The sequence below is a fragment of the Pseudoalteromonas sp. APC 3893 genome, assembly GCF_030408095.1.
GTDB lineage: Bacteria > Pseudomonadota > Gammaproteobacteria > Enterobacterales > Alteromonadaceae > Pseudoalteromonas.
Map to the genome: position 1 here is coordinate 230,687 of NZ_JASDCD010000002.1, position 57,671 is coordinate 288,357.

Consider the following 57,671-nt stretch of genomic DNA (forward strand, 5'->3'; position numbering starts at 1 on the left):
GTTAATGCACAAGCCGATGCTGATTATAGATTAGACCCTGAACAGATTTTAAACCTTAAAGTACGTAATAACTTAGGAAAAATGGTACCGCTTGGCTCTGTATTAACGGCTACACCAACAACAGGGCCAGACAGAGTAATGCATTACAATGGTTACCCAAGCGCCGAACTTAACGGCAGTCCTGCTCCAGGCTATAGCTCTGATCAAGCACAATACGCTATTGAAGCTATTTTAGCCGACACCTTACCGACAGGAATAGAATATGAATGGACTGAGGTGACATTCCAGCAGATTTTAGCGGGTAATACTATGGTGTATGTTTTTCCTCTCGTCGTATTATTAGTATTTATGGTTCTTGCTGCAACTTATGAGAGTTTACGTTTACCGTTAGCAATTATTTTAATAGTGCCAATGACGATTTTTTCAGCATTAATGGGAGTGTGGTTAGTGGGTGATGATAATAATATTTTCACTCAAATAGCATTGATTGTATTGGTCGCTCTTGCATCGAAAAACGCTATCTTAATGGTTGAGTTTGCCAGAGACAAAACGAAGCAAAATATGAGTCATTTTGATGCCATATTAGAGGCATGCCGTATGCGGTTGCGCCCAATATTAATGACATCAATAGCATTTACCGCTGGGGTTATCCCATTAGTTTTAGCCACAGGGGCGGGAGCTGAAATGCGCCATGCTATGGGTAACGCTGTTTTCTCAGGAATGATAGGGGTGACGGTATTTGGTTTATTATTTACACCTGTATTTTATATTTTGGTGACTAAAACCCGTAAAGATCGACCACAGGAGCAAATTAATGAGTAAATTAACGTTAACCGCTGTTGTAATCGCGGGTCTGTTAAGCGGTTGCGCCAGTAAAATTGATGAGCAACAATACCAAGCAGACTTGCAGTCATTTGTAGAGCAAACGCAAATTGCAACGCAATTACAAGGCACTGATGAGCTTACGTGGTGGCAGCAATTAGAGTCAGCGCAATTAAATGAACTAGTCGTTAAAGCGCGTGCTAGAAATCATAATTTAAAAACTAGCAAACTACAGTTACAAAGTGCGTTAGCCCGTTTGGGGGCGCAACGGGCTGCGTATTTACCCCAAGGTGATGTGAGTATTGATGCATCACGTACGAGCCTAGGCAACGTGCAATCACGCCAATCACAAGCTGGCGTTAACCTTGACTGGCAGCTTGATTTATTTGGTAAAGTGACGGCATTGGTTGATGGCGCGAATGCAGGCGCTATGAGCCAAGCTGAACAAGTGAGAGCATTACAAATTGAGGTTGTATCATCGGTTGTTAAAGGCTTTGTTAGTTACCAAGGTAATTTACAAAAACAGCAAATCATTAATCTGCAAATAGAAGCACTAACGCAAAGTATTGATGTACTAAAAGCGAGAGTCGAAGAGGGAGTTGCTAGTGAACTTGATTTAAATCGTACTTTAGCACAGCTTAAGCAGCAACAATCTCTAATACCTGAGATTGAATATGCTCGCTTTCGTGATTTAGCTACATTGGCTTTGTTAACAGGTCAATTACCTGATGATTTATCATTAGGCGATGAACGCAGCTTATTTTCGCGCGATTTTACAGTGAGTTTAGCAAGCCCAAGTGATGCAATTGCGTTACGCCCAGATATTAGCCGTGCTCTGTTTGAGTTCAGTCAAGCGAATTCATTTAGTGTTGCGGCCAGTAAAGCGTTATTGCCAGATATAAGCCTTACAGCTTTTGCTGGCGTTATTAGTTTAGGCAATAATCATCTCTCTGATACACAGCAACAATGGCAGGTTTCACCCCAAATACAGTGGTCATTATTGAGCTATCCTGCATTATTAGCCCAGCGTGATGCCCAGCAATATTTAACGCAAGCTGCTTATAGCCAATATCAACAAGTAGTATTAAATGCGATGAGTGAAAGTGAACTATCACTGCAGCTTTTAGTCAAACAAAATGAGCAGAACCGCTATGCCAAAGAGCGCTTTAGCTATGCTAATAATGCATTCTTACAAGCGCAAGCTATGTATCAAGAAGGGCAAATACCTTACTTAGAGTTGTTAGATGCGCGGCAGGATGTTTTAATAGCACAAGAAAATGCAGTTGACTCAACGATTTCATCATTACTTGCTAAGGTTGATACTTATCAAGTCTTTAATGGACGTTGGAGCTATGCGTTAGTTAATTAAGTAAAGTTGAGTTTTTAATGCCACATACTGATATTTTATCTACAATCCCAGCCTCAATGAGGGCAATTGTACTACAAGAACCTAATGAGCAGATAACGCTATCTGAGCTCGAGTTACCTGTGCCTGAAGTCACGGGAAATGAGCTGCTTATAAAAGTAGAGTATGTGGGGTTAAATCCAGTTGATGCACAGTTTGCAAAACAAGGTTTTTGTAAGTGGCAATACCCACATACTTTAGGTTTAGATGCCGTGGGTGTAGTCGTAAAAGCTGATAAAGGTGTATTCCCCTGTGTGGGGGCGCGGGTTATGTTTCATGGCAACGTGGGAGAGCAGGGAGTTTTGTCACAGTATGTGAAAGTCCCTAACTTTGCAGTGTCGGTTATTCCTGATGAGGTTAAATTAAGCCATGCAGCCACACTCCCTTGTGCTGGTATGTCAGCGTTAGTTGCACTTGATAAACTACAGATTAGTGAAGGTGATTCAATTCTAATTGAAGCGGGCGGCGGTGCTGTTGGGCAATTTGCGATCCAATTTGCAAAACAGCGAGGGGCTACAGTGTTTACGACAGCAAGCAAACGTAATCACAAACTGGTTAAGCAGCTTGGTGCAGATATGGTGTTTGATTACAACGATAAAAAGCTGGTTGATAAAATACGTCGAGAGCTAGGGCCGCAAGGCTTTGATGCGGTGCTTGATTCAATTGGTGGTGACACCACGATTCGCAACGTCGAATTAATGCGCTTTTGCGGTCGCATAGCCTGTTTAAATCCATTGCCTAAGTTTGAACAAGAGTTAATGTATCGTCGCGCACCTAATATAGGCATTGTCTCGCTTGGCGGTGCGTGGTTGGCTAACAGTTTATGCGCACAACAAAGAATGAGCTTTATGGGTAATTTATTACTTGAGAATATTGCCAATAACTCTTTGACCATTCCTGATATCATTGCTGTTGATTTTGATGCGAAGAGTGTCTCTGCGGCGCTTAATAAACAGCTTCAAGGTGGCTTTACAGGTAAGCAAATAGTACAAATTAGCTAACCCTCCAAGTGCTTAAATAAACCTCGCAATGTCGAGGTTTTTTTGTTCTAAAGAAGTGATATCATGATTATTACGAAATCTCAACGTTTAATAATTCGTTCTGGGCGGCTAACCGATGCTGAATTTATTTTAACGCTACTTAATCAGCCTAGTTTTTATGAAAACATTAGTGATAAAGGTATTCACACCATAGAGCAGGCGAGCCACTATATTCAAACCGCATTTATTGATGCTCAACAAAAACAAGGGTTTGGGCCTTACGTGGTAATGCTTGAAAATGGCACTGCAATTGGTATGATTGGTTTATTTAAACGTGACTATTTGAATGTGCCTGATATAGGTTATGCATTTTTAGCACAATTTACAGGTAATGGTTATGCAACTGAAGCTTGTAATGCATTGATTAATTTAATGAAGAAAAAATTTCCAACACTTGCTGCGATAACAGCTACAGAAAACCTAGCGTCTCAAAGTGTACTTAAAAAACTATTATTCACAAAACTAAGCGATGTTATTACAACGAAAGATAAACAACCCGTTAGTCTGTTTATCAAGACGTTGTAATTCTCAACTCTTTTAAACTTCAAGACTACTTAATTACTCTTGTTGTTAATCGCTTTTAATTGTTCGGCAACCCCTAAATTGACTGTTTCCCATGTTTTTTCTAACGTGGCGACAAGCCCTTCATAATCATCATCAATTAACGGTGTGATTTCACTAAAATAATGTATTTCTTTTAACGCCCTGCCTGTCTCAAACTCAGTGTGGTACAAACGCCATAGCCCTGAGATATCAGCATTACCATATTCATCGCCATTAAAATGGTGAATTTCATATTCGATTTCATAAAAGCTTTGTTGATCTGTATCGGTGATCACGGGCAAGCCTTTTACTACCATCCAGTTTGTCAGCTCAGTAAATAAGGTTTGATGTGCACTGGCCGTTAACATGATATCTGGTGCTTCACTCCACAAATGATAATTAGCCGCAGAGATTTGGTTATTGTCTAGCTTCATTGCGATACCACGATTATTAAGTGCGCCACGCAAAGTGACTGTATTTATACGTAGCTGTGCTTGAGTATGTGTGCTGGTACGCGCCATTGGTTGAATAGTTTGTTCAAATTGATAGTACTCAACGGGCGCATTTAACGATTGGCTACAACCTGCTACTAATGCAAACCCTACAATACTCAGTGCTTTTGCTAAAAATGAAATTTGCATTATTGTTTCCTCGGTGTTGGATCAGCAGGTAACGACTTATCAAATATAAACATATTAGGTTGCTCGTTAAGGCCACGGGTAAGAGGTTGTAACTCTTCGCTTAAGCGTTTAAATTCAGATAACGTTTGTTGTAACTGATGATGAAATTGAGAACCTTGTTGATAGCTTGCCATGGTTTTTTCAAACTGTTTCATAGTGACATCAAACTGTTGCATACTTTTAGTCATTTCAGCAAAATTACGATTTATATCGCCTGGTAAATCTTGTGTATCTTTTTTATTCAGCAATTCACGCATTTCATTCGCTAGCGCTTGATAATCATTGAAAGTTGACTCGATTTGAGCAAGGCTATCCTCAATTTTCAAATTGTTAACCTTATTAAGTACATCTGAAACCTGATCCGCAAGGACCGTAATACCACTGGAAATACTTGGGAATACTTGATATTGCGACACCATTGTTAGTTGCGCTTCAGGCGCATCCTGATAGATATCAAAATCTACGTACACCGCACCTGTTAGTAAGTTGCCAGGCTTGAGTGATGCACGTAGACCGTTTTTAATCCAACCATCAACGCTTTTTTTCCAAAATTCACGTGCTTGATCGCTGTTGTGGTAAATCCTGCCATATTCTATTTTAACAAGTACAGGAACAGCCGTATTATCTGTTTTAAAGTGAGCAGGAACGCCATCAATCATTACATTTGATGGAGCCTCTACAACTGTTCCGACTCGCATGCCTCTGTACTCTACTGGCGCGCCTGGGCGTAAACCGCGAATTGATTGTTCAAATTCTATTAAATAATAATCAAAATCATAAAATCGTTCTTCTAATGCATGTTTATAGCTTTTGCTCAAAGAGAAGCCATGACCATCTTTGGCAACATCACCAGGGGCTTGTTGTTCTGGCAAACCAACCGAAATCCCTCCTTTTAGCAATTTACTCAAAGATCCTGTATTAACATTAATACCATCGGCAGATAGGTCTATTTCAACACCTGCATTGACCCAAAAAATAGAGTTGACTGTGATAAGGTTCTGATATGGTTCATTGATGAAAATCCCGTATTTCATAGCTTGATTTTTCCAATCAAACGTAGCAGTCTCAACTTGACCTATCTTATAGTTTTTAAAGTAGATACTGGTACTTACATCAAGTACCTCAGCGTTATAACTAAGTAAAGTAAAGCGTCCACCTTTGACGTCTTTAGCTATCAGTGCGGGCTCATCTTGGAGCGTAAATCTTTCTTTGGTTTTTTTACTTTCACCTGGGGAAAATTCTAAATAGACTCCGGATAAAAGTGTACTCATGCCACTAATACCTGTTTCGTCAATCCGCGGCTTAACAACCCAAATATTAGCATCTTCAGTAAGTAAATTATCGTAGTGCTTATCAATTTGTGCACGTGCAATAACACTATTTTTATCATCAGAAAGACGAACATGATCAACCTGACCAATCTTCACACTGCGTACTTTAATTTCGGTCTTACCAGCAATAATGCCTTCGGCATGAGGCATTGAAATAAAAATGGTTGCCCCTTTATTCGCTTGATATTGATAAAGCATCCAAGCACCAACAAGTAACGCGATCACAGGTATTATCCAGATAGCGGATATTGTAGGTTCTTTTTCTACTGTTGCAGTTTCACTCATGGGTAATCTCTAATTACTATTTTGTTCGTTGTTAGGTGAGTCCCACAAAAGTCGTGGGTCAAACGCATGGGCAGCCATCATTTGGCTAAGCACCATAGCGGTAAAAAATATGGTGCCTACACCAGGGGTCACTGACATCAGATTACCAAGTTGTACTAAGGCTACTAAAATAGCAACAACAAATACATCAATCATAGACCATTTACCAATAAATTCAGTTAATTGGTAAACCTTAGTATACCTTTTAGTTTGACTATTTACTGGGTGCCTGACGATATAACACAGAAAGCTCAATACTAATGCTTTCGCTAATGGCACGACGACACTTGCTAGAAATATAATCATAGCAATAGGGTATGAACCAGCTTTCCATAGCACAATGACGCCGCCAATGAGGGTAGATGGAGATTGGTCGCCTAAACTCGTTGTATACATAATTGGAAATAAATTGGCGGGTATATAACAAACGACTGAAGTGATAAGCCATGCCGTGGCCTTTTGAATGCTATGGGGGTTACGTACATGGGTTTTAGTATGGCAACGTGAGCAATACTTATCGTTACATAGCTGGTGGCAAACATGACAGGCGCTGATGTTATTATCGATAGCTCTATGGCTATGCTCTGCTTCATCGATAGCTGCAACTGGCTTTACTTGATCCCATAAACGAGCACGATTTAAATGGGCTAGCGCAGCAATATAAAAAATTACGAAGGCAATATAAGCCCAAAAGCTAACACCAAAATTTATATCTGCCATAGACATTATTTTGACCATACTCACGAGTACACCAATTAAAAATATCTCTGACATGATCCAAGGCTCAAGCGCTAACGTAAACTTAAGTAATCGTTTCGCTATACCATAAGGTAAGACTTTTAAAATACCTAGATGCAGTGGTATTAAAAGAGTGAGCAATGTCATCGGTAACCCGATGATACTGATATCAATAAATAGGCCAAGTAAATCACTATCGTAATTAAATAAAATTCTGGCAGCATCAGGTAAAGTAATTGTTTGAGTTATGCCGCTGCTACTAAATGAAATAAAGGGATAGAACATACTACTTAATAGCATTAAAAGAGCGCTTAAGCACAAAGCAACAATTCTAGCATCGTAGTTTATATTTGCGGCACCGAGCTTACTATGGCAATGTGGACACACAGCCATTTGCTTTGCACCAACTTCAGGGATGTCGATAATTAGATCACAGTTAGGGCAAGCTGTTTGCAAATCAATAACCTAATAAAGTAAGAGAGTTATCAAAGTTTGCATCAAATAATGGCGAAATACAATTATATGATTTTTTATTGTTTTTCTAAGTTAAGGTATAAAATAATTTTGCAGCCGCAATGTAGATCACATCATATAATCCAAGGGTTCATTTTGAAGTACTTAATTTTTATCTTTATAACAGTAATAAGTCTAAACGCTTTTGGTTTGTCTGCACCGCAACCTAACAACCGTATAACAGTGGCTGTTAGCCCATCTTTACCACCTTATGTTTTTAGCCATGATGATACAGGTCTACAGTTAGAAATAATCAAATCTGCGTTTAAAAGCCAAGGTGTCACTGACTTAGATATTATATATATGACTAATAAACGTATAGAATATTCACTAGAGCAGCTTGAAGTGGATGTGGCAGTGAATTATGCTGGTACGCGAGTAAATGGCATTTACCCGAGCCAAAACCTGCTATTTTATCAAAATGTTGCGGTTAGTTTAGCGGTTAATGATTTCAAAATTAATTCGGTTTATGATCTATTAGGAAAAAGTGTACTCGCTTTTCAAAATGCTACGGCATTCATATCACCACCTTATGAGACTATAACTGCGAAACTAAATCATTATGAGGAAGTAGCGAATCAAGAAGCACAAGTTGACCACTTGATGAAAGAGTGGGTTGACGTTGTTGTATTAGAAAAACGGATCTTCTTATATTATTTGCAGCAATATCAGAAATCTCATGAAGTTAAAAAAGTGACAATTCACCCCGTTTTCGCCAAATCCCCTCGGCCAGCTTATTTTAACAACAAAGTATTACAGGAAAAATTTGATATGGGCCTGACCCATATCATTCAAAGTGGTGAATACCATGCAATTATGGAATTTGATGGCAGTGATTACGCTAAAATTACAAAGCCAAACTTAATCAAATAACGCAACAGTTTGTCGTGTTAGCGCAATAAGCTCACCCGATTGTGACCAAATGCAACCATCTTCCAAACCATACCCGTCTTTACAGTGATGGGTAATTGCTTCAAAACCAAGCCATTGCCCAGGTTCAATTGTTGGCTGTTGCACAAACTCTAAATACCAAGACATGCTGCTAGCGGGGGCTGGTTGCTTGAACATTTGTAAAAGCGTAGGCGGCCATGCATCAGTTAATGCAATTATATGCGCTTCATTTAATGCACTTGGCATTTGTTTTAACCTCATCCAACCACCCAAATGAGAAGTATCGGCACCAACAAATGGCATATCTCCTTGTTGTGGGCATAAATCTACATGCTGGAAAAACTCCGGCATCGCACCAGTTTGAAAAGGCAGTGTGTAACGAGGGTCAACTGGTTTTAGAGTCATTTTTTTACTGACAGGGACATGAATGCCTGAATCACGAGACTTAGCAAAGCAGGCTTGTACAATGACACTTACTTGCCCATTTTGTACAGCTTTTGCCAGCACTTGAGTACTGTTTTTACCTTCACGGAGTATTTCAATGTGTAAAGAAAAATCGGTATCAGCTAATAAGGGGCCAACAAAATTAGTGCTTAATGACAGTAAGCGACGTGAAGGCTCAATCTGTTGGCGCATCGCTTGATACAGTAAAGAGGCTGATAAGCCACCAAATGCAGTGCGACCTTGGCACCAATTTGCAGGAAACTGCATGGTTGCGTTTTTTTGCTGCTCGGTCGACATTTTTCCAATTGCAGCAGCGCTATTTAGAAGTTCATCAAAATGCATGGTCATTCCTTATGTAAATAAATATGTGTTTGGTAGATTTATAGCACACTAAAACTCATCAGACCACTTGTGGAAAGTAACGCTTTTGCTGTAAAAAACACCAATCCATACTTTCAATAGGGTTATTTGCAAAAAAAATGACAAAAAAGTCATTTTTTTTTATTTTTACAGTTGAATTCAGTATCTGGCATCCCTATTAACTAGTCATCGAACGTAATAACGAATTTTGAAGTTGGAGAAGATTCATGGGTAGAATTATTGGAATTGACTTAGGTACTACTAACTCTTGTGTAGCAGTACTAGATGGCGATAAAGCGCGCGTAATTGAAAATGCGGAAGGCGATCGCACAACACCATCGATCATTGCATACACGCAAGATGGTGAAACACTTGTTGGTCAACCTGCAAAACGTCAAGCAGTGACAAACCCAACTAACACATTATTTGCAATTAAGCGTTTAATTGGTCGTCGTTTTGAAGACGAAGAAGTACAACGCGATATTGGCATCATGCCTTTTCAAATCATCAAAGCAGATAATGGTGATGCATGGGTTGAAGCGGGTGGCGAAAAACGCGCTGCACCACAAATTTCAGCTGAAGTACTGAAAAAAATGAAAAAAACAGCAGAAGACTTCTTAGGTGAAGAAGTTACAGAAGCCGTTATCACAGTACCAGCGTATTTTAATGATTCACAACGTCAAGCAACTAAAGATGCTGGTCGTATTGCGGGTCTTGAAGTTAAACGTATCATCAATGAGCCTACTGCTGCTGCCCTTGCTTATGGCATGGACAAAAACAAAGGCGAAAACATTGTTGCAGTATATGACTTAGGTGGTGGTACTTTCGATTTATCAATCATTGAAATTGATGAAGTTGAAGGCGAGCACACATTTGAAGTACTTGCTACAAACGGCGACACTCACTTAGGTGGTGAAGATTTCGATAACCGTGTAATCAACTACTTAGTAGCTGAGTTCAAGAAAGATCAAGGTTTAGACTTAAAAACTGATCCTCTTGCAATGCAACGTGTTAAAGAAGCTGCTGAAAAAGCAAAAATTGAATTATCATCTGCACAATCTACTGAAGTAAACCTTCCGTATGTAACTGCTGATGCAACAGGTCCTAAGCACATGAACGTGAAATTGACACGTGCTAAGCTTGAATCACTTGTTGAAGACTTAGTAATTAAGTCGATTGAACCACTAAAACGTGCACTAGCTGATGCAGACTTATCGGTTAGTGACATCAGCGACATTATTCTTGTTGGTGGTCAAACACGTATGCCATTAGTACAAAAAACGGTAAGTGAGTTCTTTGGTAAAGAGCCACGTAAAGATGTTAACCCTGATGAAGCTGTTGCAGTAGGTGCGGCGATTCAAGGTGGTGTACTAGCAGGTGACGTTAAAGACGTACTATTGCTCGATGTTTCTCCATTATCTCTAGGTATTGAGACAATGGGTTCTGTAATGACGGCGTTAATTGAGAAAAACACAACGATTCCTACTAAGAAATCGCAAACATTCTCAACAGCAGAAGATAACCAATCTGCAGTTACAATTCACGTACTACAAGGTGAGCGTAAACGTGCGAGCGATAACAAATCTCTAGGTCAATTTAACCTAGAAGGCATTCGTCCTGCACAACGTGGTACACCACAAATCGAAGTTACTTTCGATGTGGATGCGGATGGTATCTTACATGTATCGGCAAAAGATAAAGATACAGGTAAAGAACAAAAAATTACGATTCAAGCGTCTTCAGGTCTAAGTGACGAAGAAGTTGAAAAAATGGTTCGTGATGCAGAAGCTAACGCTGAAGAAGATAAAAAATTCGAAGAGCTTGTAGCGACTCGTAACCAAGCAGATGCAATGGTACACGGTACGCGTAAGCAAATCGAAGAAGCTGGCGATGCACTACCTAGTGAAGACAAAGAAGCAATTGAAGCGGCTGTTGTTGACCTAGAAGCAGCAATCAAGAGTGATAACAAAGAAGAGATTGAAGCGAAGACTCAAGCTCTTGCAGAAAAGTCACAGAAATTGATGGAAATCGCACAAGCTAAAGCACAACAAACTAGCGGTGACGCTGGTGAGCAACCACAACAGTCAGCTAAGCAAGACGATGACGTTGTAGATGCAGAGTTCGAAGAAGTTAAAGACGACAAGTAATTGTTGCTGACGCTTCTCACTGACTTAAACACCATGACTAAACTGGGTGTTTAAGTTAGGATGAACGAATGAGGCGCGTAGGCTAAAGCTTAACGCGCCTTTTGCATGTTAAAACGTGCATAAAAAATTAAAACAATTCAATGGTAAATCGATATGATTTATCGGTTTATCCGCAGCAAAGCTGCAGTAGCAAAAGAGTAGTGTGATAGATATGTCAAAACGCGATTATTATGAAGTTCTTGGTGTGGCTAAAGATGCCAGCGAAAGAGACATTAAAAAAGCGTATAAACGCTTAGCGATGAAATATCATCCAGATCGTACCGCAGGTGATAAAGAGCTCGAAAATAAGTTCAAAGAAGTAAAAGAAGCTTATGAAATTTTAACCGATGATCAAAAGCGCCAAATGTATGACCAATATGGTCATGCGGCATTTGAACAAGGTGGCGGTGGTGGACATGGCGGCTTTGGTGGCGGTGGTCAGGGTGATTTTGGTGATATTTTTGGTGACGTGTTCGGTGACATCTTTGGCGGCGGTGGCGGTGGACGTCGTCAATCTCGTCAGCAACGAGGTGCAGATTTACGTTACAACATGGACCTAAGTTTAGAAGAAGCCGTTCGTGGTAAAGAAGTTGAAATTAAAGTGCCAACATGGGTGAGCTGTTCACCGTGTGATGGCAGTGGTGCTAAACCCGGTTCTAAACCAAAAACATGTACAACATGTCATGGCGCAGGCCAAGTTCAAATGCGTCAAGGTTTCTTTGCCGTACAACAAACTTGTCCGACCTGTCACGGTACAGGACAAATTATTTCTGATCCATGTAATAGCTGTCATGGTCAAGGCCGCGTAGAGAAAACAAAAACATTATCAGTAAAAATACCTGCGGGTGTCGATACGGGCGACCGTATTCGTTTATCTGGCGAAGGTGAAGCGGGGGCTCATGGAGCACCTGCTGGTGATTTATATGTGCAAGTATCTGTACGTGAACATCCAATCTTTGTTCGAGAAGCCAATAACTTATACTGTGAAGTACCAATTGGCTTTACAACGGCTGCTTTAGGTGGCGAGATTGAAGTACCGACACTTGATGGCCGTGCAAAGTTAAAAATACCACCAGAGAGTCAAACGGGCAAAATGTTCCGCATGCGTGGTAAAGGCGTAAAATCTGTGCGCAGTGGTGCGGTTGGTGATTTAATTTGTAAAGTTGTGATCGAAACACCTGTTAACTTAAATGAACGTCAACGTGAGTTGCTTGAAGAGTTAGAGCAAAGCATGGGTAAAGATGGTTCTAAAAACCGCCCAAAAGAAAAAGGTTTCTTTGATGGCGTGAAAAAATTCTTTGATGATTTAACTAAGTAGTTATCAACGGATTAAATAAAAATGGCGCCAACTGGCGCCATTTTTTACTAAGTAAGCTTTAATGATCTGAATACATTCAGTGCCCTGTTTTATAAAGGTGTGAATGGTTAACTATCTAACACAACAAGATAATCCAAGCACTGACATAGAGTCGATTCACTTAAATAAACACCCTCTTGAGTGCGCTTACTTTGAAAACCAAGAGTTTGACATTTTTGCTGGCAGGATAAACTCTTTACCCAATGAGTGTATTCTTGGCACATAAAATTAATGGCAATAAAACCAAACAGGGCAATACTTGCGTATTTAAATAAAGTTGTGACAGAGATATTCTTCATTATTCACTCCTTAATCAGTGTATTGATATGTAATTTTAGTAGAAGTCTGAATTAAATAGGTAACCAAAAGGAACAGGGTATGACACCAGCTATTTTACTGCTCGAAAAATTGAATATTTCCTTTACTGTTTTAAGTTATGAGCACGATCCAAAAAATACTCAGTTTGGTTATGAAGCGGTTGAAAAGCTTAATTTAAATTCGGCCCAGGTATTTAAAACATTAGTGCTAGAAACTGCAGAAAACGCACTGATAGTGGCAATTACACCTGTGGTACAACAAGTTAATTTAAAGCAATTAGCTCAGGTCTGCGGTACTAAAAAAGTCCACATGGCTGATCCGCAAAAAGTACAAAAAAGCACAGGTTATATTTTGGGAGGCGTAAGTCCGCTGTCACAAAAAAAACGCTTGCCCACCTTTGTACATAAAAGCGCAATACTATTTGATGTTATCTATGTCAGTGCCGGCAAGCGGGGGTTGGAAATAGCGCTCAGCCCACAGGATTTAATTTCACAGTGTAATGCTCAGCTTGCTGATTTTTAATCTTTAAATCACTCATTCATCTTTTTGCCTATCAGTGAGGCCGCAAAAAGCCGGAATATCCGAAATTCAGCGTACATGTGTAAGCTGTTTTTATTCAATGGCTTAGCTACTTTATTAAAAAATAATTGAAAATAATGTTAAAAAAACTGGTTGGGCCAATTGATCTCTTGCTCATTTTATGACGTAATGTAGATATTACTATCTGGTCGGATGAGTCCATTATGAGCTTACGTACAAAATTAAAAAAAGTTTTACCAAGTATTTCAATCACAGAACAAGAAGCACTTGATGCCGGTGATGTGTGGTTAGAAGGGTCTATCTATCAAGGTAAACCTGACTTCAGTGCATTACGTGCAGTGTCTGCAGCAACATTAAGCGCTGACGAACAAGCATTTATCGACGGCCCATTACAAGAACTATTAGGAATGATCGACGATACTGAAATACAAAGCGGTGTTCATTTACCTGATTACATCCTAGAGTTTTTGAAAAAAGAACGCTTTTTCTCGTTGATTATACCAAAGTCATTTGGTGGCTTAGAGTTCAGCCCTTATGCAAACTCAACAATTGTTGCAACGATTGCGACTAAGAGCTCTGCAGTTGCAGTAACTGTTATGGTGCCTAACTCATTAGGGCCGGGTGAATTATTACTGCACTTTGGTACACAAGAGCAACAAGCACACTATTTACCGCGTTTAGCCAATGGTCGTGATATTCCATGTTTTGCATTGACTAGCCCTGAAGCAGGCTCAGATGCTGGCGGTATTCCTGATATCGGCGTAGTGACTAAAGGTATGCACAATGGCGAAGAAGTACTTGGTCTTGAGATCACGTGGGACAAGCGCTATATCACCCTTGCACCGATTGCAACAGTACTCGGTTTAGCATTTAAGGTTGTCGATCCAGAGGGTTTACTTGGTGGCAAAGAAAACTTAGGTATTACCTGTGCGCTTATTCCAAAAGAGCACCCAGGAGTTGAGCTTGGTAATCGTCACGATCCTATGGGTATTCGTTTTTACAACGGTACTACACGTGGTAATAAAGTGTTTGTACCAATGGATTTCATCATCGGTGGACAAAAGAACATCGGTCGTGGTTGGCAAATGTTGGTTAGCTGTTTAGGTGCTGGCCGTGGTATTTCATTACCTGCACTGGGTGTGAGTTCGTCACAGGTAGCATTTAAAGGGGCATCAGAGTACGCCGCTGTGCGTGAGCAATTTGGTCTATCCATTGGTCAATTCGAAGGTATTCAAGAAAAACTCGCTGATATTGCGGGTAAAACATACCTTCAAGAAGCAATGCGAGTATTAACTACCGAAGGTTTGGGCATGGGCTTAAAACCATCTGTTGTTACCGCAATTGCAAAATACCACATGACTGAAATTGGCCGCGATGTGCTTGATTCAGCAATGGATATTCAAGCAGGTAAAGCGATTCAAAATGGCCCGCAAAATACACTAGCCAGTGGTTATGTCGCACAGCCTATTGCCATTACGGTAGAAGGTGCGAACATTCTTACTCGTAACCTGATGATCTTTGGTCAAGGTGTGATGCGCTGTCACCCATATTTACAGTCTATGGTTGAGTCTATCCACAGCGAAGACAAAAATGCAGATAAAGAATTTAACAGCATTTTACGTAAAACAGTGGGTTACAGTGTAGCTAACAGCTTACGTGCATTTCGATTAGGTGTATTACCATTCACCGCTGGTGCAGAGTCTAAGCTACCAGAAGTACGTGAATACGAAAAAGCAGCGCAGAAATTATCAGCTAAACTTGCTGTATACGCAGATTTCTCATTATTAGTGCTTGGCGGTAAGCTTAAGCAAGCAGAAATGCTTTCTGCACGCTTAGGCGACGTAATGAGCTTCTTATATGCTGCAATGGCCTCAATTAAGTATTACGAGCAAAAAGTAGCAAACAGCGAGCGTGAGCAAGCAGCGCCTTACTTCCACTACGCGACTCGTTTTGCTCTACAAAGCGCAGAAGAAGCACTACATAAGTTTTTAGATAACTTCCCTGCAAGTGGTACTCGTAAGTTCATGCGTTTCATTACCATGAACTACTCGACTAAAATGCCAAAAATCAGTGATGATTTAATTCGTGAATTAGCTAAACAAGCACAATTAGATACGGCGTTTAAAAAGCAAATTACGCATTTGGTTAAACCAATTGAAGGTGATGGTCATTATATTAATGAGCAAGCGTATAAAGCAAAAATGGGTTGCCTAGATTTACTTGCGAAAGTGAAAAAAGCACTACGCAGTAAAACTATAAAACCGGGTGTTCGTTTTGCGCTTACGCTAGATAACGCGCTTGTTGCAAATGTAATTACAGAAGAAGAGTACGCTAAACTAATTGATTACAATATCAAGCGTGAACGTGCAATTCGTGTAGATGAGTTTGATTTTGATATGAACTTACTCGATGAAAATGCGCAACCAGTGAATCCACTGAAAAGTGTTGTTAATCAGTAATATTTAACTTAATTCAACAATGTAAGCGTCTAGCAGTAAGGGCGCTTTTATACTTAAAGCCCATGCAACTTTGTGTGGGCTTTTTTTGTAATAGCTCTAACAAACTGACTAAAGCATTTAATCTACAGTTAGTTATGCCATACTAAGGATTGGTTTTGTTAACGTGGGTGTGTATGTCTTTTTATCTACCTTTAATTCGTCTTCATTATAAGAAGATTAAAATTACAGAGACTATTACTTCATTATGGAGTGGCTGTGGCGAAATAGTACGTTGTCGTTTGGATGATAAAGTGTGTGTGATCAAAGCCATTAGTGTGCCCGATCACATTAATCACCCACGAATTTCACAAACACAGTTTGCGATTAACCGTAAACGTCACTCTTATGATGTTGAATACCATTGGTATTTACATTATGCGCCGCAATTACCTCAGCAATCTCGGGCGCTTAGTTGTTTTAACGCCATAGAGCATGACTCGCAAAAGGTATTAGTGTTTGCTGATTTTGCAGCAGATGGCTTTACTAATGCACAAGTACATCAACGACACATAGCAGCTATTCTCAAATGGTTAGCATATTTTCATGCATTTAACTTTGAAGTTAACCTCGATGGTCTTTGGCAACAAGGCAGTTACTGGCACTTAGCAACTCGCCCAGATGAATATGAAAAAATGCCTGATAGTGCACTTAAACTACAGGCAAAAAATATAGATAAAATATTGCGTGAGTGCCAATATAGGACGCTTATTCATGGTGATGCAAAGCTTGCAAACTTTGCTGTTAATTGTTCTACGATGGACGTTTTAGGTTATGATTTTCAATATACCGGTGGCGGCGTTGGTGTTGTTGATGTCATGTACTTTTTGGGTAGTTGTTTGAACGAACAGCAGCTAAACGATACAGCCGATGATTATTTAGCTAACTATTTTAAGTACTTTAGCGATGCGATGCAGACGTTTGGTCATGCTAAATCTACGCCCGTCGTTATTGATGCTTGGCGGGAACTTTGGCCCGTTGCGTGGGCTGATTTTTATCGCTTTTTAGCAGGTTGGAGCCCAGAACATACAAAGATCAATACCTATATGCGTAAACAATTTCAAATTACAAAAATAAACTTTGGAGCAAGGTAGAATGACAAAACAGATTCGTTGGGGCATGATTGGTTGTGGTGCGGTGACTGAGGTGAAAAGTGGGCCTGCTTATCAGCACACAGAGGGCTTTGCTATTCACGGGGTGACCCGCAGAGATACCGCTCTTGCTGAAGATTATGCTAAACGTCATAACGTGCCTTTGGTGTTTAAAACTGCGGATGAGTTGATTGCCAGTAATGAAATAGATGCAGTGTATATTGCCACGCCCCCAGATAGTCATTTGAAATTGGCTTTAATGGTAGCAAAAGCAGGTAAACCTTGTTGTATTGAAAAGCCCCTCGCACCAACGTTAGTGCAAAGTGAGGCAATTCTTGCTGCCTTTTCTGCTAAAAAAATTCCTTTATTTGTTGCTTATTATCGTCGCTCTTTGCCACGCTTTAATAAAGTTAAAAGCCTCATTGATGCTGGTGAAATTGGCTCTGTGCGTCATGTAAATTGGCATTTGAGTAAAGCCCCTAGCGAAGTTGATAAGTCCAGGGATTATAATTGGCGCACAGATAAAGACATTGCACCAGGTGGCTATTTTGATGATTTAGCCAGTCATGGCCTTGATCTGTTTGGTTATTTATTTGGTGAGTATCAATCAGTGAAAGGACTCGCTACCAATCAGCAAAATCTCTATGGCGCGTTTGATGCCATTAGTGCCTGCTGGCAACATAAAAGTGGAATTACCGGCTCAGGCAGTTGGAATTTTGGCGGCTTTTCACGCTTTGATATTGTTACTGTGTATGGTGAAAAAGGCGAGATAACTTTTAGTGTGTTCGATGAGCAAGCAATTAAAGTTGTCAATGCTCAAGGACAACAAGCATTCACTATAGAGAATCCAACACATGTTCAGCAGTATCATGTTGAAAATATGGCATCGGCATTACTTGATAATACAATTCACCCATCTACAGGCTATTCAGCAACCCATACAAGCTGGGTGATGGAGCAAATATTATCAAGTAAATAAGGTTAATTAAGTGGTAAATTGAACTTTGCTTTTAACGCAGAAATTAATAAGCTTCTTTCGGGATCAGTAAAAAGTTGCTGATGAAGCTTTATGATCTGATTTTGCATTGTCGTTTCTTTTAACACTTTATCAAATGTAGCAATGTTTAGCTTTCCTTGCTCTGAGCGAGAGCAGGCAAGATAACCAAATACTGCGTGGCTTTCTTCATCTATTGATAAAAAACGAGTTTTTTCGATTCGAGGGTCGTTTTTAAAGCGTTCTTTAAGCACCGTAGTGTACTCTAATATGGCGTCTAGCTTATTCTGGAATAACATTTCATGTAAACGTCGTGAGCTTTTGTCACCATTGATGTCTACAAAGTTATCCGGGTGAGAGGCAATAAATTGATCGATGTGCTTGCCATAAGAGCGACCAGCAGAAATACCGATTAAAAATTTATGTTTTTGAATAACTTCCTCTAACGTTATATCTTGAGATAATTCTGGATGATTGTAAATTACTAATCGATTACTCGGAAAGGCCATGATTGGGTATTGGTTGAAAAAGGCACTTTGTTCGCGTTCACTATTTTTCACTTTATTGTACAAACACACATCAGGCATTGTTTGTAGCTGTTTCCATTCGCGTAATCGGCTTGCGGGTATAAATTCTAATACCGTAGCGGGGGATATTCGTTCCCCAATCGTTAGCATAATTTTATTTGCGATATTTTTATCAGCCTTATTATTTTCAGGAATGAAATCACTTACTATTTGTATCTTAGTTAGCTGCTTTTGCTCAGCACTAATCGAAGAAGCAAATAATACAAAGAAACTCAAAGCAAAAAATAAAGGGCTTTTCAAGCCATGCGCCATACTTAAAAAAAACATAATAAACTATACCTGTTTAAGTTCTATTTGATAATAGATTGTTGCGTTAAATGACATAAATTGCGTATTTAATTCCACTATCGCAATCATTCTTAATTAAATTGATATGAGTTAGCATTTTTTAAAAGTCACTTTAGTATTTTTACGCTAAAATAAGGCAAGTTTAATTTCTATCAGGCACTAAAATGACAATTCATGTAATAAATCACCCTCTTGTTCAACATAAATTAGGCCTAATGCGCAAGTATGGCATTAGCACTAAAAGTTTTCGTGAACTTTCATCTGAAGTGGGTACGTTATTAACCTATGAAGCCACAAAAAACTTGCCACTTGAAAAAGTCGAAATTCAAAGTTGGGATGGTAATAAGCTTGAAGTAGAGCACATAAAAGGGAAAAAAATTACCGTGGTGCCAATTTTACGAGCAGGCCTTGGTATGATGGATGGCGTTATGCAGTTATTACCTGCAGCTAAAGTCAGCGTCGTTGGCCTGCAACGTAATGAAGAAACATTAGAGCCTATCCCTTATTTTGAAAAACTCGTTGGTAAAATTGACGAACGTTTAAGTTTAGTTATTGACCCGATGCTAGCAACGGGCGGATCGATGATCGCTACTATCGATATGCTAAAAAAAGCCGGCTGTAAAGAAATCAAAGTGATTGTGTTAGTTGCCGCTCCTGAAGGCGTAGAAAAAACATTAGCAGCGCATCCAGATATAGAAATTTTTACTGCATCACTTGACTCACATTTAAATGAAAAAGGCTATATCATTCCAGGATTGGGTGATGCAGGTGATAAAATTTTTGGCACAGTTTAGGTTATTACCGTGACTAAAAATAGTGTGAATCAAGAGTCAACCTTTTCTGTAGAAACTATCTTAACTGGGGCGCAAATGTTATTTGTCGCCTTTGGTGCGCTTGTATTAGTGCCACTGTTAACGGGTCTTGACCCGAATGTGGCGTTATTTACAGCAGGGATAGGCACTTTACTGTTTCATGTAGTGACAAAAGGGCAAGTTCCTATCTTCTTAGCGTCTTCATTTGCTTTTATTGCACCAATTATTGCGTGTGTACAAATGTGGGGCGTGCCTGCCACAATGGGCGGTTTAATGGCCGCAGGTTTTGCATATATGCTGTTAAGCATTTTAGTGAAACTAAAAGGCGTTGCGACATTACATAAAATATTACCTCCGGTGGTAGTTGGCCCGGTGATTATGGTGATTGGCTTAGCGTTGGCGCCTGTTGCAGTTAATATGGCTATGGGTAAAAGTGGTGATGGTTCAATCCAGTTGATAGCCTATGAAAAAGCTATTTGGGTGGCTGCATTTTCACTTTTAGTGACTTTAATCTTTGCTGTGTGGGGGAAAGGTGTTTTTAAACTTATTCCTATCTTAGCGGGTGTGGTAGCAGGTTATAGCTTGTCGTTAGTTCTTGGGATTGTACAATTTGATGCTGTAAGTAATGCACAGTGGATTGCTATGCCCGCATTTACGTGGCCTGAATTTAAATGGCAGGCAGTGCTATTTATGGTGCCTGTTGCTATTGCTCCTGCAATTGAACACATCGGCGATATGATGGCGATAAGTCAAGTGACCAATAAAGATTATCTTAAAAAGCCTGGTTTGCATCGAACTTTGTTTGGTGATGGTCTAGCCACTACTGCAGCGTCTATTTTTGGTGGGCCACCTAATACGACTTATTCTGAAGTGACAGGGGCGGTTATGCTGACACGTAACTTTAACCCTAAGGTGATGATGTGGACAGCAGTAATTGCGATCATTTTGGCCTTTGTGGCAAAAATGGGGGCTGGTTTACAGACTATTCCTGTGCCTGTAATGGGCGGCATTATGATTTTATTATTTGGCTCAATAGCGGTTGTTGGTCTTAACTCGTTAGTTAAATCGGGTGAAGATCTCACCGCCCCTCGCAACCTATCCATAGTTGCACTTATTTTAGTGTGTGGAATTGGCGGCATGCATATTGGTGGTAATGAGTTCAGCCTGCAGGGCGTCAGTTTATGTGCAATCTTAGGTATTGTGCTAAACCTAGTATTACCGAAGGCGCAAAACAGCGCATAGTAATCGAACATAACGTTAATTAATTGCACCAAAATAGCGCATTTCATATGCGCTATTTTTTTAACTTATTAAAAGTTATACATTTTAAATATTGGTCTGCTATCTGCATTTAGTATTATTAATATGAAGATGGTGAGATATGTAAAGAGGTCAATATAGTGGACATTACTCCGTTTTTAGCAAAGCATCAGTTACCCCTTAAATATCAGTATTTAAGTGAGCAATTCTTTATTCCTTTAGCTGAAGATATTATTGCAGCAAAGCCTTCAAATCAATCCATACTTGTAGCAGTCAACGGCTGTCAGGGCTCAGGTAAAACCACCTTAGCGGACTTTTTAGTTACCTGGATAAACAGTAACACTGAATTTAATAGTATTAGTATTTCAATTGATGACTTTTATTACAGCCGTGAACAACGTGCTAGTTTAGCCAAAGATATTCACCCATTATTTGCTACTCGAGGCGTGCCAGGTACCCATGATACCGAGTTAATGAAACAGACCATAACTGATTTACTCGCGGGTAAAAGTGGTATCGCCTTACCTCAGTTTGACAAACAAACGGATGATCCATTAGCGAAAGAGCAATGGCATAAAAACAAAAAAACTGTTGATATTATTTTATTTGAAGGCTGGTGCGTTGCAAGTAAAGCTCAGCAACCCTATCAACTAGAGCAGCCAATTAATCAACTTGAAGAAAGTGAAGATGAAGCGGGAGTCTGGCGTCGCTGCGTAAATAGTTGTTTAGCTAATGAATATCAAAGTGTATTTGGCTTAATTGATTACACGGTCATGCTGCAAGCCCCCTCATTTGAGGATGTGTATGGTTGGCGGTTAGAGCAAGAAAAAAAGTTATTAGCTAAAAAAGGCACCGGCAAGGGCACATTTGACGAGACGAGTTTGGTTAGATTTATTTCTCATTTTGAACGCATAACGCGTGAGAACCTGCAAACTTTGCCCGAAAGCGTTGATGCCCTTCTGACGTTGGATGGAGCGAGAGACATCAGCGCAATGACTCTAAAAGCAGACTCAGTCCCCCAGCCGTTAATATTCACCGATTTGGATGGCACATTACTCAATCATGATGACTATGACTGTGCCGCAATTAAGCCTTTTTTAGCTAAACTGAGCGCTGCGGATGTGACAGTGGTTTTCAACACCAGTAAAACATTTGCTGAAGTGACGGATTTGCAGGCTATGTTAAATCATCACCAGCCATTTATTACCGAAAATGGTTCAGCGGTTTATATCCCCAAATTTTTCTTTCCAATTAAACCAATTGGCTGTGAAGAACTTGAGCTGTATTGGCGTTATGCGCTGGCACCTACTTGCGCAAAACTTCATGAAGATTTAATAAGCCACGCAAGGGAATTTAAAAACTGCTATCGCTTATTTAGTGAACTGAGTGCTCAAGAAGTCTCAGAGCTCACAGGTTTAAGTGTTGAACAAAGTAAACTTGCTTTGACACGAGAATATTCAGACCCAATATATTGGCAAGGAGACGATGAGCAGCTAGGTGCATTTTTAGCACTTATGGAACCACTTGATTATGAAGTATTAGTTGGTGGACGTTTTATTCATCTAAATAAACAAACCAACAAAGGACAGGCACAAAACTGGTTATTAAACCAATTTAAAATACATTATCGTCACCCATTTACCACGATTGCGTTAGGGGATAGCCAAAATGATATGGCAATGCTCGATGAAGCCGATATCGCAATTTTAATTACTAACCCAAACAGCAAGGCTAAAGCCAAATTGGCACATAAACCGTGGCATGTTAGTGAACGTCCTGCACCTTTAGGTTGGATTGATGAGGTGGCCGACTTACAGATTATTAAAGCGCAATTAGCGCCAACAAAGGAGCCGTCACATGGCTGATTTTTACCAAAATGGCATAATTACTACATTGCATAACATCGCAGATCGTCCGGTAGAAGAGTTAGAGGCAGAGCTGTTGAGTTTCTCTAAGCAGCGTCCAATGGGACTCATTTTACCCTCATTATACAGTGAGCTTGAAGGCCCAGCGCTACAAAATATAGTGAAAGAACTTAAACAAGTTCCTTATTTATCGCAGATCACAATCGGCTTAGATAGAGCTGATGAAAGCCAATACCGCAGCGCATTACAGTTTTTTTCAGAGCTTGACCAGCCACACCGGGTGTTATGGAATGAAGGCCCACGTTTACAAGCTCTCGATAAAGAATTGCAACAACTTGGAGTAGCGCCAAGAGAACTAGGTAAAGGACGTAATGTTTGGTATTGCATGGGTTATAAGCTTGCCACCTCAAAGGTCGAATCAATCGCATTACATGATTGCGACATTTTAACTTATAATCGAGGGCTCTTAGCGCGTTTAATTTATCCGGTTGCACACCCTCGCTTTAACTATGAGTTCTGTAAAGGGTTTTACCCGCGTACAGCCGACGGCAAAATAAATGGCCGGGTGTCTCGTTTGCTTGTCACGCCGCTGTTACGTTCATTTAAAACAATTTTGGGTAGCACAGACTATTTGGAATATATGGATTCATTTCGCTATCCATTAGCGGGTGAATTTTCGTTCCGCCGAGATGTACTTAATGATATTCGTATTCCAAGTGATTGGGGCTTAGAAATTGGCGTATTATCTGAGATGTATCGTAACTATTCACATAACCGTTTGTGCCAAGTTGATATTGCAGATAACTATGACCATAAACATCAGGTACTTTCACTGGATAATCAAGCAGCTGGATTATCAAAAATGTCGATTGATATTACCAAAGCATTATTTAGAAAACTAGCCACACAGGGTGTTACATTTACTACCGAAACCATTCGCTCACTCAAAGCAACATACTACCGCATTGCGTTGGACTTTATTGAAACATATCACAATGATGCGATGATGAATGGTCTTACATTAGATATTCACCAAGAAGAAAAAGCAGTCGAAATGTTCGCGCAAAATATCATGAATGCTGGCGAACATTTTTTACAACACCCAATGGAAGCGCCTTTTGTGCCAAGTTGGAACCGCGTAGCGTCTGCCATGCCAGATGTATTCGCACGATTAGAAGAAGCGGTAGAGCTTGATAATAAAGAGTTTTCAGCATAAAAAATGGGGTAGGGTATGAGTAAAGCGTTATTTGAACAACGGATTGAACAGCATTTAGCAAGCATATACGAAGGTGTTGATCTATGTATGAGTATTGATACGCTAGCTAGCATGTTGATCACCACCATGTTAAAAGATGATCCAGTACGCGACCCAACGCCCCATAAAAATCGCTGGGATCAGCAAGACGTTATTCTTATCGCATATGGCGATTCTATTATGCGTTATCAAGATGTAGATCAGGCGGTAGCTGTACCGAGCGAACCGCCTTTGCATACCTTACATCGGTTTATGAAAAATCAATGTGCAGGAACAATCAACGCATTACATATATTACCATTTTATCCGTATAGCTCAGATGAAGGCTTTGCGGTAATGAACTATGTTCAAGTTAATGAGTCGTTAGGGAGCTGGGAAGATATCCAAGGTATTGCTCAAGATGTAAAACTTATGGCGGATTTAGTGATCAACCATTGTTCAAGCCGAAGCCGTTGGTTTGAAAATTTTATACAAGGTAAAGAGCCTGGTCTGAGTTATTTTAAAACTGCGAACTTAACGGATGATGTATCTGGCGTTGTCAGGCCAAGAACGTCCCCTTTATTAAACACGGTACAAACAGCCCTAGGTGAACGTCATGTATGGTGTACTTTTAGTCCAGATCAGGTCGATTTAGACTTTGCAAATCCATTAGTCCTTAATGAGTTTGTGGGGATTATTCGCCACTATTTAGACAATGGAGTAAAGATTTTTCGACTGGATGCAGTGGCCTTTTTGTGGAAAGAGCTGAACACTTCGTGCATTAATTTACCGCAAACACACGAAGTGATTCGTTTATTACGGACTTTAATAGAACATGTAGAACCAAGTGCAGTTATTATCACGGAAACGAATATTCCAAACCGTGAAAACTTATCTTACTTTGGTAATGCCAACGAAGCCCATTGTATTTATAATTTTTCCTTACCTCCATTACTATTACATACCTTACTCAGTGGCGATAGCAAAGCACTAAAGCACTGGATGATGAGCATGCCACCGGCACAAAATGGGACTGCTTACTTTAATTTTATCGCCTCACATGACGGTATTGGTTTACGCCCAGCAGAGGGGTTGCTTGATGAGCAACAACTTGGTCAAATGGTTAATACCATTAGTCGATTTGGTGGCAAGGTTTCTATGCGAACCGCAAATAATGGCACCAGTTCACCCTATGAATTGAACATCGCATTATTTGATGCTTTACAAGGTACACACAAAGGAGTTGATAAATGGGGGCTGCAGCGTTTTGCGTGTGCTCACGCTATTATGTTTGCCTTAGAAGGGATCCCTGGTTTATACATCCATAGTTTACTTGGTACAACCAATGATTATGAACGATTTGAAAATAGCCAACATAATCGCTGCATAAACCGTCATCGCTGGCAAGAGAAAGCACTGCTTGAAAAACTATCAGATCAAACAAGTCATCATTATCATGTCTTTACTCGTATTAATAGCTTATTGGCGATACGTAAGCAGCAAGATGCTTTTCACCCTAATGCAACGCAATTTACACTGCATTTAACGGGGGCGTTGTTTGGTTTTTGGCGGCAAAGTATCGATCGCAGACAAAGTATATTCTGCGTTTATAACATTAGCGATGAACCCCAAACATTGGTCTTAGCTGATCTTAATTTAATTGACACCGAGCAATGGTTTGAGCTTATATCGGCTCAAGCCTTAGATAAAGATTTACAGACATTTGAACTTGAACCTTATCAAGCATTATGGTTATCAAACAAACAATAACGCTATGTTTAAAAGGGTAGACAGGTTGAGGGTTTTAGTTAGTGAGTTAATTAAAGCCCTAATAATTAGCGGCATCTAATAGGTTATCAATTGTAAATGGCCGCCACGAAGCAGATGTTTTACTGAACATGCGAAAATCGATGTCTTTTAACTTATTGTTATTGATACGTTTAGCCAGCTCTTTATTTTCACTGGAAAGCGGTTTAAATATAGCAGTAACTTGGTGGGAAGCGGGCCACTTAATGGGGTCTTGGTGGTGATCATAAATTGTAATAAGCCCTAAAGCCCCTAACAGAACATGTCCACCGAGAGAAACATCTAACGGCGTTAAATCTTTTGGCGGGGCATCCCAATTCACACCACCCACTAAAATATTTTGTTTTTTTAGTTTTTTAATGGCTCTTTTAGCACCAAAACCAATCGCGTCATTTGCGCACCAAATAATATTAATTTCAGGTGCAAGTTGTAAAAAAGCCATGGTTTTAATGTAGCTTTCATCTTCTGACCAATTTGCGACATCTTGGGCAACAATATTGAGTGATTGTTTTTGCTCTGCAAATCTTTGCAAGCCTTGAGCACGCTCGATAGAGGCCGCAGTGGTATAGTCACCGAATAAAGCAAGCATATTAGCTGGCTGATTAGATGTTAATGTATGCTTGTTAAAAAGTAGATGAGCGAGATCTTTACCTGCATTATAGTTGTCAGGTATCACACTACCGATAATGTTTAAGTCATCACGGTGTAGAGTAGCGAGCTTATCGGGATCTGGCTTATTGAGTAAAAAATAGATAGGAATGTCTTTGGTATTCAATTTGGTTAAATATTCACTAGCAACACTTTTTTCATCAACCAAAATTAGATAGTCAGGATTATCAATGACCGCTTGGCGGATCAGTTCTTTCATTAAAATATGGTTTCGATTAGCGTATTTTACAGTCAAATTTATTGCTAAATCATCGGCAACATTTTGTATTTGGTTAGATACTTTAAACCAAAAGTTACCCGTATTGTTATCACCATCAGCAGTATTAGAGAATCCCGGATTAATGAAAGTGACATTTAAGCCATAAACGTTAAATGAATTTAACAGTATAAAAAAACATGAAAGGTATGTAGATAACCGGGATAAAGGCATTTGAACTCACTTAATTATTAATAAACGAACAAATCCTTGTAGGACTAGAGCATACATAACAACCTTACTTTAGGGAAGGCTATATTTCTAACTAGAGTGCTATATAATATGTATTCTAGCATATCTGTCGCCATCAACCTTTAGGGTTTTATTTAATGAAAGCAATTTTGTGTGTGTTCGTATTACTATTTAGTCAAAGTGTCTTCGCTGTTAAAGAGAATAACTTAGAAACCAACATGAAAAATATGGGCCTTGCTTATAAGCAAAGCGTGCAAGCAACGCAACTGCACGAGTTTAATCTGGCGATCGATGAATTTATAACGCTAGTAGAACAAAGCAAAGTTGTTGGATTTAATAAAGAAGTACAAAAATCACTGCAAGGGCTTGATAAAGTAATAGCGAAAGCAAAGTTGGCAAAACAACTTGCTAATAGTGAGGGGGTAGAGGCAGCGAAAAAACCTTTAAAAGCGATTGATGGCTTGCGTAAGCAGTATCATGAATTACATGAGCCACCAGGGTTTTGGGAGTTATTGTTTGGTAAGTAGCCCCATCGTTTATTTGTGCGCGTTATAATAAAGCGCACAAATTGCTCAACGCCCTCACGGGCACGTTACTTTTTCCCTTTCTTTTTCATACCTTGCACAGCTTTGAAGCGTGGATTGTCTTTACAGATCACAAACACACGGCCTTTGCGCTTTACAATTTGGCAGCCTGGGCGGTTTTTAGCACTTTTTAACGAGCTTAATACTTTCATAGGGCTCTCCTATTTAGTCGCGAGGTTTTTAAAGCGGCGATTGAACGCTGCTACACGGCCATCACTAGCGACTGTCTTCTGCTTACCAGTATAAAACGGGTGAGAATCACTCGACACATCAATCGGCACATAAGGGTAGGTTTTACCATCTAGCTCAATAGTGCGGTTCGTTTTTATTGTTGAACCAATAATAAAATAACTGTCAGCAGCTGTATCGTGAAAAGCAACAGTTTGGTAGTCAGGGTGAATATTTGGTTTCATAATGAACTCTATGTTATGTGATAGTATAACTATAATTTATAGTAAATAAGAATCTTTTGCAAATAGTATTTTGCTCGTTAAATAACATTTTTGTTTGCAATTTATACAAACAAGTCAAAAGATGAGCAGTCAGTATAAAAAAACTGGCTATTGGCATTTAGCCTGTTATAAATAGGATGTAATCGAGCAAAAGGAGGCAAGCTTTAGCATGAGCGAACACATTCAACAGAGCACCGATGAGCAAAGTCAGCAGATAGATCAAAGCGTGATGGATACACTACGAAGCAAAGATAATTCATTACTCGCTCAGCAAATTGATCCACTTAGTTGCACTCATAACGACATTGTGGAGTTACTTGCACAGTATTTGGCATTGAGCGATCAAGATGATGATGATTTGTTTGATACGTGGTTTGATGGGCTCAATAAAGCACAGCACACTGTGTTAAAAGTATTTGAGGTGTATCGCGGTCAATTCGAGCATCAAGAATAACAGCTTATAAAGTGAGTTTTGGCTGTATAAAGTCTAAAAATGCAGTAATACGTGATGAAACAGCACTGTTTTTGTAATAAACAGCGTTAACAGTCTCGCGCGGGTTTGGGCTTATTATGTCACTCGTTAATACCTGCACCAGCCGTCCTGCGGCTATATCTTTATTAATCATAAAATTTGACAACAATGCCAGCCCTTGATGCTCAAGGCACAGTTGTCTAATTGTCTCACCACTGCTGGCAGTAATGCTAAAGCGCAGATCGGGTAAATTTTTTAATGGCCATTGGTTTAGAGCTTTGTTGTTACTAAAGCCAATTAGTTTGTGTTTGTTTAAGTCATCAGTGTTGAATACTGAGCCATTACGGGCAAGGTATTGTGGGCTTGCAACCAGATAAAGTTTACTGTTACCAAGTAGGCGGGCATGTAAGTTTGAGTCTTTTAAATAACCAATTCGAATGGCTACATCAGTTTTGTATTCAAGTAAGTCATGAATGTTATCAGCCGATGCTAAATCGAGTGTGATATCAGGGTAAACCTCATTAAAGCCGGCAATCAAGGGAGTAATTTGGTGCAGCACAAAAGGGCTTGCGGCATCTACCTTTAAACGTCCTGCGGGTTTTTTATCGAGTAGTGATAGCGCTTCACTGCCTTTTAATATTTGATTTATCCCTTCGCGGGCAAACTCTCTATAAACATGACCTTCTTGGGTTAGCTCTATACGACGGGTTGTTCTGTTGAGCAAAGTTGTTTGTAAGGTCTGTTCCAGTCGATTCACTGAGCGTGATACTTTTGCAACTTGTACATCTAAGATACGCGCCGCGGCAGAAAAACTCCCTGCATCAACCACACTTAAGAATGCTTCAAGATCTTCAGTTTTAACTTTCATTGTAATCACTTTATCATTTTCGACAAAAGTATTTTGCCATTAAGGCTGTTTTTTGCAAACAAATATTCGCCCACACTCTGTTTTTCATTTAATTACTGAGGATTTTATTATGCCATTGGCATTATGGGCGCTTACTTTGAGCGCATTTGCGATAGGAACAACCGAGTTTGTAATTGTCGGCTTAGTGCCAACAATCGCTAACGATTTAGCCGTGAGCCTGCCTTCTGCCGGACTGTTGGTGAGCTTGTATGCCTTGGGTGTTGCAATAGGGGCACCTGTATTGACTGCGCTTACAGGGCATTGGCAGCGCAAAACTGTATTAGTTGCGTTAATGTCGTTGTTTATCATGGGCAATTTACTCGCTTGGCTTGCACCTAGTTACGAAACGCTCATTGTAGCAAGGATATTAACGGGACTTGCCCATGGTGTGTTTTTCTCTATTGGCTCTATGATAGCCACAGGTTTAGTAAGTAAAGATAAGGCAGCCAGTGCGATTGCAATTATGTTTACCGGGCTAACGGTAGCCTTGGTTACTGGAGTGCCGCTTGGTACCTGGATTGGTCAAGAATTTGGCTGGCGTAGTACATTTTTAGCTGTTTCATTACTGGGTTTAGTGGCGTTGGTGGGCAGCATCATATTAGTGCCAAATAATTTAGCTAAATCTACGCCTGCACGCGTTAAGGATCAGCTACAAGTATTATTTAAGCCCCGTTTATTACTGGTGTATTTAATCACTATTTTAGGTTACGGCGGTACATTCACAGCATTTACTTACCTGGCACCCATTTTGGAGCAACAAGCCGGATTTAGTTCATCCTTCGTTGGCTTAATTATGTTGGGTTACGGTGTTTCTGTGGCTATTGGTAATATATATGGTGGCAAACTGGCGGATAAACATGGACCAATTTCAGCATTAAAAGTGGTATTTATAGGCCTGACTGTGATTCTATTTGCACTCACATTTACTATGAATTCACCTTGGCTGATTGTTGCAACAGTGCTGATTTGGGGGGCATTTGCCTTTGGTAATGTACCCGGATTACAGCTGTATGTAGTGAAAGTTGCTGAGCAAGATGCACCAAAAGCCGTTGATGTTGCTTCAGGTTTAAACATTGCGGCATTTAACGTAGGCATCGCATTGGGCTCAATAAGTGGTGGATTTGTGGTTGAGCATTTATCGTTACAAGATACAGCATGGATAGGTGCGCTTATTTGTTTGACTGCTTTAGCTGCGACATTTTTGGCCGGCCATATTGATAAATCAAAAACGGCTACTTAAGGGCACATTCAGTGATTGTTTGTCATCATGACTTGAAATACATGTTTACGACCACAGTCACTTATTTAATTTAATGTTATAAGGAGATGTTATGACTCAGCACGTAATTGAAATGCCTGACTTAGGTGTAGGTACGTTCCGCTTAGAAGGTAAAACGGCCTATAACTCGGTAAGTATGGCGCTAGAAGTAGGGTTTAGGCATATAGATACAGCGCAAGTATATGGCAATGAAGCGCAGGTTGGACAAGCTATACAAGACAGTAACATTGCGCGTGAAGAATTATTTATTACGACCAAGGTATGGAACGATAAGTTAAATAAAGCGAGCTTTATCGACAGTGTCAAAGAAAGCTTAGCTAAGCTTCAGGTTGAACAAGTAGACCTATTATTGATCCACTGGCCTTCACCGAGTAATAGTGAGCCTATGAGCGAATATTTAACCGAATTGAAGAAAGCCAAAGAGCTGGGCTTAACAAAACATATAGGCGTATCAAATTTCACCATTGCTAATTTGAAAGAAGCAATGCAAACACTTGATAGTCATGAAATTTTCACTAACCAAATCGAAGTTCATCCTTATCTTACTAATACTAAGCTGCGTGCTTTTTGTCAGCAGCATGATATTCATGTAACAGCGTATATGCCGTTTGTAGTGGGTAAGGTACTTAAAGATGACACGGTACTCGATATTGCGAAAAAGCATAATGCATCGCCTGCCCAAGTTGTACTGGCGTGGATAAATGCCAATGGCATGACTACAATTCCATCATCTACTAAGCGTGAAAACCTAAAAGATAATTTTGATGATTCAGTTAAATTGGATAACGACGATATCGATCGTATTAATGCGCTCGATTGTGGCGATAGGCAAGCTAGCCCAGAGTTTTCGCCGCAATGGGATGAGTGAATTATAAAATAATCCCAGTCTAAAACTCACATCTGAGCGCGGCGAAAAGCCGCGCTTTTTATTTTAAAGCCCTATGCCTTATTTACATCGCTAAGCGCAATGATTAATATAAAAATAATAGTAATTATCGTTTGTGTTAATTTTAGGTGCTCCAGTGTCAAAAATAAAGGTTTTATTAATCGAAGACGATAATATCTTAAATAATTATCTCACCGATCTATTGGTTAAATCAGGTTACTGTGTTGAGCAGTGTTTTGATGGTTCAACTGGTTTAGAAATAGCTCAACGTCAACAGCATCATCTTATTTTACTTGATAAAATGCTCCCTAAGTTAGACGGTGTATCACTTTTAAAAACACTGCGCGAAACCAGTCAACAGCCTGTTATTATGGTTTCAGCCAAAGGCGCTGAGGAAGAACGGATTTTAGGCTTAAGCCATGGTGCAGATGACTACGTTGCTAAACCATTTAACACCCAAGAACTGCTACTTAGAATTGAAAGCCTACTCAGGCGTAGTCAAACCAGCGTTCAGCCTAATAGCCAAGTAGAAATAAGCATTGATGGCCTAATGCTGAATGCTGCCAAGCAAGTTATTAATGTAAATGGTGAAGAGCTTGAGTTCACACCTATACAGTTTAAATTGCTTTGGGAGCTTGTGTCGCACCAAAATCAAATAGTCAGCAAAGCAGACTTATATCAGGCGGTACTCAATAAAAAATTAGGCGCTTATGATCGCAGTATCGACATGCACTTGAGCCGAGTACGCAGAAAACTAACAGAAGCAAACTGGCTAGGAGAGCGCTTACAAACAGTACATGGTAAAGGATACTGCTTTAAGTGAAGCGTAAATTACTTTGGAAGTTGTGCTTGATTATTGCTATAGGCTTGGTTGCTTTTTTTTATGCATTAAGTGCTTTAACATCTAAAACAGAAGAAGGTATGAGCTTTATTGCAGATAAAGACCGGAATCAGTTGAAGGCATGGGGAAATCAGGTTGAGCAACTTTATCTATCTAATCAACATGATCAGTTAGAAGCTTTACTGGAATCAATAAGAACGACAGAAAATACCCGAGTTTCTGTTGTTCGTTTCAAAATAGAACATCTAGCGGGTGAAAAACCGGAAAAACACATCGTTGGAGCTTATCATTTTGGACGCAGTGTTGATTGGAAAATTCATCTATATTTTGAATACAATCCAATAATGGAGCTACCATTTAAAAGTAGTACTGGCAGTTTTTTGATCCAGTTACCAGAGCGAATGAGACCTGGAACATATTGGCGAACAACGCGACTTTTGATGCAAATAATTGCGCCTATGGCAGTATTAATTCTACTCTCTATCTTATTGTATAGGCATATAATTACTCCATTAAAACAGTTAGATAAAGCCACTACAGCATTCAGTAAGGGTGATTTTGATGTAAGAGTTAGAAAGCATCTAGGTAGTCGAAATGACGAGTTATCTCATTTAGCCACCACATTTGATCAGATGGCAAGTCGTATAGGTCAGCTTATTTCAAATCAACGGCAACTGATTTCAGATCTATCCCATGAATTACGTACACCATTAACACGACTAGATATCGCAGTTGAGAGCTTTGAAGAGAGAGAAAGCCAGTATCATTTAGATCGTATTGCGAGAGAATCACAACATATTCGTAAGTTGGTAGAAGATACGTTAACGTTAGCTTGGCTAGAAAATGAAGAACCAATTATTCAACAAGAAGACGTAGATTTGGTTGATTTGCTCGATGTGCTGATTGAGGATGCAAAATTTGAATTTCCAGACCGTAATATTTTATTAGATACACCAAGCAATGCTCTGATTCAAAATACTAGTCATAGAGCTCTGTGTCCAGCCATTGAAAATATAATTCGAAATGCGTTGCGTTATACACCAAAAGGTAAATATGTTTGGGTTAAATTAACGCAGGCTAATGATTACTACTGTATTGAGATTATTGATCAAGGCCCTGGTATCCCTGAACAATATTTGGATCGGATCTTTAATCCATTTTTTCGTGTTGATAATTCTAGAATGGCTGAAAATGACAGCTTTGGCTTAGGCCTTGCCCTTGCAAAACGCCACCTGAATAGTATTAGGGGAACAGTCACGGCAAAAAATGAGACACTAGAAGGTCTATCTGTTGTGATAATGATTCCTATTTCTTAAATGTAACAATTGTAAAAGTCGTATCATTACTGATTGTAAATGGTAATAATTCTTAATTAATTATTTAACATTTAATTGAGACTCAGTTCATGCCATCTGTATTAAAAAATCAAACGTTTGTAAAAACTAGTGTTGCCAGCGCAGTGCTTGCTTTGTGCTTTAATGCCAACGCAGTTACAGAGCCAGATTCAAAAAAAGAAAAGAAAATAGAAAAAATCACCGTTGTTGGCGCCACCACAAACTCAGAAATTACCCCTACAGAGCTTGAAAACTACCAAGCAAATGACCTAGCAGATATATTTCGTCATACACCATCAGTCACAGTTGGTGGCTCGCTAGGCATTGCACAAAAAATATTTGTACGCGGTATGGAAGATTCTATGGTGAATGTAACCGTAGATGGTGCGCCGCAAACCAGTACGCTATTTCATCATATTGGTCGTGTGGCGATTGAGCCTGAACTATTACAAAGCGTAGAAGTACAAGCCGGTGCGGGTGAAGCAACATCCGGTACGGGCGCTGTTGGCGGTGCGATACGTTTTAAAACCAAAAGCGCCGATAATTTACTTGCAGCAAATGAGCAGTTTGGTGGTATTGCCAAGGCCAGTTATTTCAGTAATGACGGCCATAAAGAAAGCCTTGCTTTATACGGTAAGTTAACTGATAAAGTGGGGGTTTTAGCCTCTTATGTAAACGTTAGCCGTGACAACATGGATGACGGTGATGGGGAAGAGTTACCGGGTACTGCTGCCGATCAAACCCTTGCATTTATAAAAGTAAACGCCGAACTTACAGAAAATCAAAACCTCTCAATAAGCTACGAAAATCGCAAAGAAGAAGGTGAGTTTGGCAAACAAACCAACTGGGCACCCCTTGAAACAGATCCGCTATTTATGTCGTGGGGAGAGCGCGAAACCATCGTTTTAAATCATGCGTGGTACTTAAATAGTTTAGTAAACTTGGAAACAACGATTTACCAAACTGAGTCGTCATTTAAACGTGAGCTTTATACTTGGGATGCATCAATAAAAACAACGGGTTTTGATATTCGCAATACCAGTGATTTAGGTATGCATACGCTAACATACGGTATTGAGCAGAAAGTCGATAAAGTGCATGCGCAGTCTTATGAAGATTTTGGTGGGATTTTTGATGAAGAAGGCACAGTGACCGCGGTATATATTCAAGACCATTGGCAATTAAGTGATGCCCTATTACTTAGCTTTGGTGCGCGTTATGACGCGTATGAACTTGATCACAGTGGTGTCGAAGTTAGCTGGGTACAAGTTGATGGTAACTGGATTGTAGAAACCGATGCCAGTGGTAAGCCTGTGACAACCTCAGATGAATTTTCGACTGACAAACAAGATGGTATTAGTGGCAATATTGGTTTTGAGTACAGTTTAACAGAATCATTAAAGCTATCTGCTGGTTATGCGCAAGCACTTAGAGGCAGACAAGTAGCTGATGCCTTTACTGTTGGCGAGCTTAAACCAAATCAAAACTTATCACCAGAAGAGGTTGATAATACAGAGCTTGGCTTAGTGTATAACGACGGCACATGGTTGTTTGAGGCATCAGTGTATTTAAGTGTTATTAACGACGTGGTGTTTGATAAGTTTAAAGGCAGTGAAGGTGTATTTTACGAAAACATAGGTGATTTAGAAACCAAAGGTATTGAGCTTGTGTCGGGTTATCAAGGTGATAATTTCGATGTTATCGTAAGTTATAGCCATAACGATGTTGAATTAAATAACGCCTCATTTGTGTGGCCGGATGCCAATGACGCTTCTACTTACAGCACTGTTAATTTCGACGGCATTCAAATGGCCGCTTACGAGTACGGCGGTTTAGGTAATGCAATTGGCGACTCTATTAATGTTAACTTTAACTACCATGTGAATGAGCAAATTAAGTTTGGTTTAAACTATAACTATGTTGCGGGCCTCAATGATATAGAAGTATTCCACCGTTCAATTGAGCTGGGGTGGATGAGCGAACTCGAAACAATTAATAAGCCAGGGTACGATTTATTTGATGCCTATGTAACCTACGAGCCGCTTACAAATTTAAGGTTTGACTTATCAGTACAAAACTTACTTGACGAATCTTACTTAAGCCACGGCAGCGTTGCTGACTATGGCCACATACCTGGCTATGAAAGTGTTGTAGGTATTAAAGAGCCTGGGCGTGATATCCGCCTGAGCGTGTCATATAAATTTTAACTCCTGAATGAGGTAGGTGCTTTAATAAAGCACCTACCGCTAATCAATGAATCTGACAAAAAAACACCTCACTGCAATCGATGTAACTATTCGTGTGCTTACTGCGTTAGTTGGCGGCTATCTTGTGGCAATGCTTGGCGCAATATTGATTGGTAATCATTTATTGAACGATAAAACAAACAGTATTATCACAGGGTTAATGCTTAGCTTTATTTTTTACCTTATCACTGTGTTATCTGTATTTGCCACTAAAACAACAATACGCGCTTTTGCCGTTGTAGGTGGTTTATGTATTTTACTTTATTTTTTAAATTACTATTTGCAGGGGCCGCAGTAGTATGAAACCGCGATTTAGACAATCCATGAGCTGGCTACACACGTGGTCGGGCTTTGCATTTGCTTGGTTACTGTTTTTTATTTTTGTAACGGGCACTGTAGGCTATTTTGAAAATGAAATAGACCGCTGGATGAAACCAGAAATAGCCATTGTCAATGAGCCAATTGATGACTTAACTATTTTAAATGTGGCGCAGCAGCAACTCACCGCCAATGCACAAGACGCAACTCAGTGGTATATTAGTTACCCCTCAACGCGTGATCCATATATTGATATTTCGTGGTTGCAACCAGCAAATAAAGAGACTGGGTCAAGTAGGCAATGGCATGAAAAAAACCTTGCGCCTAATACCGGTGAGCTTATAACCACCAGAGAAACCAGTGGCGGTGAAACACTATACCGATTGCACTACAATTTACATTATGTCCCTGTGGTTGTTGGTTATTTAGTTACCAGCTTAGCGACCATGCTTATGCTGATTGGTTTAGTTACAGGGGTGATTATTCATAAAAAAATATTTATCGAATTTTTTACCTTTCGTGCCAACAAGGGGCTACGGAGCTGGCTTGATATTCATAACATCTTTAGTGTGTTGCCACTGCCTTTTCATTTGATGATTACATACAGCGGGCTTATTTTATTAATGGGTGTGTCATTTGCGCCTGTTGTTGATGCAACCTATGGTGAAGGCCAAAAAATGCATCGCCAGTTGTATGATGAAACACAAGCAGAAAACACAGAAACGCAATTTATAGCGTTACCTGCTGAGAATTTATCACTTGAAGCCGCATTAATTGATGCAAAATCACGCTTTAAAGATCAGGCAGTGAGTTATTTAGGCTTGATAGAGCGTAATTCTGAGCAGCCAGGGTTTGAAGTGTGGTTTGATGCGCAAGAGGGCATTGAGTTTGCAACGCTGATCACCTATCGAGTTGTTGAAAACAAAGTACAAATAGAGCAAGCAACAGGTAAAAAGTACAGTGCAGCAGAAGTTTATGATGTGTTGGAACATTTACACGAAGGCACATTTGCTGATATTTATTTAAGGTGGTTGTATTTTTTATCAGGCTTATTAGGCGCTGGAATGATTGCAACTGGATTGATTATTTGGGTGCAAAAACGTAAGAAGCAGCAATCTAGGTTTATCAATGTGATAGACAAGCTCAACGCCGCAGTGGTTGTTGGCTTACCGATAGCCATAGCCGCTTACTTTTGGGCAAACCGTTTATTACCTGTTGAAATGGCCAGTCGTGCACAGTGGGAAATGCATAGTTTATTTATTGTATTTGCGCTGTGTTGTTGTTTTTGCCTGGTGCGAGCCCCAGAAAAAGCCTGGCAATATATGCTGTGGTTAGCAGCTGCGGCCTATGCCTTGATACCACTGGTTAATATGCTGACAACTAAACACAGTATGCTAGCAAGCTTACAAAGTAACGACTGGTTAATGCTGGGGTTTGATTTAAGTATGCTGACTTTTGCTGGGTGTTTTGCTTTTGCGGCGGTTGTGCTGCAAAAGCGAAGTGTTATTACTTCTTCAAACTCACATATAAAGCAAACAGTAAAAGGTATTTAAATATGTTGATATTACTGCAAATAATACTGCAATTATTGGGCTTTACACTGCTGAGTTTATCACTGCAACGTCATTACAATGATGTCATTGGTCAAGCCCGGCGCTTAAAAAAAAGCACCTATCTATTGTTTCGATGTATAGGTATAGCATTACTTATCGTTGCAACCGTTAATGCAATTAACACATGGGGCACAGCACTTGGCTTAGTGTATGCTTTTGCAACCACTACACTGGTAGCGACTACATTAGCTATTTTATTCGCTTACGTTACAAAATTAAAGGCGATGCTTGAGTAGCTAATAGGTTACCCGCACGACAATAGTGTGACTGTATTGAGACCCTAATGCTTCTTTGTATTCTGGCTTTTAATTTTAAACATATTGTGTTGTTAACTTATTTACTGACTTACTCGCACCTATACTTCAATAAATCATCAATGGTATGCTACATTTTTTACTTTTGAGAATGATTATGGATGCTATTGAGCTTTTATTGACCCGACAATCCGACCCTCGTTTAACACAGCCCGCGCCGAATGATGAACAATTAGCCATTATTAAACAAGCTGCACTGCGTGTGCCTGATCATGGTTGTATCGCTCCGTGGCAATTCATTGTTGTACAAGGTGAAGGGCGTGATCGCTTAGGTGAAATATATTATCAAAGCGCAGTTACAGAACAACAAGATGAGAAAGTGATTTCACGAGCAAAGGAATTACCTCTGCGCGCACCGATGATCATTATTGCTATTGCTAAATACCAACAACACCCGAAAGTACCGCGAATAGAGCAAGTACAAAGTGCTGGATGTGCTGTTTTAGCAATGCAACAAGCCGCATTTGCACAAGGCTTAGGTGGTGTTTGGCGGACAGGTTATTTTGCTCAAAGTGAGCAAGTGAAAGCACAGTTAAGCTTAAATGAGTTAGATGAGATAGTGGGGTATTTATATTTAGGTACCCCTGAAGTTGATTGTAAAAAAGCAGCAAAACATAAACCAGAGCACTTTTTCACAAATTTATAGTAGACAAAGGAACTTAATACTTTTTAATCAGTCATACTCTATTAAGCTAGCAGCTGATATGGTGATATTAGCTGCAGACTGTGAAGAGTGCTAGGAGGCAATTGTTTATATTCTTCTTCAGTTTGTTTTTTAATCTGTTATTTTTTGTTACTGTATGGAATGTCTTAACAATAACAATAAAGAAGACGAGAACAATGGGAAATTTATTTTTACGTGAAAAAGAAAAATGGCTAACCTGGTCATTATGGGGGGTAGTCGGTTCCGTGCTGACTCTTTATACCGCTTTTAGTACGCAAACTCCTCATTTAGTGGCTATTTCTTCAATTTCAATTTTAGTTGTACTAACTTGGTGGATGCAGCGTACACGCCGTTTTGATTTTGGTCGTGCATTTAAAGTGTGTTTTTATGTATTAATGTTGAGTATTTTGCCTGCATTTGTATTAGTGATCATGCCAAGTGATGATTTGAATAAATTTGACCTAATATTTCAATGTTTAAGTTTTGCCATTTTAAGTTTATTAGTATGTTTAGTTTGCTCGTGGATTGCTAAGCGTCCAAAGCAATATTACTAATTTTCTCTTTTTCATTAATAGGGCTTTACAATCAACTCCGTAACACCTATTATGCGCGCCGTACGGAGAGATGGCAGAGTGGTCGAATGCACCGGTCTTGAAAACCGGCATGGGTTTGTAGCCCATCTAGGGTTCAAATCCCTATCTCTCCACCATATTTAAAAAGCCGCCTTATGGGCGGCTTTTTGCTATCTGGAGTTTATATGTCTGAGCCTCGTCAATTAAATACATTACAACGTTTATTAAAACACAGTTTATTGTGGGTTGTATTTGCATATTGTTATCACAGTGCCATAAATTTACTTGTTAAAATGGCTATTGATGCGCAACCTGATGCTGTACTTTTTACTTCATTATTATACTGCTTAGGCTTCAATGTATTAACTGCGCATTTAATGACTAAGTATGATAAGTATTGGCCGGTAATTGGGGCATGTGTGATTGGCGTAGTGGGGCTAATCTTAGTGCCAATTATATTTGTAGGAGCTCATGCGTTACTCAGTCGGGAGTTGCTTGCAGGTATTTTAATCAGCTTACCGATATTTACCCTAATAATGGGTATAGTTAAGCAAAAACTCCATAAAAACTAAGCCCAAAAGGGCTTTTTTTTATGATAGCATAGGCGCGTCTTTTAACTGGTATCAGTGCAGGTTCGGCTGGTACAAACAAACGTGAAACACATTATGTCAGATAATTTTACTACAGATGCTGAAAAAGCAAGTTACGGTATTGGTTTACAAATGGGCGAGCAACTTAAAGCGAACCCTTTTGAAGGTCTAAACTTAAATTCAGTATTTGAAGGCATGAAAGATGCTTATGCCGGCGGTGAATTCCAAGTTGAAATTCCTGAGATCCAAGCTGCATTTGAAAAAATCAACACTGAAATTCAAGCTCGTCGCGAAGAAGAAGCTAAAGTACTTTCTGCTGAAGGTATCGCATTTTTAGAAGAAAATGCTAAGCGTTCAGAAATCACAGTGACTGAATCTGGTCTTCAATATGAAGTACTTGCAACAGGTGAAGGCGAAAAGCCAACAGCTGAGTCAACAGTACGTGTTGATTACCACGGTACGCTTATCAACGGTACAGTGTTTGATAGCTCTTATGAACGTGGTCAGCCTGCTGAATTCCCAGTTGGTGGCGTTATCAAAGGTTGGACAGAAGCATTACAAATGATGCCTGTTGGTACTAAATGGCGTATCTACGTTCCTCATGAGCTTGCTTATGGTGAACGTGGTGCCGGTGCTGCAATCGCACCTTTCTCAACTCTTGTATTTGATGTTGAGTTACACGCTATTCTTTAATAGTAGTCACTGAGCTAACAAAGCTCATGATATAAAAAACCACGCTTATTTAAGCGTGGTTTTTTTATTTTCAGCCCCTAAACCACCTACTTCAGTAGGTGGTTATCATCAAATAGGCTTTGCCTGTAAAAAGTACTCATGTTAATTCCTAAGTTGATTTTTAGCGAAGTCACAAAAGGAAAAAACATGAGTAGATACGAGAAAGCATCGCATGTGTATTGGCGATGTCAATATCATATAGTTTGGACACCGAAATATAGATTTAGGATCCTTAAAAACAAAGTAGGCAGGGATGTATACAGATGCATTCAGGTCTATTGTGAACAGCTTGGATGCAAAGTTGTTGAGCTGAATGTACAAATAGATCACGTACACTTAGTAGTAAAAGTGCCACCAAAGCTGTCAATTTCAAAATTAATGGGAGCATTGAAAGGTAAAATAGCGTTAAAAATGTTTAGTAAATATCCGTATTTAAGAAAGAATAAGTTATGGGGTAATCATTTTTGGCAGCGAGGGTATTTTGTTGACACGGTTGGCATAAATGAAGAAGTAATACGAAGATATGTCAGGCATCAGCAGAAAGAAGAGAGGCAAGAGCAAGCTCAGTTAACACTGGAGTAAACAACGCCCCCTTTTAGGGGGCTAATTCAAAGCCACCTTCTTTAGAAGGTGGATCTTTTACATTAAATAGCAGTAACTCAACTATATAGTTATAGATGAGTAACTTATAATCAGAAATATCCGCGTACGCCAATTTTAAAGTTACGCCCAGGTAAAGGAGCCTTTTCTTTAATAAATGAGCTGTGCACAAAGCCAAGTTCATCAGTTATGTTGTCAACGTTAATATAAAACTCTGAATCAACAGATCCTACACTTAATTGATAATTTGCCTGTGCATCAAATAAGGTGTAGCTCTGTGTGGTTGTTTCATAATTTGTAATATCATTTTGCTCAAAATAATGAGTACCTGTGAGTGTAAACTGCCAATCACTAAGCGTATATTGTAACTCTGAGCCTATTTTATTGGCTGGTATCCTTGGCAGGTTTTCATCATCTTTAAGTTTTGCTGTTGTTGAATCACCAAACACTTTAACCATTGCGTTTGCGTTCACCTGGTAATGAGCATCAAATTCGATACCATAAAGTTCAGCGTCTTTGCTTACGAATTGATATACCGCGACGCTTTCTTCGTGCTCTTCACTATTTTGTTCAAAACCATGCTCTTCATCATAAACAAGGCCTGTATTTTGTTGATAATAAAAGTTTTCAATATCGTTGTAGAATAAATTGACTGTATAACCAAAGTCTCCGCTGAAACGTCTAAAACTTAAATCAAGATTGGTCGATGTTTCTTGTTTAATGTCTTGCGGCTCAAAATGCGCTTCACCATCTTCAATCACATAGCCTAAGCCAAGTTCATACGTACCTGTTGCAATATGAATCCCGTTTGACAGAAGTTCAGCGGATAATGGCGCACGCTCTGAATGTGATGCACTTAGAGCAATACTTTGACCTGATGTATATTGCCAAATAGCGCCGGCAGATACACTTAAGTTAGTAAAGCTTTTGCTGTAGGCAGTTATTTCATCGTGTTCTTCTTTATCTTCATCATGCTCTTCATGGTCATGGTCATGGTCATGGTCATGGTCATGCTCATCTTGTGCTGCGATATTACTATCAATGTTGTAATCTTCTAAGCGGGCACCTAACTCAACCGTGACATCACCAAATTGCTGCTCTTCTAAAATAAAAACAGCATGGCTCGTTGTTTTACTCGCCGGCGTAAAGGCTTCTTCGCCATCGGCATCATAGTCAGAGTCGCTAAAGTGGTATCCTGCCATCCCATGCCAGTTACCAAATTTATGCTCTATGTTTAAACGCGCTTCAGTTGTTTTATTTTTAAAGGTTGTGCCAATTACACCGTCTTCAATTTCACTATGCTGATAATCAGTGTAACCTAAGCGTAAGTTAATCGTTTCAATCCAATTATTGTGCAGTGCGTAACTCATCAAGCCTTGCCAACGGTCTTGCTCCACACTGGCATAGACAGATTCACCTTCATGTTCGTCATGCTCTTCATCATGGCTTTCTTCATGAGATTCATGATCATGGCCAATATGTTCATGCGCAGGAATACCATAATCTGTATCGATACGCCCATAAGCGACACCTAGGGTGAAATGCTCACCGACATAACTGGTACCAAAATTTACTGTTTGGCTATCAATAAAAGTGTTTTCTACAGAGGTCGCTGTTTCGTGGGCTTCTTCTTCATGATCGTGGTCATCATGCTCTTCGTGTTCATCCTCTGGTAGCTCAAATTCTGGCGTTTGGTAATCATCACCAGTACGCTTTGTTCCATCGAAGTGAAAGTTAAAGTTGTCATGACCTGTTTCAAGCTTTGCAGCATAAGTATTGGCATTTGATACCGTATCGTGGCTGTACTCCATGGCACCAGTAAATTGCTCAATATTGTCAGTAGGAATTCGGTTATCAACCACATTTACCACACCACCAATTGCACCGGAACCATACAGTAGGGTGGCTGGGCCTCTAAGCACTTCAATTTGCTCGGCAGATAGCGTGTCATTAGATGTTGCGTGATCTGGACCAATACGGGATGCATCGCTGCTATCCAAACCATTTTGAGTGATTTTGACTCGTGGACCGTCTAAGCCACGAATAATAGGGCTTGATGACACTGGACCAAAGTAGCTGGCATTAACACCTGGAAGACCTTTTAACGTTTCACCAAGTGTTGGTTTTGATTTGTTTTTTAGTTCATCACCTGACAATACACTCACAGGTGAAATCATCTCTAAACTATTTTTATGTAAAGCAGATGCATAAACAACGACAGTTTCTACCGATGTGGGCGTTAAAGTCACGTTTACAGTTGAATTGGTTTCATTTACGTCAACACGTACATCAAGGTAGTTATTTTTACTGATATGCAATTGACTGTTGGCATCTATATCAATACTAAAGTTACCTTGGTTATCTGTTTTTATAGACTGCGTTTTGCCATGTACGTGAACATCGGCATTAGCTATTGGTTGATTATTAGGATTTACAACATGACCATTTACAGTTGCAGCATGGACAGAGTAAGAGCTAAGCGCTGTAATGATCGCAGCAGAAAGAATTGAATATCGGTTCATAATTACTACATTAATTGATTTTTATGTTGTGATATAATGTAACATCATTATCTTGAGTTATCAATAATGTTATACCATAACCTCGATATGCCAGTTTAGTTATTCTCAACTATACTTATCATTCGTTCACTGCTGGAGTCATGAGAATGACTGACAAAAGCCGTATATTTAAAGCACGATTTACCATTGCAGATTTACGTCAACAACGAAATCATCGCGAAGTTTTTACTACGTCACTGACTAAAAACGAAACACTTGATCATTTCATTTTGAAGCTATTGGGTTACAGTTTTTTGTCATATGATAAATCTGCGAAAATAAATAATTTTTCTGATAAATATAGACCAGATGTTTCTGTCAAAGCGCTAAATGAACACTATACAAAATGGTTAAGTGTTGATAAGCCAGATTTACAACGCATGCTTAAGGCTACAAAAGTCGTCGATGAATTTATTATTTTAACAACTGCTAAAAGTGAGTGGTTAAACCAGGCAAAGCCCCAATTAAGATTATTACCTAATAGCCATTTAATTGAAATTGATAAGCAGTTTATAGATCACATTAAATCAAACCTAACGAGAAACCTTGATTGGGATATTACTATTGATCAACACTGTGTGAGTATTAGTGATGATCGTTATTTTTATCATACTCAAGAGTTTGTATGGCATTAATAATTTAAGTTTATAGTAAAAGAATAAACTTTATTGTTGCATGAAAATCCTGAGCGCTTTAACTGATACATTTACCTTTATTAGCCTGTAATGTAGAGTGTTTTTTAATAGGCAGATTTGTAATTGTGCGAAAAACACTCATTGACGAATTTTAGTAAAACCTGAGTGTATGAACGTTTAAATTATGGGTAAACTATAAATGTTGTATAACTCTAGGAATAGTAAACTAGCAAATGATAAATTATTCAGATCAAAGTGAAAGAAAGTTAATTATAAAATCTTTTGCTTTTACAGGCTCTATTGCAACCGCAGTAATGTCTTTTTTTGCAATTATTGATGCTAATTATCCATTGTTTGCAAGTTTAATTATTGCTTCGAGCTTATTTATACTTCCATGGTTTATTAAAAGTAACGACAGGCTTTCATCTTGTATTGTTTTATACACTTTGTTTATATTGATGCTGTATTTGGTCTATACAGGGGGAAGCCATGGTACAGGCCCTATTTGGATTTTTATCGTTTCTCCTGTTACTTTCTTTATGCGAGGACTGCGTAAAGGGATTATAGATATAACTATTTTCATTTTAGCTGTGATAGCTGCCTTTGTGATAGCTGATAACTTTAATGGTTATCAATATAACTCCCCAGAGTTACTTTCCCGCATATTATTATCTTTTATAGTGGTTGCTTTATTAAGTGGCTTCTATGAGTACTTTCGTGAGAGTTACAGCAGAAAACTCATCCAATTAGCTAAAAGTAATGAGATTCTAGCGACTACGGATCCTCTTACCGCATTACCTAATCGACGGTATACCATGGAACGTTTGTACGAAGAAAAGTTACAAAGTGATAAATCAAATACTTCGTTATCAATTATGCTTTTTGATGTTGATGATTTTAAAAAAATCAATGATAAATATGGTCACCAAGCTGGGGATTTAGCACTCATACATTTAGCTGATACTTTTCGTAAATTTTCTAGAGCAAAAGATATTTTCTGTCGCTGGGGTGGTGAAGAGTTTTTATGTGTACTACCACAAACGAGTGTCGATGGGGCGATTGTGTTGGCCAAAAGTATTCAGCAAGACTTACTTGCACAGCCAGTTAGTGTCGAGCAGGAAAAGATAAACTTATTTGTAAGTGTGGGAGTGTGTGAAGTTATTCGTACGGGTAGTATCGACTGGGCAATAAAAAAAGCAGATGAAAATTTGTATTTAGCTAAGAGTACCGGTAAAAATAAAGTGTGTAGCGCATAAAGCTCAGGCATTCAGATCAAAATCACCAAAGTTAGACGCATCAACTTGCGAATCTATTTGACGAACAAGGTAAGAGCTGAGCTCGGCTTCTTTAATTTTAGATTTTATGTTCAGTACTTTGAAAGTTACAGTACTGAACATAATATTTTATTGGTTATTATAATTAGTTGTGGGTTCGACAATATCTAAAGGATATATTGTGGCATCGTACATATTACCGTTACTTGATGCAAAAGTGGCGCGCAATAAATAAAAGTGTCCTTTTGGTAATTGTGCTGTTGGCGTAAGGCCGTCAAGCGATAGCGTCATTGTTGATTGCCCTGATTGTGTCCCTAATACACTGGTGTCTTTAAGTACGGTGTCTTTTACAGGGATCCACTTTGATTTAAAATGCCTTAGCCAAAAGCGAATACCGCCTTCATCAGCAGCAATGACGGTATTATTTGATCCAGCGTGATAGTCGACATTGAGTACAATATCGTCACCAACTTTAAATCGCATTCCTTCAAGCTGGCTTGCATTGCTTATTCGAATGTATGGGTCAATTTTTTGTGTTACTTTAATTTCAATTTGGTCACTCACTTTTGTATTAGCTAATGCGGTTGCTGAAATGATAGCTTTTCCACTATCAATAGCTGTTACAGCCCCTGATTGATCTACTGTTGCGACAGAGGTGTTACTACTTGTCCAGTTGACCTTACTATTATCTGCGATTCTGGGCGTTGGTTTGGCCGCCAAGTTTAAAGTTTGCCCAACAAACAACGTTGGTTTATTATTTAATTGCTGATAAGTTGAATCTTTATCAAGCGATAGAATATTTATTGATTCGATAGGTATAGGTTGCCATTTAGTAATATTGACTTGGCGGCTTGTAGAAAGGTTATTAGCCTTGCTGGTGGCCGTAATCGTTGCTTTATCTGCGTTTTTACCTAAGGCTGTGACGATTCCATGTTGATCTACGCTAAGAATAGCTTCATCACTGGATGACCATATCAAACGGGTGTCTGCATGATTTGGCGTTACCTTAGCTTGAAACTTAACTGCCGTACCTTCTCTGATTGAAGTAGGGTTTTGCTCTGATAAAATTAAGCTGGTTGGATCAAGGCTATCTGTTGTATATAAGTGATTAACGGGCTTATTGCTAATACTGACTGTTTCACCATTTCTCCATCTAACGTTAATATTTTCAATCGTTTCGGCTTTTCCTAGGCCAAAGTGAACAATGTTAAGTAAACTTTGTGAAAATACAGCGCCTGCAGAACCGACTCGCTTTCGATAGCTGTGATTCGATGTTTCAACAGTCACTACAGCAGAGGTTGCATCAATATTTGCATCTGGGGAATAGCCCACTTCAACTAACGCATAGTTATTGTTAGCGTTTTCGGTGGACGTTTTGTTATATAAATACCACTGGCCACCTTCACTACCACTGAGTAAATCAAGGTTGCCATCCAAGTCAAAATCAAAAGCTTGCCCCATATCACCATTGCCGGGGCCGCCTATATCATTAGCGCCATGGCTTGTAAGGGCATGGAACTGCCCGTTACCGTCATTTAATAACATGACATCTGAAATTCTATTTCCAATATTACCCCAGCGATAAATTAACAGGTCTTGATGACTATCATTGTTAAAGTCACCGCGAGTAACACCTAAAGAATTTCCACCGAGAGGAATATTCCATGCGCTTGAAACATCAGTAAATTTACCATTATCATTACGAAGTAAGGTATCAGTGATATTGCGGTTTTCGGGTTGAAAATCAGTTTCTATGTTATCAACACCTGCTAAACTAAATTTAAACCCCCAAAATATATCGTCGTTACGAACTAGGGCTGCTTGCCAATGGCCATTTCCTAAGTGTCCAAAGTAAACCCCATTTTCTGAGATATCGGCGGGCCAGCCTTGTGCTTGTTCAGCACTAAAAGACATCTCCTCAGTACTGGCAAGTACGGTAGCTGTTTTTTCTCGCCCTAAGAATAACGGGTAATCCTTGCCTCTAAATGCACCTTGAGCTAAATAGTAATATTGGTGGAATTTAATCACTCCATCAGCATCAAAACTAAATTTATCGACTCCTTTATAACCTCTTGGCTTTATTGAAAACGTTTTCTCAATTGGATCGTGATCGACAAAAGGGGCCTCGCCTTTACCGGTTTCAAACTCTTTACCTCTGGCTAAATATAAATCGAGGTCGCCATCATTATCGATATCAATATCAGTAATTGCCATTATATCTTTATCGTCAATGACGCTTTGCGGTAGGGTATGCGTGACATCAGTAAAAGTAAAATCACCATTGCCTTGCCAAATAGATAAAGGTGCATACAAAATAATGTCATCAATATGATCATTATTAATATCTGTGATTAATGCCCGTGAAGGGTGCTGATCTTCTATGCCTTTAACACGTTTACGTTTAAACTTTCCATTTCCCGTATTTTCATAAAAAAAATGCTGGGGCTTGTCACCGTTTAAGCTGGTTTCATTTATCAGCATTAAATCAAGGTCGCCATCTAAATCCATATCAGAGAATTTTGCGCCTCGACCGCGGCCGCCTTTATCAATAGCAACATCACCGGTAGTCAATACCAAGGTGCCATTATCGTTAGTATAAAAATTAGCTTTAGAGGGATTAGTCCCATTACCACCACCTTGGGTGACCACTAAATCCAAATCACCGTCATTATCGTAATCTCCAACAGCTGTTCCATGTAAGTCATGCATAAACCAACGAGCTAAGTTTTTGTCGTGTTTGGTTACGGTACCATCACCATTGTTCCAGTAGAGTTTGCTGCTTTCTTGATTGTGATTGTTTACGATAAAATCATAGTCACCATCACCGTCTATATCAGCAATGGTAGGGCCTGCGTATTTAATAGAGTTCACACTATCTAACCCGGCCGTTTTGGTTATATCTGTATAGGTTGGTAACGTTAAATCTGCTACATCTTCAAATGAGGCACTGTGCAGCGTGATATCGCTATTGTTAACTTTGAAGGTGAGGGTGGTGTCACCTAGTTGAGGAAATTCTACTAATGCATTAAAAGTGTGTTTGCCAGTACGCGCTATGTTAAGGTTTTCAAATAATAGCGTGTTGTTGGCATAAATATTTAAAGTTGCATAGTCACCGGGATTTGATATGACGAGGTTTATTTTTTTAATCAGGCTTCCTGTCACATGATAGTTAATAGTTAGCGGGTCAGTCGTTTTAATAAGTTCTGTTTGTAGGTTTTGTAAATGAACTGAATTGACATTATTTTTAGTATCACTACACCCCGTCACCATTAGCACACCAAAAGTTAGCATTATAAGAGGGGGTATCCCCTTGATTATTTTATTTTTTAGTACCATGAAAGCCCTTCCATTGTTGTATTATCTTTTGATTGAGACGCGCATAACCAATGAGTTATACACAGCTTGATGCAAAACTGACCATAGCGCATTTGACTTATTGTTAAAAGTATTTTGTTGACAATTTATTTATTTTGTTTCTTATTTGTACTAGTCTTTGTTGGTCACATTTTGTGGCTAAAATGACAACATCAATTTAAAGAGGCAAAAATGAACAAAATAACATTGTTTATCGGGTGTTTACTCACTACTACCAACTTGTTTGCAAATGATTGGGACTCAATCCCTTTACCAGTTTCACCTGATGAGGGGAAAGTATGGCAACTACAAGAAGACTACTCAGATTCATTTAATTACACCGGGAAACCAGCGACATTTACCAGTAAATGGAATGATACTTACTTTAATAGTTGGACTGGTCCCGGCCTGACCTATTGGCAGCAGGACGAGTCTTGGGTTTCAGATGGTAACCTTATTATTAGTGCTTCGCGTCGTGCCGGCACAGATAAAGTTAATGCAGGGGTTATTACTTCTAAAACAAAAGTTAGTTTTCCGATATTTTTAGAGGCAAATATCAAAGTCAGTAATCTGGAATTATCTTCAAATTTTTGGCTGCTTAGCGATAATGACCAGCGAGAGATTGATGTACTCGAAGTATACGGTGGTGCGCGTGATGATTGGTTTGCAAAAAACATGTCGACTAACTTTCATGTATTTATTCGTGATCAACAATCTAACCAAATAATTAGTGATTACAACGACCAAACGCATAATACGCCTAGCTGGGGAACGTATTGGCGTGAAGGTTTTCATCGTTTTGGCGTGTATTGGAAAAGCCCAACAGACGTCACATTTTACATAGATGGCCAGCAAACGCCTGATGGTTCGTGGGCACAAGTGGTCATGAAAGACAAAGACTACACTGGGGCTACGTTAAATAAGAACACACATAATATGGATCAATCTGCTTATATTATTATTGATACTGAAGATCATGATTGGCGCTCAGAAGCGGGTAATATTGCAACTGATGCAGACCTAGCCAATGATAGTAAAAATAAAATGTATGTCGATTGGGTGCGAGTTTATAAACCTGTTAATGCGTCCAATACAAACAGTGTTAGTAATGGTGGGCAGCTCAAAGTTAAGCATAGCCAAAAGTGTATTGATATTACTGGTGGCGCAATGACTAATGGCACTTATTATCAGCAGTGGGGCTGTAGTGCTAATAACGAAAATCAACAATTTAACCTTGTTGAGCTAGGTAGTAATGAATATGCAATTAGCTCGCAGTTAACTGGCTTGTGCATGCAGATTGAAAACGCCAGTTCAAGTAATGGCGCTAAGTTGCAGCAGTGGGTTTGTGACAATGCAAAAGCCAGTCAACGCTTTACTCTCAATAGCACGGGTGATGGCTACTTCGAGCTCAAATCAAGTTTAAGTAATAAATGTGTTGATATCGCAGGTAAACTGCAAGCAAATGGTGCTGATATTGTGCAGTGGCAGTGTTATAACGGCGACAATCAACGTTTTCAATTTATTGAATAAAACGATTAGCAAAGTTTTTACATTGAGTGTATTGTTGACAATTAATTGTTATTTATTTTGTGTTGTGTAATTATTCAACATAGTACCTAACCGTTTTTGTACAAAAGCGGTTCTTTAATAATAAAAGAATAGGCTTGCTATGAAATACACACATAAAACCATTTATATCCCAATAGCTCTATTGTTAGGCACTGGGCTTGTCGGCTGTACTAATAATCAACCCAAAGAAAGCACAAAGCTTAGTAATACTATACAAAAAGAACACATGCTGTGGGATTTTGAAAAAGCTGACTATCAGCCATTTTTAAAAAGTCACAATGCCACTACAAGCCTTATTGAACGCCAAGGCAACCATAAATTAAAGGTTACATTTGCTGCAAAAACGCATCACGAAAGTGATATTGAATTTGTAAATAACCAAACTTGGAATTGGCAAGCTTTAGGTAATTTCGCTTTTGCTTTAGATATTGAAAACCCTGATAAAGTGTCTACCCAGTTATATATAAAAACAATCGATAAAACTGGCAAAGCGCAAAGCCGCAGTGTAGTGGTGCCCAGCGAATCAACTAATACTTATTATATTGAATTAAAAGGCGTTGATTTAAATATAGAGTCGGGTATACGCTCTCACCCTCCAAGTTGGCAAAGCAGCTACACACCGGTATTGTATCGAGGTGGTGCAAAAAATATTGATGTCAGCCAGGTCATAAAAGTGAGCTTTGGCACTAAGGGCTTACTAGAAGACAAACAATTATTCATTGATAATGTAAGACTAATAAAGCCAACAAATTTTGATACCGAGTACCTAGTAGGCTTAGTGGATAAGTTTGGCCAAAACGCCAAGCGTGATTTTGCCAATAAAGTGTCTTCAATTGAGCAGTTAGTTGCGGTTTCAAAACAAGAGCAAGCTAACCTTAGCAAAGTCCCTTTAGCTGGTCGCTCTAAGTTCGGTGGATGGCAGCAGGGGCCAAAACTGCAGGCTACAGGCTACTTTAGGACCGAAAAGTACAATGGGAAATGGAGCCTAGTTGACCCTCAAGGCTATTTATTTTTTTCAACCGGTATTGCCAATGTACGCTTAGCCAATACCACTACTATTACAGGTTTCGACTTTGATCAAAAATACATAGTACAAAGAGAACCCGGTGATTTAACACCTGAAGATTCGATTGGTTTAAACCCTGCGCCTAAATCGGCATGGCCATCACGTTATGTTAGCTCAGAATTAAGATCAAATATGTTTAATTGGCTACCCGCTGTTGATGACCCACTCGCAGATAATTATGGATATCGCCGTGAGGTTCACAGTGGTGCGTTAAAAAAAGGCGAAACATTCAGTTTTTATAGAGCTAATTTACAACGCAAATATGAAACTCAAAACGAACAAGTATTGATGCAAAAATGGCGAGAGTCCACCATTGATCGTATGCTCACATGGGGTTTTACCTCGTTCGGTAACTGGATTGATGAGGATTTTTACCAAGAAGATCGCATGCCCTATTTTGCGAATGCTTGGATCATTGGTAACTTTAAAACCGTTAGCAGTGGCAACGATTACTGGAGCCCACTACCAGACCCCTTTGATCCTGAATTTATTAAACGCGCTGATGCGACGTTAGCAACACTCGCCGCGCAAGTTAAAAATAACCCATGGTGTGTTGGCGTATTTATAGATAACGAAAAGAGCTGGGGCATGATGGGCTCAGTTAATTCGCAATATGGTTTAGTGATCAACACATTAACTGTTAATGCAAAGCAAAGCCCGACAAAAGCTGAATTTGTGTCACTGATGAAAGAAAAGTATCAAGACATATCAGCATTAAATATGAACTGGCAAACTAATATTTCATCTTGGCAGGAATTTGCTTCAGGGGTGGCTATCCATGATATCAACGAAGCGGTACAAGCCGATTTTTCAGTGATGTTATACCACTACGCAAAACAATATTTTGCCGTTGTTGAGCAAGCGACAGCTAAGCACATGCCTAATCATCTATACATGGGTGCGCGATTTGCTGATTGGGGCATGACACCTGAGATCCGACAAGCTGCGAGCGAGCACGCAGATGTAATGAGTTATAATTATTACCGTGAAGGCTTAAATGATGATTTTTGGGATTTTTTAGCCGTACTTGATAAGCCCAGTATTATTGGTGAATTTCACAATGGTGCGTTAGATTCTGGGCTATTAAACCCAGGCCTTATTCATACTCAGTCACAACATGAGCGTGGCGTTAAGTATCAACAATACATGAAGAGTGTTATCGATAACCCATATTTTGTCGGAGCGCATTGGTTTCAATACATAGATTCGCCATTAACAGGGCGTGCCTATGATGGCGAAAATTATAACGTTGGCTTTGTTAATGTGGCAGATATTCCATACATGCCCCTTGTAAATGCTGCTAAGGAAGTTAATCAGCAACTTTATCAACGCAGGTATACAAATAATGTTAACTAGTTATATTCAGGCTTGGGTAGTGCTTACAGCTGTGCTTATTAGCACCGCTGTAGATGCAGAGCCAATGATAAAACAAGGCCCGTATGAAGTCTACGATAACAGGGCGTTGCAGGTTTTAAATTTAGATGCACCAATCGAAACACTGGCTACCGGCTTTGAGTGGCTTGAAGGGCCAGTATGGGTTGAAGACGAAGGGTATTTGTTGTTTTCAGATATTCCCACCCACCAAGTCTATCGCTATCAGCCTGACCAAGGTGTGCACCTTTATTTAGCAGATAGTGGTTACTCAAATGGCCTAGTTATGAACAACCAAAATGAGTTGGTGTTATTGCAATCTCGCTCACGAAAAATTGTCACTATGGCATCCTCGGTTAATGATCCTAAAACAAACTACCGCGAATTAGTGAGTCGTTATCAAGGGCAACAGCTCAATAGCCCTAACGATGGTATTTATGATCAGCAAGGTACTCTATTTTTTAGTGATCCCCCTTATGGGCTTGCTAAGCAACTTGATGATCCCGCTAAAGAGCTAAGCTTCCAAGGGGTATATTCATTGAATGCAAAAGGCCAACTCAGGGTGCTTGATAAGCAATTAATTTACCCAAATGGAATTGCGTTATCAAAGGATGAAAGCACCTTGTATGTAGCGGCATCCAATCCGCAAAAGCCTGCATGGTATCAATACAAATTGCATAAAGACGGGACGGTAATAAATAAAAAGTTACTGTATCAATTGCCTGCTGTTACATCGGATAGTCATGGCTTGCCAGATGGCTTAAAAATACACGCGGATAGCGGGATTATTTTTGCAACCGGTCCTAACGGACTTTGGCTATTTGATGAACAAGGGACGTTATTGGCACGGGTAAGGCTTCCTCACATCAGTGCCAATTTAGCCTTTAATGCTCAGCAAAATCGGGTGTATATCACTGCACATCAACACTTGTTGGCGCTCTCATTAAAGAATTAAGCTACTAAGGCTCACCATTACAACTCATAGAGCAAGTCAAGTCAGTTGATTAACTTGCTCGCGCTTCATTCTAAAGCAAATTTCCGCGTTAAGTTATTTTCATTTTATTAACTATATATCCTTTACAATAAATTGGCATTGTTGTAGATTGTTAACAATAGATAGTATCATGTAAACTAATTTGGTGGCTAGATGAGAAATTCATTACTAAAAATAAAAAGCGTAAAGGTGGAGTATTATCAAATTCCTCTGGCTGAGGTGTTAAGTGATGCTAAACATGGAGATCATACCCATTTTGAAGTGATTGCTGTGCGCATCATGACAAACGACGGCTATGAAGGCATGGGTTATACCTACACAGGTGGCAAAGGTGGCCGTGCTATTTATTCATTATTAAATGATGAAATTAAACCAGGCTTAATTGGCGCTGACTCATCAGCCATCATGTCAATTTGGGATAAATTACAGTGGGATCTGCATTATGTTGGTCGCGGTGGTTTATTAAGCTTTGCTATTTCTGCAGTTGATATTGCGCTGTGGGATATCAAATGTAAGCGGTTATCAGCACCACTGTGGCAAGTCGCTGGTGGTCATAGCGATAAAACAGCGTGCTACGCTGGTGGAATTGACCTTAATTTTGATCAGAAAAAGCTGCTGGCGAATATTCAAGGCTATCTAGAGCGTGGCTTTAACGCCGTTAAAATCAAAGTTGGTAAAGAAGACTATAAAGAAGACGTTGCTCGCGTTGAAGCTGTCAGGCAGTTGATTGGTGATGACAGAACATTAATGGTCGATGCTAATTACTCAATGAACGTAGAGCATGCAATTCGTTTTGCCAAAGCTATTGAAAAATTTGATATTACTTGGTTTGAAGAACCAACCATTCCTGATGACTACAAAGGTTTTGCACGTATAGCACAGGCGACATCAATTCCTTTAGCGATGGGCGAAAACCTGCACACTTTGCATGAATTTGGCTATGCAATTGATCAAGCCAAATTAGGCTTTTTACAACCTGATGCCTCTAACATTGGCGGTATCACGGGCTGGCTGCACGTAGCAAGCCAAGCTTATACCCACAACTTACCTATTTGTAGCCATGGTATGCATGAATTACATGTATCGCTTTTGGCTTCACAACCTCATGCGGGATTTTTAGAAGTTCACTCGTTCCCGATTGATGAATACACAACGCGACCGTTACAACTTGATGATAATGGTAAAGCCTGCGCCCCAGATATTATCGGTACTGGCGTAGAGTTTGACGCGCAATTAGTTAAACCACATTTAGTAAAACAATCATAAGGTATCACTATGCAAGCAGCAGAATATATTGGTAATAAATCGTTTCGTATCGTTGCAGGTCAAGCGATAAAGCCACAAGCAGATGAAGTTCGTTTAGATGTTGGTTTTGTTGGTATTTGTGGTACCGACATGCACATTTACCATGGTGTAATGGATCAACGTGTAAACCCACCACACACCATAGGTCATGAGATTTCAGGTGTTGTCGCTGAGCTTGGCAGTGAGGTTACACATTTAAAAGTAGGCGAGCGAGTAGTTGTGCGACCTTTGGATCATTGTGGTGATTGCCCAGCCTGTAATGCAGGTCATGAACACATATGTCATAACCTTAAGTTTATGGGTATTGACTCAGTAGGCGCGTTTCAAAATTCTTGGACTGTAAAAGCCCGTACTATTCATAAATTACCTGATAACGTATCTCTTGAGCAAGGCGCACTGATCGAACCGTTATCGGTTGCTTGCCATGATATTTCACGTTCTCGTTTAAAAGCCGGCGAAAAAGCGGTTGTTATTGGTGGCGGCCCAATAGGTCAGCTTGTCGCACTGGTGGCTAAAAGTGTGGGTGCTGATGTACTTATCTCTGAGGTAAATAATGACCGTCGTAAGTTCTCATCACGTTTTGATATCGAAACAATTAATCCACTTGAGCAAGACTTACAAGAATATGTATCAAAATGGTCAGATGGAAAAGGTGCTGATGTTGTTTTTGAAGTATCGGGTGTGCAACCGGCAGTTGAAGCCATGACCCAAATTGCAGCTGTGCGTGGCCGCATCTGTATGGTTGCTATCCACTCACAAAAACCGCCAGTCGATTTATTTCAATTTTTCTGGCGTGAGTTAGAGCTGGTTGGTGCTCGTGTATACGAAGATGCTGACTTTGAAATGGCGATTGATTTAGTTGCTACTGGCCAAATTGACTTAGAACCATTTATTACCTCTGTCAGTGAGCTTGCAGATATTAGTACTGCATTTGCCAGTATGGATAACAATCCAACGGGTATGAAAGCCCTTGTATCTTGCCAAACTAAGTAATGGAACAAATCATGTTAGATAAATTTAGCTTAAAAGGTAAAACAGCGTTAGTCACCGGGTGTAGCCGAGGCATTGGTAAAGCAATGGCACTTGCATTAGCAGAAGCGGGTGCCGATATCATAGGTGTATCAGCAAGCTTAGCAAAGTCAGGCTCAGATGTAGAAACGCAAGTGTTGGAGCGTGGGCAGAATTTTTATGCTTATCAATGTGACTTTTCATCACGAGAAAGCTTATATAGCTTTATCAATGAGGTGAAAAGCAATCATACGCAAATCGATATTTTAGTGAACAACGCCGGCTCAATATTACGTGACCCAGCCGTTGAACACAGCGATGAATATTGGGATAAAATCATTGAGATTAATTTAAACTCACAATTTATTCTAAGCCGTGAGTTTGGTAAAGAAATGGTAGAGCGTGGCCAAGGTAAAATAATTTTTACTGCGTCATTGCTTACTTTCCAAGGTGGTATTACTGTACCTGGCTACGCAGCAAGTAAAGGTGCGATTGGGCAATTAACTAAAGCATTGGCTAACGAGTGGGCGAGTAAAGGCGTTAACGTTAATGCTATTGCACCAGGTTACATTGCCACCGATAATACCGAAGCACTCAGAAATGATGCTGATCGCGCAAAATCTATTTTAGAGCGAATTCCGCAAGGTCGTTGGGGTACACCCGATGACTTTAAAGGGCCGACTGTATTTTTAGCATCAGACGCCTCAAACTACATGAACGGCAGCGTACTGCTAGTTGATGGCGGCTGGATGGGACGATAAAAAATGACAATTAAAAATAACGTAAACTTTATCAACGGTGAGTATGTTAGCTCATCAAATAGTGAAACTATTTCTGTGCTGTCACCAAGTACGGGTGAACAAGTAGGGACTATTCCTAAAGGCAGCATTGAAGATGCTCAACAAGCGCTTGAAACCGCAACAGTTGCACAAACTCAATGGGCACAAAAAACACCACGAGAGCGCGCGACAATATTACGCCGGTTTGCACAAAATATTCGTGATAATAATGAGCGCTTGGCTGAGTTATTAGTACAAGAGCAAGGTAAATTGATTGACGTTGCCCGTATGGAAGCGAACGTCACAGCAA

At 39.6% G+C, this 57,671-nt stretch carries 53 protein-coding genes and 1 tRNA gene (2 of these 54 running past the window's edge); 41 read left to right on the forward strand and 13 right to left on the reverse strand.

Annotated features, from left to right (window positions below; all coding sequences use genetic code 11):
• The 4 genes from QMA12_RS05060 to QMA12_RS05075 all read left to right on the forward strand — a co-directional run.
• A protein-coding gene (locus tag QMA12_RS05060) for a multidrug efflux RND transporter permease subunit (RefSeq protein WP_290208961.1) crosses the window boundary here: on the forward strand, positions 1-822 show its end. It extends 2,334 nt beyond the left edge of the window; the window shows 822 of its 3,156 coding nt (coding positions 2,335-3,156); its start codon lies beyond the left edge, outside the window; it ends in the stop codon at positions 820-822.
• Positions 815-2,191 carry a TolC family protein gene (locus QMA12_RS05065; protein WP_290208962.1) on the forward strand — a complete coding sequence of 459 codons (1,377 nt, stop codon included), beginning with the start codon at positions 815-817 and terminating at the stop codon, positions 2,189-2,191. The genes QMA12_RS05060 and QMA12_RS05065 overlap by 8 nt, the downstream gene beginning before the upstream one ends.
• Before the next feature lie 17 nt (positions 2,192-2,208).
• Positions 2,209-3,228, forward strand: coding sequence for a zinc-binding dehydrogenase (locus tag QMA12_RS05070; RefSeq protein ID WP_290208963.1), 1,020 nt, complete (start codon positions 2,209-2,211; stop codon positions 3,226-3,228).
• Between the two features lie 63 nt (positions 3,229-3,291).
• Positions 3,292-3,792, forward strand: coding sequence for a GNAT family N-acetyltransferase (locus QMA12_RS05075; RefSeq protein WP_290208964.1), 501 nt, complete (start codon positions 3,292-3,294; stop codon positions 3,790-3,792).
• A 29-nt stretch (positions 3,793-3,821) separates the two neighbouring features.
• Here the strand turns inward: QMA12_RS05075 and QMA12_RS05080 are convergent, their stop codons facing one another.
• From QMA12_RS05080 to QMA12_RS05090, 3 genes are read right to left on the reverse strand one after another with little or no spacing between them, the layout of a single operon-like run.
• A complete protein-coding gene (locus QMA12_RS05080) occupies positions 3,822-4,451 on the reverse strand; it encodes a PqiC family protein (protein ID WP_087533694.1) in 630 nt (209 codons plus the stop codon).
• The gene (gene pqiB / locus QMA12_RS05085) at positions 4,451-6,106 is read right to left on the reverse strand and encodes an intermembrane transport protein PqiB (protein WP_290208965.1); all 1,656 of its coding nucleotides are present in this window, start codon (positions 6,104-6,106) and stop codon (positions 4,451-4,453) included. The genes QMA12_RS05080 and pqiB overlap by 1 nt, the downstream gene beginning before the upstream one ends.
• A gap of 9 nt (positions 6,107-6,115) precedes the next feature.
• Positions 6,116-7,339: a PqiA/YebS family transporter subunit gene (locus QMA12_RS05090; RefSeq protein ID WP_087533692.1), complete on the reverse strand. Its 1,224-nt coding sequence runs from the start codon at positions 7,337-7,339 to the stop codon at positions 6,116-6,118.
• Between the two features lie 153 nt (positions 7,340-7,492).
• On the opposite strand from QMA12_RS05090, the gene QMA12_RS05095 reads away from it, so the two are divergent.
• The gene (locus tag QMA12_RS05095) at positions 7,493-8,269 is read left to right on the forward strand and encodes a transporter substrate-binding domain-containing protein (RefSeq protein ID WP_176372568.1); all 777 of its coding nucleotides are present in this window, start codon (positions 7,493-7,495) and stop codon (positions 8,267-8,269) included.
• Here QMA12_RS05095 and QMA12_RS05100 read toward each other — a convergent pair.
• A complete protein-coding gene (locus QMA12_RS05100; protein ID WP_290208966.1) occupies positions 8,258-9,073 on the reverse strand; it encodes a thioesterase family protein in 816 nt (271 codons plus the stop codon). The two genes, QMA12_RS05095 and QMA12_RS05100, sit on opposite strands and share 12 nt — an antisense overlap.
• Positions 9,074-9,318: 245 nt before the next feature.
• Here QMA12_RS05100 and dnaK point away from each other — a divergent pair, with 245 nt between their 5' ends.
• Both dnaK and dnaJ read left to right on the forward strand, forming a co-directional pair.
• Positions 9,319-11,238 (forward strand): molecular chaperone DnaK, encoded by a 1,920-nt coding sequence (gene dnaK, locus QMA12_RS05105; RefSeq protein WP_290208967.1) that lies wholly within the window; start codon positions 9,319-9,321, stop codon positions 11,236-11,238.
• Between the two features lie 211 nt (positions 11,239-11,449).
• Positions 11,450-12,595: a molecular chaperone DnaJ gene (gene dnaJ, locus QMA12_RS05110; RefSeq protein ID WP_087533689.1), complete on the forward strand. Its 1,146-nt coding sequence runs from the start codon at positions 11,450-11,452 to the stop codon at positions 12,593-12,595.
• A gap of 107 nt (positions 12,596-12,702) precedes the next feature.
• Here the strand turns inward: dnaJ and QMA12_RS05115 are convergent, their stop codons facing one another.
• Positions 12,703-12,933: a hypothetical protein gene (locus QMA12_RS05115; protein ID WP_140394341.1), complete on the reverse strand. Its 231-nt coding sequence runs from the start codon at positions 12,931-12,933 to the stop codon at positions 12,703-12,705.
• A 79-nt stretch (positions 12,934-13,012) separates the two neighbouring features.
• On the opposite strand from QMA12_RS05115, the gene ybaK reads away from it, so the two are divergent.
• From ybaK to QMA12_RS05135, 4 genes are all read left to right on the forward strand, one after another.
• Entirely contained in the window at positions 13,013-13,474 is a 462-nt protein-coding gene (ybaK, locus tag QMA12_RS05120; protein ID WP_087534697.1) for a Cys-tRNA(Pro) deacylase, read from the forward strand.
• 221 nt (positions 13,475-13,695) lie between these two features.
• Positions 13,696-15,951, forward strand: coding sequence for an acyl-CoA dehydrogenase (locus QMA12_RS05125; RefSeq protein WP_290208968.1), 2,256 nt, complete (start codon positions 13,696-13,698; stop codon positions 15,949-15,951).
• A 173-nt stretch (positions 15,952-16,124) separates the two neighbouring features.
• Positions 16,125-17,081 (forward strand): kinase, encoded by a 957-nt coding sequence (locus QMA12_RS05130; protein ID WP_290208969.1) that lies wholly within the window; start codon positions 16,125-16,127, stop codon positions 17,079-17,081.
• Position 17,082: 1 nt separating this feature from the next.
• Positions 17,083-18,057 carry a Gfo/Idh/MocA family oxidoreductase gene (locus tag QMA12_RS05135; protein WP_087533977.1) on the forward strand — a complete coding sequence of 325 codons (975 nt, stop codon included), beginning with the start codon at positions 17,083-17,085 and terminating at the stop codon, positions 18,055-18,057.
• Positions 18,058-18,059: 2 nt separating this feature from the next.
• Here the strand turns inward: QMA12_RS05135 and QMA12_RS05140 are convergent, their stop codons facing one another.
• On the reverse strand, positions 18,060-18,926 hold the full coding sequence (locus QMA12_RS05140) for a hypothetical protein (protein WP_290208970.1): 867 nt from the start codon (positions 18,924-18,926) through the stop codon (positions 18,060-18,062).
• 185 nt (positions 18,927-19,111) lie between these two features.
• Here QMA12_RS05140 and upp point away from each other — a divergent pair, with 185 nt between their 5' ends.
• From upp to QMA12_RS05165, 5 genes are all read left to right on the forward strand, one after another.
• Positions 19,112-19,741: a uracil phosphoribosyltransferase gene (gene upp, locus QMA12_RS05145; protein ID WP_290208972.1), complete on the forward strand. Its 630-nt coding sequence runs from the start codon at positions 19,112-19,114 to the stop codon at positions 19,739-19,741.
• 24 nt (positions 19,742-19,765) lie between these two features.
• The gene (locus QMA12_RS05150) at positions 19,766-21,001 is read left to right on the forward strand and encodes a uracil-xanthine permease family protein (protein ID WP_087533981.1); all 1,236 of its coding nucleotides are present in this window, start codon (positions 19,766-19,768) and stop codon (positions 20,999-21,001) included.
• 158 nt (positions 21,002-21,159) lie between these two features.
• On the forward strand, positions 21,160-22,884 hold the full coding sequence (locus QMA12_RS05155; protein ID WP_290208973.1) for an HAD-IIB family hydrolase: 1,725 nt from the start codon (positions 21,160-21,162) through the stop codon (positions 22,882-22,884).
• Positions 22,877-24,100 carry a glycosyl transferase gene (locus QMA12_RS05160; RefSeq protein WP_087533973.1) on the forward strand — a complete coding sequence of 408 codons (1,224 nt, stop codon included), beginning with the start codon at positions 22,877-22,879 and terminating at the stop codon, positions 24,098-24,100. Before QMA12_RS05155 ends, QMA12_RS05160 begins: the two co-directional genes overlap by 8 nt.
• 15 nt (positions 24,101-24,115) lie before the next feature.
• The gene (locus QMA12_RS05165; RefSeq protein ID WP_290208974.1) at positions 24,116-25,888 is read left to right on the forward strand and encodes a sugar phosphorylase; all 1,773 of its coding nucleotides are present in this window, start codon (positions 24,116-24,118) and stop codon (positions 25,886-25,888) included.
• 58 nt (positions 25,889-25,946) lie between these two features.
• On the opposite strand, the gene QMA12_RS05170 is transcribed toward QMA12_RS05165, so the two are convergent.
• Complete coding sequence (locus QMA12_RS05170; RefSeq protein WP_290208975.1) at positions 25,947-27,023, reverse strand: ABC transporter substrate-binding protein; 1,077 nt, start codon at positions 27,021-27,023, stop codon at positions 25,947-25,949.
• A gap of 155 nt (positions 27,024-27,178) precedes the next feature.
• Here QMA12_RS05170 and QMA12_RS05175 point away from each other — a divergent pair, with 155 nt between their 5' ends.
• Complete coding sequence (locus QMA12_RS05175; protein ID WP_087533970.1) at positions 27,179-27,568, forward strand: cytochrome b562; 390 nt, start codon at positions 27,179-27,181, stop codon at positions 27,566-27,568.
• Positions 27,569-27,633: 65 nt separating this feature from the next.
• Here QMA12_RS05175 and ykgO read toward each other — a convergent pair whose 3' ends face one another.
• Both ykgO and QMA12_RS05185 read right to left on the reverse strand, forming a co-directional pair.
• On the reverse strand, positions 27,634-27,777 hold the full coding sequence (ykgO, locus tag QMA12_RS05180) for a type B 50S ribosomal protein L36 (protein ID WP_087533969.1): 144 nt from the start codon (positions 27,775-27,777) through the stop codon (positions 27,634-27,636).
• Positions 27,778-27,786: 9 nt separating this feature from the next.
• Positions 27,787-28,038: a type B 50S ribosomal protein L31 gene (locus QMA12_RS05185; protein WP_087533968.1), complete on the reverse strand. Its 252-nt coding sequence runs from the start codon at positions 28,036-28,038 to the stop codon at positions 27,787-27,789.
• Between the two features lie 208 nt (positions 28,039-28,246).
• Here QMA12_RS05185 and QMA12_RS05190 point away from each other — a divergent pair, with 208 nt between their 5' ends.
• Positions 28,247-28,531, forward strand: coding sequence for a hypothetical protein (locus QMA12_RS05190; protein ID WP_176372576.1), 285 nt, complete (start codon positions 28,247-28,249; stop codon positions 28,529-28,531).
• Positions 28,532-28,535: 4 nt separating this feature from the next.
• On the opposite strand, the gene QMA12_RS05195 is transcribed toward QMA12_RS05190, so the two are convergent.
• Positions 28,536-29,423, reverse strand: coding sequence for a LysR family transcriptional regulator (locus QMA12_RS05195; protein WP_087533979.1), 888 nt, complete (start codon positions 29,421-29,423; stop codon positions 28,536-28,538).
• A gap of 103 nt (positions 29,424-29,526) precedes the next feature.
• Between QMA12_RS05195 and QMA12_RS05200 the strand changes: the two genes are divergently transcribed.
• From QMA12_RS05200 to tnpA, 14 genes are all read left to right on the forward strand, one after another.
• Entirely contained in the window at positions 29,527-30,696 is a 1,170-nt protein-coding gene (locus QMA12_RS05200) for an MFS transporter (RefSeq protein ID WP_290209074.1), read from the forward strand.
• Between the two features lie 91 nt (positions 30,697-30,787).
• Positions 30,788-31,603 (forward strand): 2,5-didehydrogluconate reductase DkgB, encoded by an 816-nt coding sequence (gene dkgB / locus QMA12_RS05205; protein WP_290208976.1) that lies wholly within the window; start codon positions 30,788-30,790, stop codon positions 31,601-31,603.
• 154 nt (positions 31,604-31,757) lie between these two features.
• Positions 31,758-32,444, forward strand: coding sequence for a response regulator transcription factor (locus tag QMA12_RS05210; RefSeq protein WP_290208977.1), 687 nt, complete (start codon positions 31,758-31,760; stop codon positions 32,442-32,444).
• The gene (locus QMA12_RS05215; RefSeq protein WP_290208979.1) at positions 32,441-33,778 is read left to right on the forward strand and encodes a sensor histidine kinase; all 1,338 of its coding nucleotides are present in this window, start codon (positions 32,441-32,443) and stop codon (positions 33,776-33,778) included. Before QMA12_RS05210 ends, QMA12_RS05215 begins: the two co-directional genes overlap by 4 nt.
• Before the next feature lie 89 nt (positions 33,779-33,867).
• Entirely contained in the window at positions 33,868-36,003 is a 2,136-nt protein-coding gene (locus QMA12_RS05220; protein ID WP_290208980.1) for a TonB-dependent receptor, read from the forward strand.
• 46 nt (positions 36,004-36,049) lie between these two features.
• Entirely contained in the window at positions 36,050-36,340 is a 291-nt protein-coding gene (locus QMA12_RS05225; protein ID WP_290208981.1) for a hypothetical protein, read from the forward strand.
• A gap of 25 nt (positions 36,341-36,365) precedes the next feature.
• Complete coding sequence (locus QMA12_RS05230) at positions 36,366-37,913, forward strand: PepSY-associated TM helix domain-containing protein (protein ID WP_290208982.1); 1,548 nt, start codon at positions 36,366-36,368, stop codon at positions 37,911-37,913.
• Positions 37,914-37,915: 2 nt separating this feature from the next.
• A complete protein-coding gene (locus QMA12_RS05235) occupies positions 37,916-38,209 on the forward strand; it encodes a DUF3325 family protein (RefSeq protein ID WP_087533960.1) in 294 nt (97 codons plus the stop codon).
• Between the two features lie 175 nt (positions 38,210-38,384).
• Positions 38,385-38,933: an NAD(P)H nitroreductase gene (locus QMA12_RS05240; RefSeq protein WP_087533959.1), complete on the forward strand. Its 549-nt coding sequence runs from the start codon at positions 38,385-38,387 to the stop codon at positions 38,931-38,933.
• Positions 38,934-39,127: 194 nt separating this feature from the next.
• Positions 39,128-39,505, forward strand: coding sequence for a hypothetical protein (locus QMA12_RS05245; RefSeq protein ID WP_087533958.1), 378 nt, complete (start codon positions 39,128-39,130; stop codon positions 39,503-39,505).
• A gap of 64 nt (positions 39,506-39,569) precedes the next feature.
• Positions 39,570-39,660, forward strand: a tRNA-Ser gene (locus QMA12_RS05250).
• 48 nt (positions 39,661-39,708) lie between these two features.
• Positions 39,709-40,095, forward strand: coding sequence for a hypothetical protein (locus QMA12_RS05255; RefSeq protein WP_087533954.1), 387 nt, complete (start codon positions 39,709-39,711; stop codon positions 40,093-40,095).
• 93 nt (positions 40,096-40,188) lie between these two features.
• Positions 40,189-40,806, forward strand: a complete 618-nt coding sequence (locus QMA12_RS05260) for an FKBP-type peptidyl-prolyl cis-trans isomerase (RefSeq protein WP_087533953.1) — start codon at positions 40,189-40,191, stop codon at positions 40,804-40,806.
• A gap of 186 nt (positions 40,807-40,992) precedes the next feature.
• Positions 40,993-41,427 (forward strand): IS200/IS605 family transposase, encoded by a 435-nt coding sequence (gene tnpA / locus QMA12_RS05265; RefSeq protein WP_087532237.1) that lies wholly within the window; start codon positions 40,993-40,995, stop codon positions 41,425-41,427.
• A 110-nt stretch (positions 41,428-41,537) separates the two neighbouring features.
• Here tnpA and QMA12_RS05270 read toward each other — a convergent pair whose 3' ends face one another.
• Entirely contained in the window at positions 41,538-43,967 is a 2,430-nt protein-coding gene (locus tag QMA12_RS05270) for a TonB-dependent receptor (RefSeq protein ID WP_290208983.1), read from the reverse strand.
• Positions 43,968-44,113: 146 nt separating this feature from the next.
• On the opposite strand from QMA12_RS05270, the gene QMA12_RS05275 reads away from it, so the two are divergent.
• Together QMA12_RS05275 and QMA12_RS05280 are read left to right on the forward strand one after the other, a co-directional pair.
• The gene (locus tag QMA12_RS05275; RefSeq protein WP_176372575.1) at positions 44,114-44,641 is read left to right on the forward strand and encodes a YaeQ family protein; all 528 of its coding nucleotides are present in this window, start codon (positions 44,114-44,116) and stop codon (positions 44,639-44,641) included.
• A gap of 233 nt (positions 44,642-44,874) precedes the next feature.
• The gene (locus QMA12_RS05280) at positions 44,875-45,897 is read left to right on the forward strand and encodes a GGDEF domain-containing protein (protein ID WP_254911239.1); all 1,023 of its coding nucleotides are present in this window, start codon (positions 44,875-44,877) and stop codon (positions 45,895-45,897) included.
• 3 nt (positions 45,898-45,900) lie between these two features.
• On the opposite strand, the gene QMA12_RS05285 is transcribed toward QMA12_RS05280, so the two are convergent.
• Both QMA12_RS05285 and QMA12_RS05290 read right to left on the reverse strand, forming a co-directional pair.
• Positions 45,901-46,038 carry a hypothetical protein gene (locus tag QMA12_RS05285; protein ID WP_176372574.1) on the reverse strand — a complete coding sequence of 46 codons (138 nt, stop codon included), beginning with the start codon at positions 46,036-46,038 and terminating at the stop codon, positions 45,901-45,903.
• Between the two features lie 6 nt (positions 46,039-46,044).
• A complete protein-coding gene (locus tag QMA12_RS05290) occupies positions 46,045-49,206 on the reverse strand; it encodes an FG-GAP-like repeat-containing protein (RefSeq protein WP_290208984.1) in 3,162 nt (1,053 codons plus the stop codon).
• Between the two features lie 255 nt (positions 49,207-49,461).
• On the opposite strand from QMA12_RS05290, the gene QMA12_RS05295 reads away from it, so the two are divergent.
• The 7 genes from QMA12_RS05295 to aldA all read left to right on the forward strand — a co-directional run.
• On the forward strand, positions 49,462-50,799 hold the full coding sequence (locus QMA12_RS05295) for an RICIN domain-containing protein (RefSeq protein ID WP_290208985.1): 1,338 nt from the start codon (positions 49,462-49,464) through the stop codon (positions 50,797-50,799).
• A 139-nt stretch (positions 50,800-50,938) separates the two neighbouring features.
• Entirely contained in the window at positions 50,939-53,260 is a 2,322-nt protein-coding gene (locus QMA12_RS05300; RefSeq protein ID WP_290208986.1) for an agarase, read from the forward strand.
• Entirely contained in the window at positions 53,250-54,230 is a 981-nt protein-coding gene (locus QMA12_RS05305) for an SMP-30/gluconolactonase/LRE family protein (protein WP_087533947.1), read from the forward strand. Before QMA12_RS05300 ends, QMA12_RS05305 begins: the two co-directional genes overlap by 11 nt.
• A 192-nt stretch (positions 54,231-54,422) precedes the next feature.
• Positions 54,423-55,535, forward strand: coding sequence for a mandelate racemase/muconate lactonizing enzyme family protein (locus QMA12_RS05310; protein WP_087533946.1), 1,113 nt, complete (start codon positions 54,423-54,425; stop codon positions 55,533-55,535).
• Between the two features lie 9 nt (positions 55,536-55,544).
• Positions 55,545-56,567 carry an alcohol dehydrogenase catalytic domain-containing protein gene (locus tag QMA12_RS05315; RefSeq protein WP_087533945.1) on the forward strand — a complete coding sequence of 341 codons (1,023 nt, stop codon included), beginning with the start codon at positions 55,545-55,547 and terminating at the stop codon, positions 56,565-56,567.
• 11 nt (positions 56,568-56,578) lie between these two features.
• Positions 56,579-57,343, forward strand: coding sequence for an SDR family oxidoreductase (locus tag QMA12_RS05320; RefSeq protein WP_087533956.1), 765 nt, complete (start codon positions 56,579-56,581; stop codon positions 57,341-57,343).
• A 3-nt stretch (positions 57,344-57,346) separates the two neighbouring features.
• A protein-coding gene (gene aldA, locus QMA12_RS05325; RefSeq protein ID WP_290208987.1) for an aldehyde dehydrogenase crosses the window boundary here: on the forward strand, positions 57,347-57,671 show its 5' portion. The gene runs 1,124 nt beyond the window's last position; only the first 325 of its 1,449 coding nucleotides appear in the window; its start codon is at positions 57,347-57,349; its stop codon lies beyond the right edge, outside the window.

Coding starts and splice junctions, on each gene's coding strand:
- QMA12_RS05065 (WP_290208962.1), top strand. CDS start 815: ATGAGTAAATTAACGTTAACCGCTGTTGTAATCGCGGGTCTGTTAAGC.
- QMA12_RS05070 (WP_290208963.1), top strand. CDS start 2,209: ATGCCACATACTGATATTTTATCTACAATCCCAGCCTCAATGAGGGCA.
- QMA12_RS05075 (WP_290208964.1), top strand. CDS start 3,292: ATGATTATTACGAAATCTCAACGTTTAATAATTCGTTCTGGGCGGCTA.
- QMA12_RS05080 (WP_087533694.1), bottom strand. CDS start 4,451: ATGCAAATTTCATTTTTAGCAAAAGCACTGAGTATTGTAGGGTTTGCA.
- pqiB (WP_290208965.1), bottom strand. CDS start 6,106: ATGAGTGAAACTGCAACAGTAGAAAAAGAACCTACAATATCCGCTATC.
- QMA12_RS05100 (WP_290208966.1), bottom strand. CDS start 9,073: ATGCATTTTGATGAACTTCTAAATAGCGCTGCTGCAATTGGAAAAATG.
- dnaK (WP_290208967.1), top strand. CDS start 9,319: ATGGGTAGAATTATTGGAATTGACTTAGGTACTACTAACTCTTGTGTA.
- dnaJ (WP_087533689.1), top strand. CDS start 11,450: ATGTCAAAACGCGATTATTATGAAGTTCTTGGTGTGGCTAAAGATGCC.
- QMA12_RS05115 (WP_140394341.1), bottom strand. CDS start 12,933: ATGAAGAATATCTCTGTCACAACTTTATTTAAATACGCAAGTATTGCC.
- ybaK (WP_087534697.1), top strand. CDS start 13,013: ATGACACCAGCTATTTTACTGCTCGAAAAATTGAATATTTCCTTTACT.
- QMA12_RS05125 (WP_290208968.1), top strand. CDS start 13,696: ATGAGCTTACGTACAAAATTAAAAAAAGTTTTACCAAGTATTTCAATC.
- QMA12_RS05130 (WP_290208969.1), top strand. CDS start 16,125: ATGTCTTTTTATCTACCTTTAATTCGTCTTCATTATAAGAAGATTAAA.
- QMA12_RS05135 (WP_087533977.1), top strand. CDS start 17,083: ATGACAAAACAGATTCGTTGGGGCATGATTGGTTGTGGTGCGGTGACT.
- QMA12_RS05140 (WP_290208970.1), bottom strand. CDS start 18,926: ATGTTTTTTTTAAGTATGGCGCATGGCTTGAAAAGCCCTTTATTTTTT.
- upp (WP_290208972.1), top strand. CDS start 19,112: ATGACAATTCATGTAATAAATCACCCTCTTGTTCAACATAAATTAGGC.
- QMA12_RS05160 (WP_087533973.1), top strand. CDS start 22,877: ATGGCTGATTTTTACCAAAATGGCATAATTACTACATTGCATAACATC.
- QMA12_RS05165 (WP_290208974.1), top strand. CDS start 24,116: ATGAGTAAAGCGTTATTTGAACAACGGATTGAACAGCATTTAGCAAGC.
- QMA12_RS05170 (WP_290208975.1), bottom strand. CDS start 27,023: ATGCCTTTATCCCGGTTATCTACATACCTTTCATGTTTTTTTATACTG.
- QMA12_RS05175 (WP_087533970.1), top strand. CDS start 27,179: ATGAAAGCAATTTTGTGTGTGTTCGTATTACTATTTAGTCAAAGTGTC.
- ykgO (WP_087533969.1), bottom strand. CDS start 27,777: ATGAAAGTATTAAGCTCGTTAAAAAGTGCTAAAAACCGCCCAGGCTGC.
- QMA12_RS05185 (WP_087533968.1), bottom strand. CDS start 28,038: ATGAAACCAAATATTCACCCTGACTACCAAACTGTTGCTTTTCACGAT.
- QMA12_RS05190 (WP_176372576.1), top strand. CDS start 28,247: ATGAGCGAACACATTCAACAGAGCACCGATGAGCAAAGTCAGCAGATA.
- QMA12_RS05200 (WP_290209074.1), top strand. CDS start 29,527: ATGCCATTGGCATTATGGGCGCTTACTTTGAGCGCATTTGCGATAGGA.
- dkgB (WP_290208976.1), top strand. CDS start 30,788: ATGACTCAGCACGTAATTGAAATGCCTGACTTAGGTGTAGGTACGTTC.
- QMA12_RS05220 (WP_290208980.1), top strand. CDS start 33,868: ATGCCATCTGTATTAAAAAATCAAACGTTTGTAAAAACTAGTGTTGCC.
- QMA12_RS05225 (WP_290208981.1), top strand. CDS start 36,050: ATGAATCTGACAAAAAAACACCTCACTGCAATCGATGTAACTATTCGT.
- QMA12_RS05230 (WP_290208982.1), top strand. CDS start 36,366: ATGAGCTGGCTACACACGTGGTCGGGCTTTGCATTTGCTTGGTTACTG.
- QMA12_RS05235 (WP_087533960.1), top strand. CDS start 37,916: ATGTTGATATTACTGCAAATAATACTGCAATTATTGGGCTTTACACTG.
- QMA12_RS05240 (WP_087533959.1), top strand. CDS start 38,385: ATGGATGCTATTGAGCTTTTATTGACCCGACAATCCGACCCTCGTTTA.
- QMA12_RS05245 (WP_087533958.1), top strand. CDS start 39,128: ATGGGAAATTTATTTTTACGTGAAAAAGAAAAATGGCTAACCTGGTCA.
- QMA12_RS05255 (WP_087533954.1), top strand. CDS start 39,709: ATGTCTGAGCCTCGTCAATTAAATACATTACAACGTTTATTAAAACAC.
- QMA12_RS05260 (WP_087533953.1), top strand. CDS start 40,189: ATGTCAGATAATTTTACTACAGATGCTGAAAAAGCAAGTTACGGTATT.
- tnpA (WP_087532237.1), top strand. CDS start 40,993: ATGAGTAGATACGAGAAAGCATCGCATGTGTATTGGCGATGTCAATAT.
- QMA12_RS05270 (WP_290208983.1), bottom strand. CDS start 43,967: ATGAACCGATATTCAATTCTTTCTGCTGCGATCATTACAGCGCTTAGC.
- QMA12_RS05275 (WP_176372575.1), top strand. CDS start 44,114: ATGACTGACAAAAGCCGTATATTTAAAGCACGATTTACCATTGCAGAT.
- QMA12_RS05280 (WP_254911239.1), top strand. CDS start 44,875: ATGATAAATTATTCAGATCAAAGTGAAAGAAAGTTAATTATAAAATCT.
- QMA12_RS05285 (WP_176372574.1), bottom strand. CDS start 46,038: ATGTTCAGTACTGTAACTTTCAAAGTACTGAACATAAAATCTAAAATT.
- QMA12_RS05290 (WP_290208984.1), bottom strand. CDS start 49,206: ATGCTAACTTTTGGTGTGCTAATGGTGACGGGGTGTAGTGATACTAAA.
- QMA12_RS05295 (WP_290208985.1), top strand. CDS start 49,462: ATGAACAAAATAACATTGTTTATCGGGTGTTTACTCACTACTACCAAC.
- QMA12_RS05300 (WP_290208986.1), top strand. CDS start 50,939: ATGAAATACACACATAAAACCATTTATATCCCAATAGCTCTATTGTTA.
- QMA12_RS05305 (WP_087533947.1), top strand. CDS start 53,250: ATGTTAACTAGTTATATTCAGGCTTGGGTAGTGCTTACAGCTGTGCTT.
- QMA12_RS05310 (WP_087533946.1), top strand. CDS start 54,423: ATGAGAAATTCATTACTAAAAATAAAAAGCGTAAAGGTGGAGTATTAT.
- QMA12_RS05315 (WP_087533945.1), top strand. CDS start 55,545: ATGCAAGCAGCAGAATATATTGGTAATAAATCGTTTCGTATCGTTGCA.
- QMA12_RS05320 (WP_087533956.1), top strand. CDS start 56,579: ATGTTAGATAAATTTAGCTTAAAAGGTAAAACAGCGTTAGTCACCGGG.